This is a genomic window from Gottfriedia sp. S16(2024), assembly GCF_050473765.1.
Classification (GTDB): Bacteria; Bacillota; Bacilli; order Bacillales; family Bacillaceae_G; genus Gottfriedia.
Map to the genome: position 1 here is coordinate 3,860,389 of NZ_JBFLUO010000001.1, position 57,671 is coordinate 3,918,059.

Genomic DNA, 57,671 nt, shown 5'->3' on the forward strand with positions numbered 1-57,671 from the left:
AAGTTACTATTTTTTCATTATTTGAGGTAGTAACTTCTGAGCTAGGAGTTCCAAAATAATTTTTTATATTATTAATAGTTAAAGATTTTAATTGAGGATCAAAAGAGCGTAATTCAAATATTAAATGGCTTTTTTGATAGCCAACTACTACGTTTCTCACTGAGTATGTGTTATATGTTCCTTTAGCAGCGGCCACATATACACTACTGTCTTCTTTACCCCATTTTCCCTTTATAGAGTCAATTGTCGAATTCAATACATTAAATTCTGCATTGATTATTTTTCCTTCATTTGCTTTTGTTGAGATATTTTTTAAAAGTAAGTACTGTTTATTACTAGTTACATTGTTATAAGTAACAGCTTTCTTAATTTGTTGATTTAAATTTGTAACATTTACAGGTTGAACTTTATTATTGTTAAGTTTATATTTTTGTTTTAAAGAAAGTATCTTATAAACACTTTTATTTATTGTGTCTTCTGATATTTTGTGATTTTGAACGGCTGTGTATATGCTATTGTAAATGGTTTTAACATTTTCATTTCCATGTCCTATCAAAATAATATTACTTCCGGCATTAATAGAGGTAACTGCTGCATTACTTAAGTTATAGTGTTTAGCTATAGCTCCCATTGACATATCATCAGTTATGACAACTCCATTATAGCCATATTGTTTTCGCAACAGGTCAGTTATCACCGCTTTTGACATAGAAGCTGGATACTTAGAATCTACTTTTTTTACTAATATATGAGCTACCATCATCATATCCGCATGATTTTTAATTGCATTATTAAATGGAACTAACTCAAATTTTTTTAAACTCGATAGGTCTTTATTCACTATAGGAAGTTCTAAATGAGAATCTACTGAAGTATCTCCATGACCTGGAAAATGTTTAATAACAGGAATTGTGTTTCCTTTATGAATTCCATCCATCATTCCCACACCAATATTTGAAACGATACTTGCATTTGTACCAAATGAACGATCTCCAATTACCGTATTTTTAGGATTACTTTGTATATCGAATACTGGCGAAAAATCAGTATTGAATCCAAAGGATGATAGCTCTTTTGAAATCATATTACCTATATTATAAGCGTATTGCATATTATTTTTATTTCCAATTGCTCTGGCAGAAGGTGTATTTAAAACCGCTGATGGCATTCTATTTACTCTACCGCCTTCTTGATCAACAGAGATAAACAAAGGTACCTTGTTATTTTTATTGTATGTTTTTATGTCATTTGTTAAATTTACTAATTGACTTGGACTTTTTATATTTGTTCCAAAGAGTATTACGCCGCCTAATTTATAATTTTTTAAAAGAGTATCTGCATTACTTGATGTTGTTCCATCAAAACCTGCGATAATCATTTGCCCAATTTTTTCTTTAAGCGTTAGTTTATTTAGTTCAACAAGGATTGGGTCAGTTTTTGAAACACTTTCATTTTTCTGAGCCTTTGCTTCTATACAACCAGTTAATAATATGAAACTACTAATTGCAATCATTGATAATTTTTTAATATTGCTTTTCATATTTTCACCTCTAAATTCAATATGATGTATAAGTCATTATTGACCTATATCAAATCATAGCAAATAAATGTTTCTAAATTATAAATTTTATGTAACAAATAAACGATTTAATTAAAATATAATCTTTGCTCTTGAAATGTTGTAAAAAAGTTTCACCACTTCAACACCATTAACTGTAGTTATTTGAAAAAAGTCTATTCTAAGCCTAGAAAATCCCACTAACTCTCTACAAAAAAATCTCTATTTTTTCTATATGCTATAAACAAGTACAATTATTCCGTACTTATGAATCTCTACAAATTATTTACTCTTACAATAGTATAATTTCTTTATTTTTGACTCAATAACAAATTGATAACAAAACTCTAACAGATTAATTTAATGTTTATTTAGTAATGAATTTGAATTACTCTTTATTTTTTTAAAGTTACTAATCTAGTTCCTGCTTTTTCCCTTATTAGAAGACACAATAAATAATCAATTATCTTTACAAATTAGTTGCATATGATATACTCGTTTTTGGTTTAACTAGATTAGTTTTCAAAGGAGTAACTTCATGAGTATTCAAAACGTGTATCTTTCTATAAAACAAGGAGAAATAGCCACAAATCAGAATAGATTTCCTATTACCTTTAATGAAACATTGCTAGGACGTACGTGGGGGGATGATTTCCCAGATATTCCTTTTACAAGTCAATATATTTCAAGAAAACATGCTTTAATTAGCTTCGATAAAGAAGGAAATTACACCATCGTTGATCTCATGAGTAAACATGGAACACAAGTAAATCATATTTTAATAGAAAAAAATAAACCATTTTTCCTTCGTGATGGCGATTGTATAAGTCTTGCAAGTGGTGCCGCTGTACTTATTTTTCATAATCTATCAGAGCAGAATCTCGGAGACACACTTGATATGCCATTGGTTTTAGATAAATACATAAACGATCTCAATGGTCTAACTGTGAATGTAGTTAAGAGAGAAATTTTAATTGATGGTGTAAGAATCCATCTAACTAGTAAAGATACAGAATTATTTTTGTTGTTATATCAAAGAGCCAATAGCGCAGTTAGCTATAGCGAAATTAAAATAAATGTTTGGCCGGAACGAATTACTAAAGATATTGAGCAGCCTGATGTCGGACGGGAAGAAATTAATACCCTATTATATAGATTACGTAAGAAATTAGGTAAATACGGTCATAAGATTGTTTCTGTTCCTCGATATGGATATATGTTTGATCTAGATGATATGTAAATGAAAAAGAGTGTAGAATTTTTTAGAAATTCTACACTCTTTTTTGCAAATAATTATATTTCCTTTTTAGTTAAAATCATTAACTAAAAACATTTATTTTTCTATTAATTATATAGCTTATAATAAATTGGCTCTTACTTTTTTCTCTAAAATAGTTAATTCAATATAAATTGCAACAAAAGAACCCAATGAAACCACAAAAAGAATTATTGCGCATACATACACAGGTAGAATAAATAGAATGCACCCTAATATAGTTCCAACAACTAATAATAAATAAAACATTACAATTCACCCTTTTTCACATTAATCAAATTAAATCAAAGTCGTCTATAAAAAATTTATGTACTCATGTAAAGGTATAACTTAATGCTTTCTTACTCAATATCACATTGGTAACAAAACACTAACATTTAAAACCGAATCATTAATTCTTTCTATATTGCAAATTGATCTCTAAAATCTAAAAAACATATTTAAAAGCAAATAAAATAGCAGAGCAATTCACATATGAATTAGCTCTGCTATTTTATTTGATCAGCTTTTTTAAAGACTTGAAAAATGAGAACAATCAAAAACAATATTGGTATGTAAAAATAAAGAAAACTAGAAGTGACATATGTCATGAAAGTCCCTATTTTCTCCACATCCAATTTACTTTTGACACTGATCACCATGAGATGAACAAAAATGATTGAGAACCATAACGACTTTTTAGTTTTAAATTTAAACGATTCTTTTAAAATTCGGTACGATCCCCACAATGCCATACAGCAAGGAGGAAGTATTACTAAGAGCCATAAAAATATATATACATATTCAAATCTTTCTATAAAAGGATATCGAATAATTTTTGACATCATAAGGGTTGGCCAAGTTATATGTCTAAGTTGTCCATGACTAAAATAAGCAAATGAAACGAATGTAATAAATAAGTATAAAATGATTGTATACGCTTGAGAAATATGTGCCCATTTTTGAGATTTTTGATTATTTTTAATAAATGGAAAGTAAATAAGCAAAAATTCTGGTCCAGAGTACATCAGAATACAATTCTTTGCTGAAACATAATAGTCACCTATACTATGATTAAAAACTGGTAATAAATTCGTCCAATAAGCATATTTCATTGGAAAGTAAAATGTTAACAATAACATAGAAGGAATGATTACTCCCCAAAAACAGATTCCTGTAATGACTCTAAATCCCCCAACGACCAAATATGTGATAACAAAAAGCATAATAAGTGATAAGAGCCAAATTGGAAAATATGGAAAAACCCAAGTAATAATAACTGCTATATAGGATCTAATGATCGTAGTTATGACTAAAAGCATGTAAAGATAAAAAAATATATTTAGTAAATTTCCTATCCATTTCCCAAATAATTGTTGGTGCAATGACATAATATCTCCATTATTAGATTTCTTTAACAAGTAATACATTAACCAAATAATGATATGTAAGGAGATACCAACTACTAAAATCGAAACCCATGCATCTTGTCCGGCTCCTTTTACGATATTACTTTGAAAATTCAGCAAGCCAACACCTGTTTGAGTACTATGAATAAGAAATAATAAAAAAAAGGGAGATACAGTCAGACTTTCTTTTAATTGTTTACTCATAGACGATCTCCTTCACTTTTTACTCACCAATCCCAGATTGAAATAGTACTACTTTTACATTCACATCATATTCAATAGCTGGATACACGTTTTCATAAAATTCTTTTTCGTTCCATTTTTTTGAATGTGCTCTTACTAAATCACCAATACCTATAGGATCGACTTGATTTTTTTGAAAGGTTATTAACAGTTTTTCAAAATCTTTTTTCATCTGGTTTTCCAATTGCTTGTTTAAAAATAGATTATTTTTTCTTTTAATTAAATCTAGCCAAACTGGATAATCTTTTACCATCCCATTTAGAGTAATATCAAATGTCACTTTTGTTTTTCCTTTTTTAGTTTTAATTAATTTTTTTTCTTCCCCATTTAAAATCGTTAATATTGCAGAATCAATTTTTTGCCCCTTCTTTATATTAAATTCTGTTTGTCCTCTAATTACTCTTCCTCTTAATATTTTATATAGTAAGCTTTCTTTTGGATTTAAGATAAGAGCAAGTTTATCTTTCTTAAATACAGCTAGCCCGCTTACTTCAATATTCTTGTTTTGATTTATCTTAATATATGGTATTGAAGCATCTCTACCTTCTCCATAGTAATCAAATAAAAAACTATGAAAAGTTGGAAGCGGTACAAATTGGTTCTTAAAATTTTGTTCAATTAATTTATAGATATAGTTGCTGTCTTTCTCTTTGTTTTTTATTAACAAATCTCCTGCTGGTTCTTCTGAAACAGCCAATAGTGCATTGCTTCCAATCAATGGATCCCTACAAACCGCCTTAACAAAATACGATACTCCATTTTCAGCTAGTTCTTTTCCAAAAATTAGAAGGTTTAACTTTCCAATTTCTATTGGTTTTGGGGATTGTTCATTTAAAGCTTGTTTAATTAATAAGGATTTCTTACCACTCCCCTGTAGGATAGAGCTCCCTTTGTTTGATACATCGGTAAAATCAGAATAAAGTGCGGTTCCAACAAAATGATTATCAACCTTATCAAAACCGTATACTGATAGAATTTGCACTTCATCAATAATTTTTTGTCGAGGTAAAGAGCAACCTGATAGGAACAAGGATAATAGAAAAAAAGCACAAAAAGAGCATATATTTTTTCGATTTATACTATTCATCTTCATTATTACGATCATCCTTAACTTGATTAGGATTATATCTTTTTAGTGAAAGTGGTCTTAAAAATCTACTTCGAGTCGTTGTAAACTGATAGGATGAACGAATAAAACTATCGCTAAAGCTTTTTATTCTAAAAGGATACAAAGGAACCATATATGGATTTCCCAATGATTTGAGTTTTAATAAATGCCCTAATAGAAGAACAAATCCTATTATTATTCCAAAACCGCCTATAAATGCTGAAAGCAAAATTAGTGGAAACCGCAAAAGTCGAATTGCATTTGACATTTTAAAAATAGGTGTTGTGAAAGAAGCAAGTGCAGACAGTGATACTATGATAAGTAAAATATTGCTTGTTAGTGCTGCTTGGACAGATGCCTGTCCGATTACAATACCGCCTACAATACCTAGTGTTTGTCCAATTTTTGTAGGTAAGCGCGCTCCCGCTTCTCTTAACAATTCAATTGTAGTTTCCAAAAAAATGGCTTCCCATATCGGGGGAAATGGAACATGAGCTCTTGAACTAATAAGGGGTTGCAATAAATCATCAGGTAAAACTTCATAATGAAATGTTAGTATTGCTACATATATTGGTGTAGCAAACAATGAGAAAATTACACTTATAATGCGAATGATTCGAAAAAACGATCCAAGTACCCAATTTAGATAATAATCTTCAGGAGAAATGAAAAAATCTAATATAGTAGTTGGTCCAGTAATAATATAAGGCGATCCATTCGAAAGTATAGCAACTTGCCCATTAACCATTGCATATACAACCCGATCAGTCCGTTCAGTAGATAAAAAAATTGGAAAAGGCGTATTTGAGTTATCTGAAATAATTTGATCAATTTGAGAATTATCAAAAATAACATCGAAGTCGATATCTTCTAAACGTTGACGAACAGTTTGAACATATTCTGGATTCGTAATTCCATCCAAATATGCAATAACTACTTCAGTTTTAGACATTGAACCTATTTTGATTTCCTCAAAAACTAACTCAGGTACTGCTATTTGTTTTCGAAGTAAATGAAGATTAGTACTTAGGTTTTCAACAAATCCAACTTTTGGACCAATAACACTAAATTCATTTTCTGTATCATTATTCTCGCGATAACCAAGATTTGTATTTTCTACACTTATCGTCAAAAAGCGCTTGAAATACTTGAATTCAAGAATAACGTATCCTTTTATTAATCTTTTTTCGATATCTAGTGGGTCATTTGTAAATTGAACATCTTCAAAAGGAATGGACTTCTTCACATCATTAATTGTACTAATTTTCTTAATATGCTCTTGTAATGCCGGAAGTAAAAGGTTATTTATTTTATCCGCATCTACCATACTTTTAAAGTAACTAATGGTTATATCCTGCTCTTCAGAAAATGAAAATTGGTAGAAATCACTCGATTTAGCAGCCTGTTGAAAGATGGACGTTATTGACTTCGTTTCTTTCTCGGACTTTTGTTCATTAGATTTTAAACGCATTTAGACCACCCAATAGATTGTATTATTTTGATTTTACTTTGAGTTCTCTATAAGAGTGAGGCATTGCCAAATATATTTAAAATATATTCTGCCTAGAATTTCCATCTGTTCTCTTACTTTATTTTTGCGTTCTTACCAATTTATATACAATAAAAGTATTCAATTTATATTTTAATAAATTCTCTAAGACATCCTTCCTATGCTTTAAACCATAAATTCCATAGATTTTTGAATAAATACAATTATTTATATAAATTCCCTCTAGTAAATCAGATTGAATTGCAAAGAATTGTTTTTCAATTTATTGATTACTTTTTTTATAACTGTAATCACAATTACAGTTATTCCTTTCTTTTCCCAACTACTCATCATTCTTCAAGAAATCTATACACTGAGTTTACTAGGTTTTAATATTCAGGTGATATGATGGGATTAACTTCAAATGAGGGGGCAGAATAAATGAATATACGTGCAGTATTTATTGATATGGATGGTACACTCCTTACAGTCTCAAACTACATTTCACGTCGAAATATGGAAGCTCTTAATAAGCTCATTGATCAAGGGGTTATGGTTTTTCTAGCAACTGGTCGACATTATGAAGTAACCGCTCCCTACCATAAAGAAATTGGATTCCAAACTCCGATGATCTGTTTGAACGGTGCCGCCATTCATGATGGAGAAACAGGAAGAATGATGCAAATGGAAACAGTCAGAGTGAACGAAGGATTACTTCATCATCTAACTGCTGAAAACTCTTGGAATGTTATTATCCATACAGCTAATGGACTTTACTGTAAGGAAACTAATGAAGAAATTGATTATTGGACAAAGGTTGGGCAAATTTCACCACGATACATTGGTGACTTAAGACAGACTAATTATAATGATGTTCTTAAATATAGTGTTCGAACTGGTACACAAAATACTGAATTATCTGCTTTGTTTAAAAAGGAAGCTGAAGTCATAGATTGGAATGACGGTTTTGAAATGGTTGCTCCTAATGTTTCAAAATGGTCTGCTATCAAAAAAATACTTCATGCATATCGAATTAATCCAAATGAAGTTGTAGCTATAGGAGACGGACCAAATGATATTGAAATGCTTCGTCAAGTTGGTACAGGTGTCGCTATGGGGAACGCTAGCGAAGAAGTTAAAGCAGCATCTGACTTTGTAACAGGACATCATGAAAATGATGGATTAGCTGAATTTATCGAACGTTATCTTCTTAAATCAAAAGAAACATTTGCGATTTAATGCTTTTTGAAAATGTAATTCTAACAAGTTCAGTGAATTGGCGTAAATCCTAAAAAGGCTCAGAAAAAAATCTGTGCCTTTTTTGCTTTGGTGTAGAATTTTATTAAATTAGTATTTTCTAAATTTCAATTTGCCGTTTTAGCGTTCTCCATAACTCTCCATTACTACTATCTAAAAGCTTTTTACTGTTTTTGAACGAAAAGTTCTTCTCTTATCTTCAATTTAATAAAAATTTTATTGTATCCAAAATTCATTTAATAATATTTCTTCTGTTTGTGGCATCGTGATCCCGATATGCCAGCACCCCAATCCAGCTAATTTAAATTCTTTTGCTAAATGAAATTTTGCAATTAAACTTCGAGGGTCTTCAAACCATACTTCATGCTGTGTTCCTTTTTTATCTATATAACGAAACGCTGGTGCTGACGCCTCTTGATCATAGTTAACTTGGCTTTCATTTTTCTGATATATATTTATCGCGTTTTGTGTAGAAATAGCGCTCCCTGTTCGGATATCACCCGTTATTGGCCAATCATATGCATATTGAGGACGATTTCAAAAAAAGATTCGGTTGACATCCCCTGATATTTTTTTTTTTGCAATGAGAAAACTAACAAATATCATTTTTTACTAAAATCATACATTATGAAAGGATTGATTCCTTTGTTTGACTTTTTGAATTGAAGGTTTTGATTTCAATAAATTAAATAAATTGCCGACCATCAAGCCTGTAAATAAATAGGTTAAACCTCCAAATAAAGTATAAATTGTCACTCCTATTAGTGCACAAATAAAACCGAAAATAACTTGTTGTTTGTCTTTGGCTGGTGATGTAGGAGGATCAGTGAGCATAAAAAATGCAAAGAAAAGAGAAGCATTTATAAATGGACTACGAAAAGCATCTGATGCATCTCCAATATTAAAAAATTCAGTCAGTAATAAAAGAATAAAATAGGTTCCTAAAAATGAAAATACCATTGGAAATTTATTTACACGACTTACAACTACATACCCAGCGATTAATAAAAATATATTTGTCCAACCTTGAAGATCTCCAAATGCTCCCCACCAACTTTGTTCAGTATGAAAAAGAATGATAGATATTAATAGACCAAAAACTGCTGGATTAAATATTTGTTTCTTTTTAAAAACAATTAAATATTTTGATAAAATTGAAATGATTGTAGTGAAAACAATCACATACCATGATGTGGATGTACTTAAAATCATCGCGACAATAATTCCAGTTATAACTGCTCCGTATGGCTTAATATTTTTCCTTTTTAAAATTAACATACATAATATATCTGTGATTGTTGCCACAAAAACGGCAATCAAACAGTTAATTGTTCCATTACTAGTTTGATAATCAATTGTAGCAATTAAAAGTAAACTTATTAAGGACAGAATCACATATCCTTTTGGTGATTTCATCCAATTTTTAATAGTCAATATTATCAACTCCTTTATGATAAATTTGTAAATCGGATGAAATTAAAATGCTCTCTAATCCAACTTCTTCTAATAGAGCTAGTCCCTTTTTTCTACCCATTAAAAAACATGTAGTTGAAAATGCGTCCGCCATCATTGCATACGGTGCGATGATGCTACAACTTATCAACTCAGTTGGTGATTTTTTATTTTTTGGATTAATAATATGATGAATTCCTGGGTTTAAATCACTTTTACGTTCATAACTTCCAGAAGTACAAATAGCCATATTAGATATTTCTATTGTGTGAATGATTTCTTCTTTATTTTGTGGGTGTTGAATTCCTATTTTCCATTTATCCCCTAAATTATCTAATCCACCTGCATAAAGATCCCCACCTGCATTAACAATGAATCCTTCAAATTGTCTCAATTCATTTACAGCAAGATCAATGGCAAAACCTTTGGCAACTGCACCTAAATCAATCACTAATGGCTTTTTTAATAACAATGTTTTATCTTCTTCATTTAAGAAAATATCAGAGTAAGTAACTATTTCAGATGTATTATTTTGTAGGAACTCTTCTGTTAAATAATGTTGATTGAAACCAGCATTTTCCATTATTTGGCCAACCGTTGGATCAAATATTCCATTTGTCCATTTAGCCACCTCTAACGCGAATTTTAATGGTTCAAATAATAATGGACTAACAGTTACTGGTGTATTAGTTTGTTTACACGCCTTCATTAATTCACTTTCCAAACTAAATCGGCTACATGTCTTTTCAACTTCTCGGAAAAAACCAAATGCACGATTAATTGAAGCTTCCGTTTCATCATACGATTTTGACGTGACTACCTTAATATCAACAACTGTATCCATGAATAATTTCGTTTTTCTTATGATTTTCTTCATTATATGTTCCTTGCCTTTAATAGAGCATCTTGAATAGCATCTTTAAAGGCCTGTGTACTATATGTCGCTCCTGATACGTTCCGAACTTGTGAACTTTGAACATTTACTACTTCATTTGGTAAATTCACTATGTCATCCTCAGAATAATGCATACCATAATTACTTATCTCTACATCTTTAATTTTATCTTCATTTATCTTTAAGGCAATTTGAATCGATCCGCGACGATTAGACCCCATCCCATAAAAAGTTCCATTTTTATAAAAACTTTTTTTTACAATATTATTTTTATTTAAAGTAACATTGACCTGTTCAGTTTTTGGCGATACTGCATTCGAATCTTGAATATCAGTTGTAAAATAGCCAGTAGCATAAACCGCTCCAATGGCAGTTGAACAGATAGTGACCCATTTTTTACTCATTTTGCCCATTTATATTCCTCCAGTTCTTATTATCCCTTGTATTATAATAAGTAAATCTTAAAATTCTTTTAATTGTTTAGCATATATAATCAAAAATTTTAGAGTTTTTTTGAACACATTTCTTTTCAGAGAGTTTCGTTTTTATTAGCTCAATAAGATAAATTTAGATTACTCTTTTCTTATATTCAAAGTTCCTTTTTTATAAATTGGTACCAATTTAAATTTTGTTTCTATTAAAAACTACACCTTAAAGGTGAAAACTTAATGAAAATTATCTACTTTTTTTATTAAATTGCAGAAAATTTGTATACAAGTTGGGAAGATTTTAATAAATGCTATTTATTTAAATAAGTAGCAAATTGTCTTTATTAAATTTAACTTCTAAATTGAACAAACTAATTTGCTATGCAACTCAATTTATTTAGCAATTTAATCCTCTTTAATTACGAGATTACATAAATACTTTATTGTTAATAATAACTAAAAATAAATTAAGGTTAATGGTAAAAGGAGAAATTGCCCATGCCTGAACATTTTGAAATTATTACAAGAACAATGCTAGCGTTCTTGATATTGTTCATCGGTGCTAAACTATTAGGAAAACAAATCATTGCTGAGATGAATACCTTTGATTTTATTGGAGCTATTTCAATAGGAAGCATTATTGCTAATTTAGCTTTCAATTTAAATATAAAAATCCACCATGCAGTATTAGCTTTTTTAATTTTGGTTATAGTCATTTTACTCGTTAGTTATATTTCCTTAAAAAGTAGAATAGGGAGAAATTTACTTGCAGGGAATCCAACTGTCATAGTTGAAGATGGAAAAATATTAGAGGCCAATATGAGAAAAATGCGCTATTCTCTGGACTATTTAAATCAACAACTAAGGGAAAAAGGAATTTTTAACATAGAAGAAGTTCTCTATGTAGTAGTTGAAACAAATGGTAGAGTATCTTTTTTACAAAAACCTCAATACCGAAACGTAACAAAACAAGATTTAAATATACCGACAATACAGGAAAGTAAATTACCTATTGAGTTAATTATGGATGGGGAAATTATCTCAAAAAATTTAAGAGAAAATAATCTATCAGAATTAAGGGTACAAGAAGAGCTAAAAAAACGTAATCTTCAAACGAAAGAAGTAGTATATGCTGTGCTGGCAGCAAATGGAAATATTTATATCGATACCTACAAAGATCAGATTGCTTCTCCAATTGATCAAGAATGAGCTATTTATTTTTTTGATACGATTATTGAATAGAGTTCAAATAAAAAAGAGCCAATTTAGGCTCATATATTATAAAGTCATCATTTAAATATTCAACCAGCATAACTGGTGCAGTAGTAGGTCGCCTTTGCACTAGTTCCTGATCATACCTACCACCAATTTTAATCGATTAACAATTGTTTTTCTTATTCATTTTGTACCACGTTAAAAATTAAGAGGTAATATTATTTAGGAGGATTTACTAATTTATTATGAACTTTAACATTGATACCATCAGTATAAACCATTTTCCCACCATAATATCCTACTGTTAATACTAGAATAAGTGAAGCCAGTGAAAAGATTAAATATAAAAACTTAAGCTTATTAAATAGTTCTTTTTTCTTGAAATAAGTAGAATAAATCCGAAATGCTGCGACAATTGTCACAAACCAACTTGTAAGTATTGCTAATTGATCGTGTATATGCAAGAAAGTAGTATTCCCTTTAGCCATCTCTTCTGGCCCAGTGGAAACAGAAAGCTAAGTGCTGCAAAAATCCAAAGCCACATACCATGATCTGCTTGAAAGTTAACTTTCTTGAAAAATGCACTCCAAAAATCTTTTAAAACTGCTAAAGTAATAAATGCAATTGGGAAATGAACAAGAATAGGATGAAGATGAGAAGTTACTTCGTTAATCATGTGAAATCCTCCCATTTAAAAAAGTTGTGTATTCCCTTTACGATTACTTTTAGTGAGTTTGATAAAGTGTAAACAATAATTATGAAAATAATATGAAAAATAAATTAAATTTCCCGAAAAAATATTCCAGTGATTATTGCAATTTTTAGGAGGAGAGAATCACTTATTCCAAAAAATTATTTATTTTTGACCTTGCTCATTAATAGATGGCTGTTCATTTAATCATATAGAACTCCATTCAATATTTATTTAGGAGGTTTCTTCAAAAAATTGTCTAATGCATTTATGGAATAAAATGATAAAGATCTTCTAAAATTTAGAAGATCTTCCTTTTGTATTTTCATTTAAATCCATGTTGCTAAAATAGTAATCCAAATCTTTAAAGCTGTTATCCCAATTAATATAGCAAGAATTAGTTGCAACATTTTTACATTCAGTTTTTTTCCAATTTTTGCTCCAAGAGGAGAAGCAACAATACTTGCAATCACAACTATAATCGTTGGGATTATATCTACCTGACCTGTTGTGACCTTACCAATCGTTACTCCTATTGATGAAATTAACGTAATCGCAAGTGATGATGCGATTGTTACACGAGTTGGAATTTTTAATATGGTCAACATAATTGGAACTAATAAGAATGCTCCTCCAGCACCAACAACACCAGCACTTCCTCCAACAATGAATGCTAGTGAAGCTGCAATCCATTTATTAAAAGTAAGATCTTTTTCAATATTTATGTTAATTTCCTTTTTTGGTACAAACATCAATACAACAGCAATCAATGCTAGAAAACCATAAACTAAATTAATCCCTTCTTCAGAAAGTAGGTTTGATCCAAATCCTCCTATAAAACTTCCGACTAATACACTAATTCCCATATATAAAATAATTGTTTTATTTAGATATCCACTTTTACGATAACTTAAAACGCCACCAATCGTAGCAAAAAAAACTTGAATAGCAACAATTCCTGATACTTGATGCGCTGTAAAGGGTGAAAAACCTAATATTGACGGAACATATAATAGCATAGGGAAGTTTATTATGGCTCCTCCAATTCCAACCATCCCCGAAATGAAAGATCCGATAAAGCCAATGAGTAATAATAAAAGAACAAAAGTCCACTCCATTTTTTAACCTCCCTTAATAAAGAATAAAGGCGCCTTTATCTCTGCGCCTTTTTCATTATTTTAATTAAAACTTTTTAATCCAAAATTTAAAAATATCATTATCTTCTTCATATTTAAGCAACTCATGACCTCCAGATTTTGCCCATGCTGAAAGATCATTTTTCGCTCCTTTATCCGTAGCATGAATTTCTATTACCTCACCAGATTCAATTACATTAATCGCCTTTTTTGTTTTTACGATTGGCATAGGACATGCTAAGCCTTTTGCATCTAATACTTTTGTAATTTTCATTTTCTATATCCTCCTAAAAAATATTATTATCGAACTGCGCAACGATTTGGTCCAATTTCCATTTCACGTTGTTTCTCAACATCTGGAGTAATTTTCCCCATATTCGTTTCACGAATTTCTTGATATGCATTTGGTTGTGGTGGTAAGTTTTCAGTTACAATTTTTCTAAATTCATTTTCATCTGCAATGTTTAAACCGTGATTTTTTGCAAACAAATTACCTAATTTTTCTGAAATACTTCCATCGTCATTTAGCTCATCAATAATCATAAAGTGAGCAGGAAGTACAATTAATTCCTCTGATAATTCTCTATAACGTGTATATAAGCTTTCTCTTAAATCACCAACCCAATCTTCAGCCATACCAGCTAAATCAGGGCGTCCAATTGAATCAATGAATAAAATATCTCCAGATAATAAGAACTTTTCATCTACTACAAATGAAGTTGACCCAATAGTATGACCTGGTGAGTAGATTGCATGGATGTTAATTGATGTATTACCTATCATCACATTGTTACCACCTTCTAATGGTGAGTATTCGAATGTAACTTCTGTTGCATCTTTTGGCGGTAACCAATATGTTGCATTCGTTTTTTCTGCAATAACACGTCCACCTGAGATGTGATCCGCATGTAGATGAGTATCAAATACATGTGTAATTTTTACACCTTTGTTTTCAGCAAAATTTAGATAAACATCAGCCATTCTTGTTGAGTCAATAATAGCTGCCTCTCCATTTGAGACAACCATATAAGAAAGACATCCTTTACCGATTCGAACAAACTGATATATTTCACCACCATCATTTAAGTTCCCAATTTTTACAGGCTCTAAATACTCACTCCACTCTTTCATGCCACCTTTTAAATATGAAACAGTTAAACCTGCATCTGATAGCATATCTGCAACCATAATTGATGAACCTTCTTTTGCGCATACAACTAAAACATTTTTATTAGAAGGAATTTTATTCAAAATTTCTTCAACACCATCTAGTAAATCAAAATATGGTACATTTAAATGGTCAAAATTCTCTCCTTCAATTTTCCAGTCATGAAAATCTGTTTCATTTCGCACATCAAGAATAAATAGTTCTTCCTTATTAAAAACTTTTTTCGTTACTTCTTTTGCTGTCATTGTATTTACAGTCACTTCATTACCCCCTACGGTATATTTTAATTTAAAAAAATATAACAAATCTTCATTGTCTAAATAATAATTAGTTTGTGATTGAATTTGTCTCACCAGTCCACTGACTCATACCTGGTAATACATTCGATACATTTGAAAAACCATTTTCTGTTAACTTTTGTGCTGCTAGATCACTCCTACTTCCAGTTCGACAAATAACATAAATTTCAGTTTCTTTCTTTAATTCATGTAATCTTTCCTCTAATTCACCTAATGGAATTGAAATAGCATTATGAATATGATTAAAAGCATATTCCGCTGTTTCTCTTACATCTAAAATGATCATGTTTTCATTACTTTTTAATCTCTTATCTAATTCTTCATTCGTTACAACAATTGGATGCTTTTTTTCAATTGTTTCAGTACTTGATAACTTTCTTAAATAATGTTTTAGAACTTCTCCTTCTTCAATTGTACCTAGATATTGATGTCCTGCACTTTCCGCCCATGCTTTTAAATCAGCCTTTGATCCTTTATCCGTTGCCTGAATTTCTAACACTAAACCTTCCTCAAGCTCTTTCATCGCTTTCTTTGTCTTAACGATTGGCATAGGACATGCCAATCCCTTTGCATCTAATAACATATTCACTCTAATATTCATCGTTTAATCTCCTCAATTTAATAAAATTATAATGAAATCTTTTATTTCCAAAGACTCATGCCGCCTTTTACATTTGTAACTTGATTAAATCCTTGTTTCTTAAGCTTTTTACTTGCCTTACTACTTCTCATACCACTTTGACAGATCAATACAACTTCTTTTTCTTTTGAAAGTTGATTTAGTTTTTCATCTAATACATGCAGGGGTATGTTTTTAAATCCACGAATACTTTTCGCACGATACTCAGCAGGTGTTCGTACATCGATAAATTGTTTATTTTTATCATTTAATTCTTTTCTTAACTCAGTTGTAGAAATTTGTCTAACTCCTTTTACCGATAGAAAACTTCTAACGATCAATACAATTAGAAGACTTGGGATGATATATTTTAAATATTCCATCTAACTCCCCCTTTTTAAATAAATAAATTGACATTTCCTTCTTCTGCATCAGCCAAATAAGCTGCTACACCTGCATACTCAATATGATCTAATAGTTCTTTTTGTTGTAGCCCTAACAAATCCATTGTCATCGTACAAGCTACAAGCTTTACATCTTGTTCTTGTGCCATTTCAATTAGCTGAGGAAGAGATAGGGCATTATGTTTTTTCATTACATTTTTTATTAGCTTTGGACCGATTCCAGAAAAATGCATTTTAGAAAGTCCCATTTTATCTGCACCTTTTGGCATCATTTTACTGAACAATTTTTCCATAAATCCTTTTTCTACTGCAATATTTTCATCCTTTCGCAAAGCATTTAATCCCCAAAAGGTATGGAAAATCGTTACCTCATGGTCATAAGCAGCTGCTCCATTTGCAATAATATAAGCTGCCATTGCTTTATCGTAATCTCCACTGAATAATACAATTGTTGTTCTTTTCTTTGCTGACATTTGATTACCTCCAAAAATATTTATATACCCATAGGGGTATTAAATTAAACAAAAAAATATACCATATACCCCTATAGGTATAATATAAGCTAAAAAAATTTAAAGTCAATAATTATTTTTTATCTACTTTTTACTAGCATGTTGACTGCATCTTTAATAACTTCTTTCGTCTTAACCCCATTTTTTTCTGCGACTAACATACATTCAACCAAGTTAGAACTTACTAATACTCCAACCGTACGATCGACTGCTGAGCGAACAGCTGATAATTGAGTTACGACTTCATTACAGTCTTTATTTTCTTCTATCATCCTCAATATTCCTCGTATTTGTCCTTCAATTCGCTTAATTCTATTTTTCATCTTATCGTCATATCTCATATATTTCCTCCTTCCTAACATTTTATATTACTTACAATCACATGTAGTCAATGAATACCCTATAATTTTAAATCCTTTTTTTCTAAGAAATCGAATACTTATATTTTTTTCAAGTTTATTTGAAGCGACAATATGAATTTCATTAATTGAAATATCTACATATGATCTTTTTAAATATCCGATAGGAATATTCAATGCATTAATAATAGGCATTTTATTAGATTCATTATAATCTCTTACATCTATAATTTGAGTTGATTTTTTACTTATAATAGAAGATAAATTTGTACATTTAATATGCCAAATTGGAAAATACCTAATATACAGTTTTCTTATGATTAGACCAATTATTAATGTAAAAATAACAATCAATTTGATACCTCATTTTCAAAAAAAATATATTACAAAAATGATTATATACCCCGTAGGGTATTAAATTAATTATTTATTATTAAACATAAAAAAAATCTTTTTTAAAGTAAGCATCGCACAATAAAAACGAAACTTCATGACGCTCCTTTTTAATTCTAATTGTGATTTTTTTTACTTATCCTTTTTTATCATTAAGTCCAGAAGAGAAACAATTCAATATTCTCAAACGCTTTTAAGAATCACTAAAACATATTCTGCAAAAATTAGGCAAACTTATAAAATGAAGCAAAAACTTATTAGGAGAATGTTTATGAAAGCATATGAAATAATGATTGAAGATGTTTTTAAAGTAAACGGAAATGACACGGTTAGATCAATCATTGAAATATTTATTAACAACCGGATTAGCGGCCTTCCTGTAGTCAATGATCGGAACGAAATTATAGGGTATGTAAGTGATGGTGATATACTTAGATATATTGGAAAGCATGAGGATCGTATTATTAATGTTTTCGCCTACATGGCATATGTTCAAGGAGATAATGAGGAATTTGAGGATAGAATACAAACATTGTTAAATATGAACGTTCTTGAAATCGCTAAAAGAAAGGTTATCAAAGTTTCATGGGACGAAGAAATAGAAAATATTGCGGCTATTTTGGGAGAAAAACGAATAAAAAAATTGCCCGTAGAACGTAATGGACTTTTAATCGGGATTATTAGCCGTGGAGATGTTATTAGGCATTCATTCAAATCACTTATGTAACATTCATTTCAGAAAAAGAAACAACGAAAAATCTATTTACATAGTTTTTGCATTAAAAGGAAGGTTAGTATTACAAATGTAGGAGTTGATGCTGACTGACATGCATCAGCGGCCTCTCAGTAAGCTCAATCCCTACTTTCTTCATAGAAAATTGTGTTCTTATCTACCCAAATTTCCAAATAAAATAAAAGGGGAAATCCTCCCCTTTTTTTCACCTATTTTTTCAATTATAATGCCTGATCCTTTACTCCTCTAATATCTTGAGTGATTTTTCTACTCTTCTTCCCTACCCACCTATAAGAAACAAAACTACTAATTAGTAATACGAATGCTCCAAACAGATAAGGAAGATTGATATGTATATCGAATAAAAAACCGGCAAGAATTGGCCCGAAAATTTGACCGAGACTCATATAGGCATTGTTTAATCCTGCTACAAATCCTTGTTCATTTCCAGCTTCTCTAGAGAGCAATGTGTTAATCGTTGGACGTAAAATGTTATTAAATGTGAAATACAACATTGTTATGACCATTACATAAAAGAAATTTCCCGAAAATAGCAAGCATACAAGTGAAATGCCCGATAACATGAGCATGCTGCTAATAATCGGCTTTTCTCCAAATCTTTTTGAAAGACGGTTCGTCAATACTAATTGGTTGAATGTACCAATCAATGAACAAACCATAAACAAGATAGATATTTCTCTAGTCGAAAATCCATAGCTTTGAGTTACGAACAATGGATAGATTGCTTCAAAGTGAGTTAGTCCGAAACTAAGTGCGAATATCAATAACAATAAGATAAAATAACGAGATTTAACGGATTGTGCAAGTTGACGAAAAATATTTTCTTTCTTCGGTTTTGATTTTAAATGCACAAGACGTTCCTCTGCAGTTTTGGATTCGGATAATAATCGTAAGCAGCTAATTACCGCTAAAGAACCAATCGTTGCAGACGCGAAGAAAGGAGTCCTCGTACCAAACTCAGCTAGTAATCCTCCTAAACCCGGACCAACAATAAAACCAGACGACATGGAAGCACCCAAAAATGACATTGCTCTTGGCCTCTGCTCTTCTGTCGTGATATCAACGACATAAGCCATGATGGATGGAATCAATGCAGCAGCGCCCATCCCTCCTATTAATCTTGAAACAAGAAAAATTGAAAAATGATCTGCAGTAGCGGCCAATATATTTGAAATAACGAATAGACATAGTCCAACGACAATCATCGGCTTACGTCCGTATTTGTCCGAGAAATCGCCAGCAATTGGCGAGAACAAAAACTGTGTTAAGCCAAAGGCAGATACTAAGTATCCTGCTGCTTTTCCGCCTGCTCCAAAATCTATTAGAAGCTCAGGTAGGATTGGAATGACAAGACCAATCCCAAGCATTGCAAGAAACATATAAGTTAGCAAAAACGGTAACGCAGATTTTGTTGACATGGTTTTTTCCCTCTTTTACTTGTATTACTAAAAAAAACAAATGTAATTGTCTTTGTCTTTGTGAAGAACTCCGAATTCAGCTACATTTGGTTTGACCTAATTAATTTGAAACCGAAATATCGGCTTTTGCATAATGTAAAACCGCTTCTTCTAAAACATCGATACCAATTAAAATATCATCAATATCAGTAAATTCGTCAGGATGATGGCTTAGACCATCCTCAGATGGAACAAAAATGAGACCAACTGGGGCAAGTCTAGTCATATTCATTGCATCATGTCCTGCACCGCTTTGCATCACTTGAAAAGGAAGATCCTTTTTAACACAAATGGATTGTAGACCATCAATCAGTTCAGGCGAAAGCAAGACAGGCTCTTCAGAACTAATAATGTTCTTTTCTATTTCTAACATTCTATTTTTTTCAACATTTTCGATTGTTTTTAATAAATGATCCAAAACGAACTTTCTTGATTGTACTGAGGAAGATCGAATGTCGATTTTCATTAGTACTTCTCCTGGAACTACATTCATTGCACCAGAATGGATATCCAAAACACCAACTGTAGCAACAGTACCATGTTCTTGTTCATGAATTGCAACTTTCTCAAGCTCTAATGCAATTTCAGAAGCACCAAGAAGAGCATCTTTTCTCATATTCATTGGAGTCGTACCAGAATGAGACGCTTTTCCGTTTATGTTTACTAGTAATCTAATAGGTGCTGCAATTCCAGTAACAACCCCAATTTTTTTATGATTATTGATTAATATTGGACCTTGCTCAACATGAAGTTCAAAAAACGCCTTAAATTCTTCATTTACTCTGCTTGCTTCATCAATACTATTAAAGTCAAGGGCACAGTGAGCAAATGCTTTTTCCATTGTAATACCATTACGATCTTCTAAATGACGGTACTTCTCTTTTTCAATAAGCCCCGCCATCGCTTTACTCCCTACAGTTGATACCCCAAAACGAGATGATTCTTCACAAGCAAATGAGATAATTTCAATTGGATGATCAGTCACAATATTTTTTTCATTTAATCGACTAATAACTTCGAGTGCCGCAATGACGCCTACTACTCCGTCATATTTCCCACCTTCGTAAACTGAATCTAGATGAGACCCTATAGCAACCGGAGCTAGACCCTCTACTTTACCTTCTCTTCTTGCTATAACATTTCCACATTGATCCATTCGGATATCTAATTTTTCTGCTTTACACATACGAATAAATGCGTGTGTACAAGTTTGTTCCATATTCGAATAAGCCAGTCTTGTAATTCCTTTTTCCCCAGTGTTATATTGACTAATTTTATTAAAAAGTGTTAAATATCTTTCTTTACGATCCATGAGATATCTCCTGTCCTGTTATTTATCTTTTTTCCTTCACTTAACGGGAAGTAACCCTCCACAAATAGAAATTTCATTTTATTAAAGGGATATTGGTTGCAAGATGTCCCTCATGAAAAGTTTAATTTTGAAATGTTAAAATCCGACTCCAATATCGAAAGAGCCGGACCGTGGTTTTTTTTGTAAATGAACCAGTAGTAAAGCTCTCATAATGCCAGCTTTACTTAAACAGGTAGTGTATAAAAAGATTATTTATTTATTTTGTGAAAATGTTCAAATAAATTATCACATTCTTCTCTCTTCTCAACTTTAATCATGTCAAGAACGCTTTTATCTTCACCAGTTAAATATTTGCGAAGATGTAAATCAGAGAAGCCGTGAACATCAGCATCTTCTGAAGTGTTGCAATAGTATACTTTCTTAATGCCAGACCAAATAATTGCAGCTACACACATTGGGCATGGCTCACATGTTGCATAAATTTCACAATCAGATAAGTCCATCGTATCTAACTTCTTGCAAGCTTCTCTGATTGCAACCATTTCTGCGTGTGCAGATGGGTCAGTATCTCTCATCATTGTGTTACTAACAACTGCGATAATTTCATCGCCTCTAACAATTGTTGCGCCAAAAGGTCCTCCAACTTTATTATTCATTCCTTCGATTGTTGCTTCTGCTGCCATTTTCATGTAATCCATTAGTAAATTCCTCCTATTATAAATGGATATAGATGTGTCATTTGTTGCCTATCAACCTATGAATCTATACTACTCAACTATTTCAATTTGTTCTTTTTTCCAACTATCGAATATAAAATAAACGAGACAATTAATCCACTAAAGAAAGCGAATTCGTTCATTTTCACTAAAAAAGGAACATTCTTAAGAAAAGCACCTGACATTGGAAGGATAAAACTAATGGCCAAAACAATCATCGCACTAGTATTGTAACCATTCTTATATTCCCCATTACTGCCATTTGGTATATAAATATGATCTAGATTCATCTTTCTTTTTCGGTGAATATAGAAGTTTGAAAGCATAATACCTGTTATAGGTCCGAAGATCGAACCAATAAAGCTATAAAAGTAAAATAATGTCGTTGGGCTAGATACGAGCTTCCAAGGTAAAATTAGTGTTCCAATAATAGCTGTTAAAATTCCCGCTGATTTTACTGTAAACACTTTTGGGAAAAGCGCTGTCATTTGTAAACCAGATGGTAAAAGGTTAGCAAACACAACAAACGCTATAGCACCAACGTTTAATGCTAATATTAAAACAAGCACAGAGAAAGTATTTTCAATTTTATCAATCGCATGAACAATATTGAAAATTGGTTCACCAAAAGCAATTTCAGTTCCTGCAATTAATGAAACACAAGTGATGGCAAAAAGAATATAGGATAATATAAATCCTAATGGTAGTCCAATAATGAAATCCTTTGGACTTTTCGCTCGATGGGTAAAATCTGAAATATTTACGATCGGACCCGCCCAGTTAGATACTAAGGCACTCACACAGGCAATAAATACTAATGGGCTACTTGTTGGGTGCTTTTGAACATAATCAAAAATTGGTCCAAATCCCCCAGCCATATTAATCGCCCAAACAGCTGCACCAATGATAAAGATGTAAACAATAGGTGAAGACCAGCTACCAAATTTGTTAAGAACATTCATCCCACCTAAGAAAAGCAGAACCGTAACTGTCCATAATATTACGTATGAAATCATCGTTGGAACCGTTAATCCAAGTAGATTAAAGTCTCCACCTATCGTCATATAGTTTGGGGAAAATCTTGCAAAAATGACATTCAATGATTCCGCTCCGACAACGGTTGTCGTACCAAAAAATACGATCCCCGCGATCAGACCACGACATAATGCTGGGATTATAGCTCCTTTTTCCCCAAACGTTTCTCGAAGTAACATTGTAAATGGCATGCCATACTTGGATGCAGCATAACCATTAAGACAATATAATGTTGCAACAATAATCGCTGATAATAAAACAGCTGATATAACTTGCTTGGTATTCAAGCCGAGAACAAAAAATCCTGCTACTGTCATATATGACATAATATTATGAACTGCACCCATCCAAACGGTTATATAGTTGGACATTCCCCAATCTCTTTGATTTGGCAATTTAGGTAACAGTTCTTCAGAATATCCATAAGATTTATAGATTTCATGATCACTGGTTGCTAATTTAGCTTCTTCCATCATTAACACCCCTAATTCACAATATGTGTACCTGCTTGCTCATTCATTGCTTCTTTCAAGCTTTCAGGATTCGTAATAATTACTCTTTTTCCATTATTTTGTAAGAAACTTAAACTAGCCTCAATTTTTGGTAACATACTTCCTGGGGGAAAATGATTTTCAAGGACATATTGTTTTGTCTCTTCTACTGTAATTTTTTCAAGTGCTTTTTGATTTGGTTTACCAAAATTGATACATACCCTTGGAACTCCAGTTGTGACAATTAACGTCTCCGCATGAATTTGTTCTGCTAAAAGGCTTGTAGCAAAATCTTTATCAATTACTGCGTCAATACCTTCGTATGTTTTATCATCTTTTTTCACGACCGGTATTCCACCGCCACCTACTGCAATTACCACGTAACCATCTTCAATTAATGAATAAATTACCTCTTTTTCAACGATATCAGTTGGTCTCGGTGATGGAACTACTCTTCTATATCCGCGTCCAGAATCTTCAACAAAAACCCAGTTTGGATGATCCTTTTTCATTTCTTCAGATTGTTCTAGTGTAAAGAATGAGCCAACAGGTTTCGTAGGATTTTTGAAATTAGGATCATCTGCACTTACTTCAACTTGTGTTATAACAGTAGCTACTTTCTTATTGATCCCTCTTTTTGCGAATTCGTTCGTTAACGCCTGTTGTATTTGGTATCCAATACCACCTTGTGTATCTGCTACGTTGTTAACAAGAGGAACCGTCGGCATACCTGCTACCTCACTAGCAATCTCAGATCTTTGTAAAGCAAATCCAACTTGTGGACCATTACCATGAGTTACGACAATTTCATAGCCTTCTTCTACCATATCTGCGATGTTGACAACCGTTTCTTGAACGGCTTCATATTGGTCTTGGGTTGTGTTGCGGCCATTTTCTCTAACTAGAGCATTGCCTCCGATCGCAACGATCACTAATTTCCCCATTATTTACCCCCTAAATGTTTAAATTCTTTAATACTTAGCAAATTGAGAGATTGCTCTTTATGAAGATGATATAAAGAATTAGTTGGATCATTTTCAATAGCATTTTCAATTGCTTCTACAGCTTCTTCATGTCTCTCTAGCGATCTAAGACTATTCGCTTTATGAAACGAAAAATCATATCGATTTGGTTGAAGTGTAAGAAGTTTATTCATTGCTTGTACAGCTTCTTCATGTCTTCCAAGTTCTCTTAAATAATTTGATTTATGGTAAAGATAGAAAGTTTCGCTAGGATCGAGTTGGACAGCTTTATCATATTCGCCTAAAGCTTCATCCGGTTTATTCATTAATCTTAAGCAATTTGCAGTGTAAAAATAAAAATCAAGATTTTTTGGATCAAGAGCTAGGACATTGTTGTATTGTTCAAGTGCTTCTTCGTATCGTTTTAATTCTTGTAAGAAATACCCTTTGTAGTAGAGTAAATCAAAGTTTTTACTGTCTAATTCAAGCGCACTATTTATTTCTAAAATGGCTTCCTCATATCGATTTGCCTTTGCCAGTACTTTTGCTTTCTTAATCGACTCATTCGTTTCGACGTATTCTTTATTAAGAATTTTTACAACCTTTTGCTGATTCAGGTCAATAGCATGTTGTAAAGATGATTTTCCGTCTCGATCTGCTAAGTTACAATCTGCACCAGCATCAACAAGTAATTCGATTACGTCAGAATATAAACGGCCTCCATTACCTAAAATAACTGCCTCAAGTAATGCCGACCAGCCTAATTTATTGGCATGATTAACAGGAACTCCTGCATCTAAACAAATTTGTACAGTCTTTAAGTAGCCTTTTTCACTGGATGGTAATAAAGCAGTTCCACCAAATCGATTTACGCTATTTAAATCTGCCCCATACTTTAACATCATGCTTACTATTTCATGGAATCCATTTGCTCCAGAACAAATAAAAGGTGTTAATTGGGTGATATCTCTCGTATTAACGTCACTACCAGCTTCCAATAACCGTTTTACAATTTCGATCTGATTTTTTTGGGTAGCCGCCATTAATGCTGTACGACCATCAGAATCCTTATACTCAACACTTACTCCTTTTGATAAAAGCAGTTCGACTGCCTCTAAATCTCCTCGTTGACTTGCGAGAATTAATTCTGAATTTAAGGATTGATTTTCCATAACATTTCTCTCCCTCTGTTGTTTTTTATATGAAATGGCTGGCAACATTTAAAATCCAAGGATTGAATTTTAGGGCCAGACACTTATCTTTTTGGTCAGACCCTAAGAATTAACTAAGACAATCTGCATGGACTACTCCCCTACAAAGACAACAGTTGGAGAGTTGTTTTAAATTCGAATGATTCAAAGTACGTTTTCGTAAAATCACTCGAATTACAGGTTATTATTGGATGTTTTCACTTAAAGTTAATAAAGCCTTTTCAAACGCTTCAACTGGTGGATACGTGATCCCTGCACCAATCATGCCAATACCTGCTTCTTTATGAGCAATAGCCGTGTTAATGACTGGCATGATACCTGTTTGAATTACTTTTCTTACATCAATACCTGTTGAGATCCCCATGAAATCTAATAAAGGAATCGTTACATTTGGATTTTCATCCGTTGTGATTTCTTTCATTTTTGTAGAAAAGCCAATTGCTTCATCAACTGTTCCACCTACTAGTGCGACAATCGCAGGAGCGGTTGCCATTGCAAATCCACCAATGCCGTATGTTTCTGTAATCGCACTATCTCCAATATCTAAACCTGAATCTTCTGGTTTGTATCCTGCAAACATTGGTCCTACAACCTTTTGTGCTGGTCCAGTAAACCAAGTGTTTCCAGACATACCACTTACACGAATACCGAATTCTACCCCATTACGTGCCATCGTTGTGACAATCGTACTATTTTCAATACCATGAGCAGCATCAAGAGCACATTTACAAAGCGCCATCCAAGTTGGACCTGAGAAATAATCACTGCTAGCAACGAAATCAAATACTTCACGCTTTTGTTCTGTTTTAAAATCTGTTTCCAAAATATATGGCGTCAAAGCTTGAATTAACAAAGCTGTACCTGCATTGTTTCGATTATGACACTCATCTCCCATATGAAGAGCTTGTGCAAGCATTAATCGTAAATCAATTCCATTTTTATTTAATTTCATCGCATCTCTTAAAATAGGTCCAAATACATCGCGCATCCAGATTAAACGATCAACAACACTTTGATCATTTGCACCCATTCTTAAGATTTTTGCCATCTGTTCACTTAAGTTTGTATAAGCGATATTTCCGTATGTTTTATTCTCAACAATGTGCATGAACATGGAAGCGGATGTTACACCGGCCATAGAACCTACACAATTGTGTTCATGGCATGGTGAGAAAGTAATTGCACCTGAAGCTGCAACTTCGTAAGCTTCCTCTAAATCTTTTGCTAATCCTTCATACACAATTGCTCCTGTAACCGCCCCTTTCATCGGGCCGCTCATCTTATCCCAAGTAATTGGTGGACCAGCATGAAGAATCGTATGCTTTGTCATTCCTGGAACACAATTAATTGCTTGGTCGAAGCCAATTAATACTGGTTGTGAATTAATAATACGTTCTACTGCTAATTTATTTGCTGCTTCAATTTTTTCCATTACGCTTGGATCTTCTAATTTATCTAAAGCTGCAATTAGTTGAGGGTTTCCTCCACCTGGTGGTGTCCATTCTAAATGAGTTGCACTAGCATTTTGCTTTAAAATATCATCTTTAAAAAATTCAATTCCAACGTTTATAGCAGAAATTTTACTATTAAAAAGTTCGTTAATTTTATTCATGACTATTCTCCTTTCACTACGAATTCTCTTGCTAACAACCCAGCGTTAGTACTGCTACTAGCGTGTGTAACCCCTGCAACTAATAACTTGTTCACTTGTTCATCGAAGTTTTGAGGGTCTAAATCTGTTCCAAGTACGTATCCAATAATCTCTAAGTGTCTACCTTCTTTTTCAGCTAAGTCCTTCGCTTCGATTATTGCAGGAAGCATTACGCCAACTGGATCCTCGTGAGAACCATAGCCTAAAACAAAGTCCATTACGATAACACCAACTGATGGATCCTTCGCTTCTTGTAAAAATCTAGCGATACGAGTGGACGGATCAATCATTGGATGAGGTTTTCCTTGTGTAAAATCATCATCACCTAAGTCAATAAAAGTATGTTCCTGACTAACATTAATGTCTTTTAAAAGGTAATCAGGATTTTTTTGGATATTGCTATATACATTGTCAAATTTATCAATCGCTGCATACATCGCTTCGTCACATAATGTACCGCCACAAAATAATCCACGAATATATTTTTGTTCTGGCGTTAATTTTGCACGAACCTCTTCAATTAGAGGAATATTTAAAGCACGTTTGTTCAAACTGCTTTCATCAGCTCCAGCTAAAAGTACTGCCTTAAGCGCTGCTTCTTTAGACATTTTCGCAAAATGTCCTCCAGCTTGAACTACTTTTTCTTCATCTCCACCAATGAACCAAACGACAACTGGCTTTTTGCATTGCTTAATTTGGGCTAACACTTTCTCTTCTACACTTGGTGCTGGTGGCTTAGAAACTAGTACGATTACTTTAGTAGACTCATCTTCGTCTAACGCTTTAATCGCATCTAACATCATAATTCCGCCAACTTCTTCGCTTAAATCACGACCACCAGTTCCAATTAACTGGGTAATTCCACCACCGAAATCATGGATTCGAACACTAACCTCTTGACTACCAGTTCCAGATGCACCGACGATTCCGATATTTCCTTTTCTTACAGCATTAGAGAATGCTAATCCCACATTACTAATAATCGCTGTTCCACAATCAGGACCCATCATTAATAAACCTTTTTCATGAGCAAGCTTTTTCAATTCGATTTCTTCTTCAACGCTTACATTATCGCTAAATAGCATGACATGTAGATCATTTTCAAGTGCTTTTCTTGCTTCTCTAGCAGCAAATGCACCATTAACAGAAATCACTGCTAGATTTGCTTCGGGAATACTTGTTGCAGCAGAAGTAATCGTTGAATAAATGATCTCGCTTTTCGATTTTGATGTATTTTTTTTCGTTAATAATTCTTCAATTTCCACGAAAGCGTTTTCACACAATTCGTCAGTTTCAGCTTTTACAACAATGATCAAATCACTGTTTTTTGCTTCTTCAACTTCAGGAGTATTCAGACCTACATTTTTAATTACTCCTTTATTCATTTCAGTACCCATCGCAATGATCGCTTGGTCAATACCTTCTATTTGGTTCGCTTTCGTTGATAAAGACATTAAAGATACTGAATCAAAAAATGTATTTGGCTTTACCACAACTTGTACAGTCATACTCTACCTCCAACTTTCATTTTTGCTTCTAACCCACAGATAAGTCCTAAGGCTATATCTGTTCCGGATGAAGACCCGATATTTAATACTTTAGTTAATGCGAGAATCAAATCTCTTTCTGTTCCGTTTAGTAAGGAATGAATTAAAAGAATAATAGACTCTCTCACTTTACCGATTGATGCTTTTTTAATAGCCATATAACTTATTTCATTTGTTAAGCTTTTCGCTTTTTTAACCACTTCTTCACAAAATGCTTTATGTGAAAAGCAAGGGCTCGTATTAAAAATGGTTAATAATCCAACTAGAAAATCATCACCAGATGGAGTTAAGCCAGGACCGAGGCCAATTAGTGAAACGGCATGCTGTAAGGTACTAGTCGTCTGGTTGTTTACTAAATCATTCATTAGCAAACCTGTTCTTTCTTGAAGCAGTTTCGACATTTGCTTTTCAAAAGAAGTCTGAAAAATAGATGCTTCTTTTATTCCGCCGCTTTTACCATGGTGGTCGATGAAATTCTTCATGAATTCGAAATTACCTTTCAAACCTTCGATATTATCTGGTAATAACGGAAGGATGCTCTCCCATTGTTCAACATTCACAATGTGGATCGATAATTTATTAGCGATGTGTAGAATTTGATTTTCTACATAAACAGTGTCGTTTATTTCTAAATCCAGCTTGTCAAAACATTCGACATCAATAACTAGTGTATTTGGCCCGTTATCAATTTCGTTGCATGCGACGGTGTACAATTCACCATCTTCTATGCATTGAAAATTGAATGTCCGTTTAAATAAACTGTGAACAAAACCACTCATATTTGAATTTTTAATTTTTTGGATAAAATCGACATCGCCAGATTTTGCTGTAAATATCATTGAAGTCACCCCATCATTCTGGAAGAAATCTTATTTTCAAACCTGTACACCACTCTTCATTTCTTGTAAAATCCATAAGCGGCTTGCATATGATAAAATTCGCTAAATTGTTACAAAATAAGCTAGAAAAAAACATCTTTTAGTCAATTTGTAGTAATTTGATTATTAAACTTCTTTGCTTTTTAGTAAAAAAAACAAAGATTTTCTACAAAATAATTGACGATTAGCTAACCTTACGTGATTATTTTAGTATGCAAACCTCATATCGTCATCGTTTAGAAAAACCAAAAAACAAGGATGTCATTTAGGCATATTGCACAAATATATGTGAGTAAATTTTGTCGAAGGAGTTGAAAAAAGATGTTGACAATAAAAAATCTATTAGAGATAAAAGCACTTGCTGGAATTAAAATTGTTGGAGGAGAAATGGGCATTAATAACGTTATTTCTCTCGTTAATATTATGGAAAACCCTGATGCGTTTGACTGGTTGTCGTCGAATGAATTACTTCTATCAACTGGTTATATATTTAAAGATCAGGAAGAACTTCAAAATAAAATTATTAAAGAGTTATCAGAAATAAACTGTTCTGGGCTCATTATTAAAATGAAACGATACTTTGATCAAATTCCCCAAAATATGATTGATCAAGCAAATAAGTATGGTTTACCTCTTTTAGAGCTACCATTCGAATATACATTATCAAATGTAATATCGATTATTAATGAAAAAGCATCAGGTAGATATGATTTGTTGAATCGAAAAACGTTAGACATGCATAATACACTCTTTAGTATTGCGTTAGAAGGTGGAGGAATTAACAGAATTGCTTCTACATTGTCTGAAACTGTAAACAATCCAATTCTGATTGTAGACGAAAATTGGGATTTGATTCACTCCTCAGAACACAAAGATAATCCGATCTATTTAGACTATTGTCTTAATCTCGTAAAAGATCGCCAAGTGTTCCATAAAGAGTTTATCGATTCAATTCCGCATAGTATTAGTCAAATGAAAAAGCTAATAAAGCGGATCTATTATCTAGAGGATTTAGAAATTAAATGTAGAATCCTGCCTATTGGGGTTGCTAATGATATTTTTGGATATATCGTTGTTTGGCAAACTGTACATGAATTAACAGAATTTGACTATATTGCTTTAGAGCAGGCATCTACGATTATAGCGCTTGAGATGATCAAGCAAAGAGAAATAGAAGGTGTGAAACAAAAAATTAGAAATGATTTCTTTGATGATTTATTAAATGGAAAAATAACATCAAAAGAATCGATTAAAACTCTTAGCGACTTACATGGACTAAATCCAAACTATATGTATTACTGTATGGTAATTAATATAGAATCTGATGAACTCACAAAAATTGAAGACATGGTTGACAGAAGATATAAACTAGAAAATACAGCAAGAAAATGTGTGGATCTTGTTTATGAGAATTCGAGTCTTACAAATGGAGAAATTACATGCTTTCATCGAAATAACCGAATCATTATTTTGATTGGACAAAGCGAATACAAACCTTCTATTTCCTTAAATGAAGCAAAATTATATGCTAATTCTATTCTGGAAGTCCTTCATAAAAACATTAACAAAACGACTTTTTTAATTGGAATAGGTCGCCAGTTTAAGACGATTAGTTCACTTCACAAAAGTTTTTCCGAAGCTCATGAAGCCATTAGACTAATGCAAAAATTTGATAAAAATGAAGGAATATCCCATTTTGAGGATTATGCTGTTTATCACTTTCTAGATTCAAATATAAAAGATTTGCAGTTAGAAAATTTTTTTATGAAATCACTGGGAAAGGTTCTAGAACATGATAATCTTCACGAAACTGGTTATATTCAAACTCTAGAAAACTATTTCAATCACAACCAAAATTTAAGTGAAACAGCAAAGGCAATGTTTTTGCATAGAAACACTCTTATTTACAGAATTGAAAAAATCAAGGAAATCTTAAATACAGATTTAAAGAATCCAGATGATTTGCTTCAAATACAGTTAGCTTTAAAAATTTATCAACTTTTACAAAAAAATCTTCCACATATTAACAATGACATATAATTTATTTTAAAACTTTTAGTTGGACGTGAACGTATGAAAAAAACAGTTATTTACAAAAAAAATGATCAATTTTCACTTAAGGCAGACTTTTATGAAACGAATCGTGAAAACGCTCCTGTGGTTATTTATATCCATGGAGGCGGCCTTATTTGGGGAACGAGAGAAGACATTGCAAATGAAATGATACAGCTATACACAAGCAACGGGTTTTCGGTGTTTTCGATTGATTATAGGCTTGCACCGGAATCTAAACTACCAGACATACTTGAAGATATTCAAGATGCACTGCTTTGGATTGTAACTGAAGGACCAAATCATTTTTCGATCGATCCAAAAAAAATCGCTGTAATAGGAGGTTCTGCTGGTGGTTTTCTTGCCCTTTGCACTGGAACATTTAAACTTAAGCCGCGTGCAATCGTTTCCTTCTATGGGTATGGAGATATTAGTGCTAGTTGGGCGACAAATCCAAGCTCTCATTATTTGCAATATGATTTAGTTCCGAATGACATTGCTGCAATGTTTCAATCTAATAGGGTCATCTCAGAAGGTTCGATTGAAAAGCGCTTTTTAATCTATTTACATGCAAGACAACAAGGAGTTTGGGTTCAAAAATTAACAGCGGTTGATCTAAATACATATAGAAATCAACTTCTTAATTTTTGTCCCATTAATCACATCACAAAAGATTACCCACCTACTTTATTTTTACACGGCACGAATGATAAAGATGTTCCGTACGAACAATCTGTATTCATGAGAGGTGCCCTTTTAAAAAATGGAGTGAAAACAAAGCTCATTACTATTCCAAACGGAGAACACGTATTTGAAAAAGATTTCCATCTCCCAATCGTTCAAGATGCATTAAAACAGATGATTGAATTTCTCAAACTGACTTTACTAGAAAAAGCTCAATAAGAGTCCTAAGTTTACTTTCGGGCATTAAAACGTAAAAAGGATGTCTCATTGTCAAAAAATTCGACTATGAGGCACCTCTTTTCTTTACTCATGCGATTGAAATTCCATAAGAACGGGCAATTTTCCCATTCGAAATTGGAGAATTTGCAATAATGACTGTTGTCCCTACGTTAACTTGTTCAAAAAGCCATTGGATTTCACTATTATGCATTCGAACACAGCCTGAACTTACTGATTGTCCAATTGAAGTTTCTTTATTGTTTCCGTGAATACCATATGCAGCACCAACGCTTAATCCTAGCCAGCGGTTACCAAGTGGATTCCTAGGATCGCCTCCAGGGATATTTCCCTTGTACCATGGGCGGTTTTTCACTTTGTTTGAGATTACAAATTTCCCAGTAGGTGTAGGTGTTGATGACTTACCTGTTGCAACAGTAAAGGTTTTTACAAGGTTACCATTACGATAGAAAGTTAGTTTATTCGTCTTTGAATTGATAATAATCAATTGGCCAGTTGATAACGATGGATTATTTTTAATCGTACTTACCTCTGGTGTAATATAATGTGATACGCGCAAAGTAAATGGTTTACTCTGATTTCTTACTTTGATCCAAAACGATTACCTTGAGAATTGAATTTGCTTTTTGTTTACTAATTTTAACAGTGAACTTTCCAGTTGAGCTAACTGTATTATTACCGATTAGATTTTCATTCATATATACTTTAACAGTTGCGAAAGGCTCAGATCTTCCAGTTACATTCTGTGATTGATCAGTTATAGTAGAAAGAGAAGTAATGGATGGTGCAATCGAATCTTTTACAATTACAGTAATTGGTTTACTTTTTATTCCTTCACTAACCCCAATGATGCTTATTTTAGTAAATTCTTTCAATGGTTTTATAGCATCATTAAATTCACCTTTATCATTTGTTATCACGGTGTTAATTAATCTAGAATCATCATATATTTCAACCTGACTATTCGAAAGAAATAACCCCTTTATAGTTGTTGATTGATTTGTTACTTGATCAATAGTTGGTGTCGGTAAATCTAAAATTGTGAAACTGATTTTTTTATCAGGCATTACTAGATTTTGATGGTCAAATCTAATTGAATCAAGTTTATATTCCCCTCTTATAAATGAACTTGTAATCTTAATTTTTCCAGAAAAAGAGTTCTTAGATGTTTTTATTAAAGAAATATCTTTTCGATTTGTACCATTTAAAAATGATAATGAAACTTTTTCACCTCTTTTTTTCGTTGTTAAACCAATCTCAATTGTCTGACCATATGTAGACTTTGTCGTGCTTAAGTTCACATGATCTATATAATTAGAGAACTCATTATTGTTAAAATTAAGCTTAAATGTAGTGGCATTCGCTTTCGGTATGAGGATGAGAATTAATAACATTCCCAGAAGCATCCATATAATTTTGTTAGGCATTAGCTCTCTCCTTATTTATATTAAATTACTTAACTAAAAGCATTTTAAGATTCCAAAATTCACTTTTGTTAAGTGTAGAAACGTAAAATTTCAGCAATTTATATTTTCATGTATCACACTGCTGAAAACTTATATATGTATCATAGTTTTTAAATGTATCAATTTTTGTCATCGGTTGTTTCAAAGTTGTAAACATTTCGCTTTTGGCTTAAAAGAAAATTAAAAATAAAAAAGCCCAGAAAAGATTCTTGGCTTTTTTATTGACGTATTCTTTTTTGGGGGCATATGTAAAAAAGAAACATTATTAAGTCTTTTCTTTTTTTACAAGTTACTTACTATAAATGGGATCGTGATTACTGTTATTAACATTAAAATCCAATTGTGTTTTTTAAGTTTATCTTCAAATTTTTGCATCTCATCTGCTGAAATTGTTTTAATGGGCTTCAATTAATCCGCCTTCTTTCTGTTTAATTAATATTTAAGGATAAAGTGATTATAATCTATTGATGTGAACTTAATGTGAATTTGTGATAATTTTTTTAATATTAATTTACTTCTTTTATCTGTTCCCACATAAAGAATGTGAGGAATGATAAAAAACCTGTTGCCTCTTTAGTGGGCATCAGGTTTTTTGATTCTATATAATGATCAATCTCTGACTAAATCATATTTTCTGGTTTTATCATTCGATCGAATTCTTCTTCCGATAAATAACCGGTTTTTAATGCAGCTTCTTTAAGTGTCAAATTTTCGTTATATGCTAACTTCGCTATTGTTGCTGCTTTTTCATAACCAATATGAGGATTTAATGCAGTTACGAGCATAAGTGATCGATTTAGATTTTGTTCAATCACTTCTATATTTGCTTCTATGCCTTTTGCACAATGATCGTCAAATGAACTGATTACGTCTGAAAGTAATTTAACTGACTGTAGAAAATTATAAATAATGACTGGTTTGAACACATTCAATTCAAAGTTTCCTTGACTAGCAGCAAAGCTTATTGTCACATCATTTCCCATAATTTGAGTTACAACCATTGTTAGCGCTTCAGATTGGGTTGGATTTACTTTTCCTGGCATAATTGAACTTCCAGGTTCGTTTGATGGAATAGTTATTTCACCTATACCACTTCTAGGACCGCTTGCCATCCAGCGGACATCATTCGCAATTTTCATTAAATCTGCCGCCAATGCTTTTAAAGCACCATGAGTATAAACGATTTCATCATGACTAGTTAATGCTTGGAATTTATTTTCAGCAGAAATAAAATGAATTCCAGTTAGCGAACTAATTTCCTCAGCCATCATCTTTCCAAAATCCGGATGAGCATTGATTCCTGTACCAACAGCAGTCCCACCAATAGCTAACTCTGCAATAAATTTCAAACTATCTACGATCATTTTTTCACTTTTTTCAAGCATACGATACCAACCACTTATTTCTTGACCTAGAGTTATTGGTGTTGCATCTTGCAAATGTGTTCGGCCTATTTTAATAATCTGTTTAAATTTATTCATCTTTTCATTAAATGTAATTTGTAAGTTTTTTAATGCAGGAAGCAACTGTTCATTTACTGCAAGTGCACTTGAAATATGCATTGCTGTAGGGAAGGTATCATTCGAACTTTGAGACAGATTAACATCATCATTTGGATGAATATTTTTATTGTTTCCTTTTTCTGCTAAAAGCTCGTTCCCACGGTGAGCGATCACTTCATTAACATTCATATTTGTTTGTGTACCACTTCCCGTTTGCCAAACAACAAGTGGAAAATGATTGTCAAGCTTACCTTTTAATATGTCATCTGCGGCACCAATGATTGCATCTGCTTTTTCACTATCCAATTTTCCTAGTTTTTTATTTGTAATTGCTGCACTCTTTTTAATTAGAGCTAAAGCATAAATTAATTGAATAGGCATTTTTTCAGTACCAATTTTAAAATTCTCAAAACTTCGCTGCGTTTGAGCTCCCCATAGTTTATTTACGGGTACTTTTATTTCACCAATTGAATCTTTTTCAATTCGATAATCCAATTTTTTACCTCCTAGTTTATAATCAGTAAATCATATGTAAAAAGATGGATTCCAAGTAATCATTTTGACAATGGTTACAGTAATGTTATGTAAGAATCGAATGATTTTTACTATTATTCGAAAGTATTAAGATGTATAGTGACTTCAATTTTAAAATTTAGCTTTTAAATTTTAGTGAATTTAAAACTATAATTAACTATATAAATTATGTATTTCAAAATATAAGTAAAAGCTAATCGAAAAAATCTCGATTAGCTTACTCATATTTATTGATTTGCTTTTTTTACCATTTCAGCTATTGTAACTGTACGTTTTGCCTGATGTTTTACAGCGGCTTCTACATTCTCAATCATTTTTCCATCTTGACCAACAGTAACACTAGTTCCATATGGATTTCCACCTGCTCCAAATGTTACTGGATCTGTATATCCAGGAGTAGCTACAATTGCACCCCAATGATACATAGTTGTATAAATCGATAGAATTGTTGCTTCTTGGCCTCCATGAGGATTTTGAGCAGAAGTCATTGCACTAACCACTTTATTTACAAGTTTTCCATTAAACCATAGACCACCAGTTGTGTCTAAAAACTGTTTCATTTGTGCTGGCATACCACCAAATCGTGTAGGTACACTAAAAATAATTGCATCTGCCCATTCTAAATCTGCTAATGTAACTTCCGGAACTTCCTTTGTAGCTTCTAAGTGTCCTTTCCAAACCGGATTACCTTCGATCACTGATTGTGGGGCAAGTTCTGGTACTTTAAGCACCTTTACTTCTGCTCCAAGTTCTTTCGCTCCATCTTCAGCCCATTTTGAAAGCTGATAATTAGTTCCACCCATACTATAATAAATCACAGCTAATTTCACATTTGTCATCTTTTCTGTCTCCTTACTAAATAATTTGGATAAAAACCCCATTTACTACACCACCTATTATTACTCTTTTGTATAATCTAGATTCATTTTTAAATAACACATATAAATTAATTTGAATTTTTTTGTAAAATCAATGTTGCTACTGAGTTAAATTAGAATAAAAATGCATCTAAAGCATATTTACCAGGACCGATTAAAGCTATACCAATCGCAACTGATAGCAATGTTAAGTTGTATTCATATCCGTTATCTGTTACCCATAAACCATTTGGCCCATGAACTTTAATAATTGCCATCACCATTGTTCCAGCAATCATGATTCCTGCAAGTGGCGTTAATAACCCTAAAGCCAACAATAATCCCCCAATTAATTCTGCTAAACCTGCGAAAAGTGCAACAACTACCCCCGGTTTCATGCCAATTGATTCAAACCATCCTCCTGTACCTTTTAAACCATGACCACCGAACCAACCAAATAATTTTTGAGCACCATGACCCACAAAAAGTAAACCGATTACTAAACGAATAATTAATAAACCAATATTTATCATATTAAAATCCTCCTATCTATATCTCTAATTCGAGATATTATATTAAAAAAAATGATAGCTTAAACACATTATTACTTACTTTTTTAAGTTGCACTATCTTTAGCTCATCAGAATAAATGAATCAAAAAATTTTTGAGTAGACTCATCCTATATTCAATAAAATCCCTTAAACTGTTAATGTCACATGTATTACACAATTGACTTTAAGAACAGTAATTACTTATAATAAACCTCTTTGTCTTTATTATTTATGTGCACCTCCTGAAATTTGTTTCGAATTAAAATATCTTGAATCTGAGATAATGATAATACGTATAAACTTGATTGTCAATATGATTAATCTAATTTGAACTATATAAAATTATTTATTTTATGAAATGAACTCAAGTTTACCTATTTTTAGTTTTCTTATTTCATTTCTTAATACAATGAACTGATACATATTAAGGAAATTACTTTGTACTCCCCTTTTCTATAAATAACTATTTTTGTACAAGTTTAGAGTGATCATTCTAGGTTCTTTCTAAAATTTTTTTGAATAAATCATTAATAGGTGTTGATTACTTGATGTTTTTAGTTTGATCGCTTAATGATACGTTTTTTGCCGGACGAATTACAATTAAAAGTAATGGGGGTAAATCGCGTTGAAAACAAGTGTATTTTACTACATGAAGGATAGTATAGTTCAATGACCTTTCAAATGTGGAGTCCATTCCATTTTTTATTTATGGCAAGTCCATTTCTATTTGTCACTTTGTTTTATTTTCTATTTAGGCTCTGTAACCATCAGACGTTACGTTTGATTGGGATGGGGTTCTCTTTTATTGGGATCGCTCTTTTAGTTGGTCGGAATATAGAAATTTATCACAAAATGAATCAGATCTCACCTGAAGAAATCCCATTACAAATTTGTCATTTCGCTAATTTTATTTTATTTTTTGCTTTTTTATTTGAAAGTGAATTGCTATTTTCAATTGCATTTTGTTTCAACTTTCCCGCTGCTTTAGTAAGCATTATATTTGCTAACGGTCTTTCAAACTATCATACTCTCCTTACATGGCAAGGAATGGCGTATCTTTGGGGGCATATGCTAATCGTAGGAATTGTTTTGTGGGCGTTCTTCAATAATATGGTTGTAATTAATTTGAAAATTTTGCGAAAAACAATGACGCTCATCATTGTATTGTACATTTTATCAATCTTTGTAAATAATTTGTTTATGAAATGGATGGAGCCTTTTACATCTAATTACTTTTATACAATCGCTCCTGAAAAAGGAACACCATTAGAATATTTTTACAATCTAGGTAAAGAAACAACAACTTTCGGACTTCACTATAACCTAGTGTATTTATTGCTCCTACTTCTAGTTGGGCTTTTTGTTGTTTTTTTCTTTTATTTAAACTATCTATTTTTGAATTTATTAAAAAACAGTAAAATGAAGAATCTTAATGAGCAGCATTATATGAAGTAGGCATAGAATTATGGTCAATTAAAAAAGCAAAAATTTAGTGTTGGAGTTTTACAATAATATAAAGCCTCTTAATTAAAAGAGGCTTTTAGACTGTTGATAAATAGAAACTACAATTTAACTTAAACGTACTTTTTCAATACAATGGCAGAATTATGACCACCGAAGCCGAATGAGTTTGAAATACCAATGTTTAATTCTTTTTTCCTTGGCCCTTTTGATACATAGTCTAAATCACAAACAGGATCTGGCTGGGTTAAGTTGATTGTAGGAGGAATAATCCCTTCTTGAATACTTTTTACTAAAGCTATTGCCTCTACTCCTCCTGCTGCGCCAAGCATATGTCCTAGCATTGATTTATTTGCTGTAACTGGAATATTATAAGCATGTTCGCCAAACAGTTTTTTTATTGCCAGCGTTTCAGAATGATCACCGAGTGGGGTACTTGTTGCATGTGCACTAATGACATCCACATCTTGTAATGCTATTTCCGCTCTATTTAAAGCATTTCTCATCGCTAAAAACGCTCCTCGACCTTCTGGGTGAGTTGCAACCATATGATATGCATCTGAACTTGCTCCATAACCAATTACCTCACATAAGATTGGAGCATTTCTATTTACTGCGTGTTCCAATGATTCTAACACTAAAACCCCCGCACCTTCACTCATTACAAATCCATCTCTATTGGCATCAAAAGGTCGACTTGATGAAGCAAGTTCTGTATTAGTTGATAATGCCTTAGCGTTTCCAAAACTAGCTAAAGATAATTGAGTTATAGCAGCTTCTGTACCACCCGCAAAAATAACATCTGCTTCTCCGTTACGAATTGTATTGAATGCTTCTCCAATTGATGAATTTCCTATAGAACATGCAGTTACTGGTGATAAAGATGGACCAAGTGCACCTAATCTTATACTTATTTGAGCTGCTGCCGCGTTTGATATCATCATCGGTACTAAACTTGGACTAACTCTCCCTGGTCCTCTCTCATTTAATAAATTTACATTTTCGATAAAGGTATTAATCCCACCAATTCCGGATCCTACATATACTCCTAAACGTTCAAGGTCCATTTTTTCTAATTGTAATTGTGAACTTTCCAAAGCTTGTTCAGCGGCTGCTAAGGCAAATTGACAAAAACGATCTAATTTTCTTGCTTCCTTTCTTCCCCATCTTTCTTCAGCATCAAAGTCACGGACAATACCTGCTACTTTCGTTTTAATATTTGATACATCAATCGTATCAATCGTAGTGATACCTGATTTTCTGTTAATTAAGTTATTCCAAACTGTATCTACATCATTTCCTAGAGGAGAGATAACACCCATACCTGTAATAACAATTCTTCTCATCATAAGTTCTCCAATCGTTTTTTCTTTATTTTAACGTGTATTTATCCTATTACAAGTTGTAGTTTATCCTAGTATAATTTATACTACGTTCAGAAAGGAGTTATGAAATGAATCGAGAAACACGACTTGAAGCACTGTCAGAATTTCTAAAAACTCAGCGTTCAAAATTAAATCCGCAAATGGTAGGATTACCAGTTGGAACTCGCAGAAGAACCCCTGGTCTTCGTAGAGAAGAGGTTGCCGGGTTAGCAGGAGTAAGTACCACATGGTATACATGGCTAGAACAAGGAAGAGATATAACAGTATCTAATTCCGTATTAGACGCCATTTCTGATGCATTACAATTAAATAAAGATGAACGAAATTATTTATATGCACTTGCATTACCTGAAGCTGAAAAACGCTCATTTTCAAATGAAGAAGATACAGCCATTAGTCCAGCTTTGACTAAAATATTAAATGAGCTTCGGAACTGTCCGATCATTATTTCAGATCGAAGGTGCCATATTGTTGGTTGGAATCCAGCAGCTGCTCACGTATTTTTAGACTTCGAACAAATTCCAAAAGAGGAACGAAATCTTATTCAATTGCTCTTCTACAGAAAAGAATTTAAAAGTTTAGCAGTGAATTGGGAGCATTTTGTGAAAGGCTTTTTAGCAATTTTCCGCACTTATTACGGACAATATGTAGGGGATCAATGGTACACTTCCTTTATTAATGAAATGGAACAAAATTTCCCAGAATTTCATGAACTCTGGAATGAGAGCGAAGTAAGTTCGGCGCCAGATGTATTAATTGAGTTTCGGCACGCAAAAGCTGGAAAAATGCTTTTTAACTTAACATCCTTACAAGTTCAAGGAAACATTGATTTAAGATGTAGTGTTTATACTCCTGTTGAAGATACAAATACAGAATCTAAGTTAAGAAAACTAATGAGTAATGAGTAGATTTTTAATGTACAAGAGTTTTGGAGATTTCCAATGTCTTTTTTACTTACTCATGAAGGCCTTATGAGTCACTTTATTTCATATTTTTGTCTTTTTACTTACTCATGAAGCTCTTATGAGTTACTACTTTTAAATTTTTTGCCTTTTTACTTACTTATAAAGGCCTTATGAGTCACTTTATTTCATCATTTGCCTTGTCACTACAAATCAGTTTTAAAAAAATAGTAATAAAGATCATATAAAAACAAAAAAAAAGGGTAACTAATTTTAGTCACCCTTTTGCTTTAATATGCATTCATTTGATCTGGAGTTCCGTATTCTGCTTTACGACGAAGAACAACAATTGCTCTTTCAGTTTTACCATTAAAATCAGCAAGTCCTTTTTGGCCAATACCTTTTTCAACTTTTGGATAGAAATCTTTTTTGGATTCCTTTTTAGCATCATTTAAGTTTATATACCTAGTCATACAGAAACACCTCCAAAAAGTTCGTTTATTGTTTTCATTAATCTTTTATTTCTTCCTAATAGGAAGTCTTTTTCATCTTCAGTTAGATCGATTGCTTCATACTCTTCACTTGAAAAAGTGACAGTTAGTACCATACTATTTTCAATAGGATAGCATATTAAGTATGTATTGTAAAATTCACTTTTTTTAATAAAAATAATTTCGCTATTTAGATAACTATCGATCACAAAGATTCGATCATCAACAATATCTTCATTGACATCAAAATGATAAAAATCGATTCTGGATTTTTTACCAGCAACATGTTTTAAACCGTCAGACCCTTCTACTTTCCATACACCTACATCAGCAATTTCATAACCTTCGGGTACACTATGCGCCCTTTTCAAATTATCTGATAAGAAGATCGCAACTTTATTTCGGTCTGATTTTAAAAGTTCTAATGTTAGAAGTGTACTAAATTTAGCAACAACTTCACTTTCTTTTTTTTGTACGATTAAATCATCAATTTTATTTTGAAGATCAGGAAATATGCCTTTTTCTCTAATCTTTCTCTTTATTTTAATACAAGCTCCAGCCACTTCTTGAACTATATCCTTATCATCACGTATATCATATTTTAATGAATTAAGACCGGTTAAATCCGAAAGCAAATGATAGTTTAGCGGTTCTATAGAGTTTTTATGTACTATGCCTTTAGTATCGTTTGGCATAATGTAAAAAACCCGTCCTCTTTTTAAACGCCCCCAAAAAAGTCCCATTTCAAACATTGTATTATCTCTTGTTGCTAAATATTTCTCATTTCGAATTTCCATAATATCGTCTGGAGTAAATATGAATACTGCAAAGTCATTTGTATCTAGTTGCTTTTCTAAATCATCCATTGTGTACTCTAGTTCTTCAAAAGCATTCATCCACATTGTGACTTCCGTATCTCTTTTTAGTCCTTCAAATACGGCTTCAACATACTGAATAGCTTCAGCTGAAGAACCAATAAACACTCTTGGTTTCCTCACCATAAATACTAGATCCTCCACTTTTCAATCACTAATTATTACATAATAAATAGGTTGGCCAACGAAATGACCAACTTATTTTTGTTTAATTTTACCAAATTAATAGATAAAACGTCTATATTATTCAAAATATTTCACAATATTTGTTGCCTTTTTCCCTTAGTAATGATAATTAAACAAATCTAAGTTCAAAAAAAATCCCGATATACTCAAAAGAGCAATCAGGATTTTTGTTTTGCTAAAGATTATTATTTAACTAAAGAAAACTGAGTTAATTTAAATGAATCTACATTTATTAACTTGTTTGTTGCAGCTTTAGATTTTGTACCAGTAGCAACGATTTTAATTGTGTGAGCTTTATTTGCTAGATTTTGTAGATTAAAAACATTTACTTTATATTTACGGCTAGAAGAGTAAAGGTCAATTTGCTTTATTTTTTTACCATCAATATAAATATCAGCTTTACCCATATTCTTATCTTTTAAAGCGAATACAGTAATACCTGTACCACTAAAATTGTATTGAAGCGATCCAGTAGATCCTTTTGTTTGATTAATAGAGCCGCCAGAAGCGCTCTTATAATTTAACTTACTCCAAGTTCCAGAGTATTTTACATTAGAATCATTGTTTTCTACTGATTTCGTTGTTTGCACTGAAATATTTATACTATATTGGCCAGAGCCTGTTATAGCAGAAGGAACGATATAGTACATTCCAGTTTTTGTTGGTTTAAAGACAATTTTTTCAGTAGACGTGCTACTAGCAGACTTTTTCAATTCTTTCGTACCATAAATAGTTGATGTTCCAATGTTGTATAATGAAAGATCAAAGTTTGCATTAGTAGGGCCTGTTAACGTAATTTCATATGTTTTGCCCGCGACTAAGTTTTTAGCCCAAACATCTTTAAAGTCGTTTGCGGCAGTATTAAGACTTCCTTTTGCAGTACCTGTTATATATTGTCTTCCATTAATATCATCATCGTAAACGTACGAAATTGGTGATGAAAAAGGTGTTTCTTTATTATTTGTATTAATAGTTACGACATAGTCGTATTTTCTGCCTGGTTTTGCAGTCTTATCCATATAAGGTGCTGTCTTGGTGTTATTTATTTTTGTATAGTTTTTTTCCGTAGACTCTTTGCGGTAAATATTATATGAGTCAGCCCAGCTCTTAGCTGTCCATGAAATAACAGGATATTTCATTTTAGTGTCAAAAGATGTTTTCAATGTAATAGGATTTTCTTTTACAACAAATTTATCCAAATTGATCCCAGTAGCTGATTTTCTTGCCGCTGGATCACTTTTTCCAGTCCACACTATTCTTATAGAGTGATTGCCAAAAGTATTAAATTCATACTTCAATAAACTTTGCTTCGATTTGAAGGTGCTATCATAAAGCGATTTTGATGCAAACTTATTGCCGTCTATATATACATCGGCAATTCCTTGGGAAGGATCTTTAAAACCTTGCCATTCAATGCTAGACCCGACAAAAGAAAACCTAACTTCTCCTTTAGAATTAAGTACCCCTGCCATTTCTTCTGAGAATTGTGGATTCATTTTTGGCATCCAATCTCCATCTAAAGTCACAAAGCTAGAATCATCTTCATACGATCCATCGAAATTACCAGTGTAAAGTTTATAGTTTCCTGTACCTTTGTAATCGTGGACATTTAGAAAATAAATTCCAGTTCTAGGAGCTATAAAGTTTATCTTTTCATTCGATGAATTGACGTTCTCTGAGTATGCAACCATTCCATTTTTATTATTTACGCTAGTTGTGGATTCATTGTAAACATACAAATCAAAATCGGTTCCTGCTTCACCATTTAATGAGAATGTGATTCCTTGTCCTTCTTTTAATGACAATGCATAAACATCGTCTTTATCACCAGCGTTATTAGGTGTTTTTTCTTCTAATCTGCCATCTTTAACAAATTTATCTAATTGAACACCTGGTGTATCATTGTCATCAAATTTATCAAGATCCGATGCTCTAATAATATTTCCAGTACCTACAAGTCCTTTTAGGTTTTCTAGCTTCTTTCCTTTTGCACTAGTATATAGTTTAAGCATCTCTGGTGACATGTTCGGATTTAAACCTAATAAAATAGCAGCAGCACCCGTAGTATGTGGAGTTGCCATAGATGTTCCACTATAATAATCATATGCTTGTGAATAATCAGAAACATATTCTGAATTTATGACTGCCTTTGAATTATTAGATTGAAGAAAATCAGCGAAATAGTATGGAAAATCATACCTATTTACATTTAAATTAGTATTTTTATAGATTCCACCAGATAATCCTTTTACATTCAAACTTGGACCCATATCTGGGTATACATTTAAACCTAAAGTATCCTTAACAAATGGTGATTTTTCTTGTCCTGATAAGGCGTTAACACCTGATAATAATAATTTACCACCATTTGAAAGATAATTTTTTAACATGTCTGTATCAGATTTAGTTAAAGTTGTACCTTCATCAGATATTATTCCAAGCCCGTTACCAGTATACCAAACTACAGCTTCGTAGGAGGATAACTCGGTACTGCTCTTGTAATCTGAAAGAGAGGATTCAGAACTTATTGTTACCTTATCCACGTTAGGCAACAGTTCATTATATATTGGTGAATAGTCTTTAAATATCTTTGAAAGTTCTGGTTCATTGAATAATTGAGCAAGATCATGTTCATCATCTTGAACAAGTAAAATTTTCTTTTTATCCGTTATATCTAAATAACTTAAAGCTTTGTCAAAAGCAGCTTGTCTTTCTGAGTCTGTAGTTTCTTCGGACCCTATTTTTTCGTAGCCTATTCCATCAAATATTGCCTTGTAATTATCTCCAGAAATTTGTGCCGATGCTCCAGCTCCACCTTTAATATTCAATTTTGCTATAATTTCATCGATTGGGTATTTAGGAACTGAGCTTAAAATGTCAACTCCAGGAGCAGCAACATCAACAGATTCCGCACCATAATTTGAGAAAGGTGCTAAGTTACCTTTGTTATCAACAGCAGCTACAGATAAGATATTAGAACTTTCATAGCTTGCAGGATAAGCTCCCTCTTCATCATTATCCATTCCATCATTACCTGCAGCAGCTACAAATAAGCTATTGGAATTTTCAATTGCTTCTTCAAGTAATGGATCGTATTCTCCGCCACCCCAGCTGTTATTTGTGATTTTAACTCCCATATTCTTAGCATATTCGATCGCATCAATAGCATCTGCCGTTGTTCCACCATCAGGACCAATGAACTTTAATGGTACTATTTTTACGTTTGGAGCTACACCAACGATCCCTTTATTATCTTTTGTTAATTCTGCAGCAATTGTACCTGAAACATGTGTACCATGCTCATCACCATCAAGTGCATCATAAACAGAATTATCGTCGTGATAAAAATCCCAGCCATTTACATCATCAACATAACCGTTATGGTCATCATCAATACCATTACCAGGAATTTCCTTTGTGTTTGTCCAAATTTTTCCTTTTAAATCTGGGTGGTTAATATCCACGCCCGTATCAATTACACCTACTAATACTTCCGGTAACTTAGAACCATATTGTTTCCAGCTTTCAGGTGCGTTTACATCAATATCCTTTATTCCTTTGCTGCCATTAATCGTCTGTTCGTGATTATCCAGTCCCCATAATTTACCTTCTTCATAATAGTTAACCGTATCTTTAAAGTCAGAAGCATAATATTTGTAGTTCGGTTGTACAGATTCAACGTTTGGATCCTTTTTTAGTTTAGTTATGTAATCACTAGTGCTTTCACCAGTTGGAATATTTACTACTTCAGCGTTTAAATTCTTTAATTTCTTTGAAGACTTTAAAGAATACTTTTTCTGAAGTGAAGTGATTTCACTTGAAGTCACTTTCTTTTTATATTTAACAATTAATTCACCTGGTTGTACATTATGTTTATTTACTGACGATTTTTTTAATTTATCTCTTAATTTTGTTTCAATTTTAGATTCTGCCTTCTTAGGGAGTACCTTACCACTTGCTTTTGGTACTTCTTTCATTTGGCTTTTTCTAAGGTTTTTACCAGAGTTTACCTGATTAGTAACTGTACTATTAGCTCCTGTTACTGAAGCAGCTTGAACTGTTCCAGAATAAATACTTGAAAATAAAAGAATTGTTGATACAGGTAAAGCTAAATAATTTTTTTTCTTCATTGTTGAGCCCCTTTATTTAATAGATTCAAAGAAAATAAACTATACACACATCTGTAACTATTAAACATTAATCCATTCGATTAAATGATGGATTTAATTTTATATGTAGTTACATCAGTTCCAAATCAAAACGATCAACCCCCTCCTTTCTCTTGGAATTATTTTCTAGTAATCACTTAATAATACCTTTTTGTTTATTGAAAAATAGAACTTTTGAATTTGATAATTGATGTTTTTGGGAATTTTCAAGGTCTAATTACCTGTTAATTAATTAACGTAGCAAGCGTTTTTACTCACTATTAATAGAATAAGAGATATAATTGTAACAAACTCTTATTAATTGTAAGTTATTTAAAATAAAACTAACATATAATTAATTATTTTTATATATAAATAGGAAAATTTTCCTTAACATTTTTTACCTTAATTGTGGAAATAAGAAAATCCGGGGTAAAAATAAGAACCCACTTAATTTTAACCCACAGTAAATTACCTTCTACTTATTTATTAAACTCAATATAGGTTGTTGAATTTACATCAATTTTAACTTTACCGTATCCTTCTAAATTATAAGTCCCTACTGAAACGGTTTGTGTATATGTATTGCCGTAATAGAATGATAGTTGTGTTGGTGTAATTTCGTTTACAAGATATATTTAGGAAATTAGCTTAAATACAAATTAAAAAGAGTCTCCTAAAAATGGAGACTCTCGCTTTTTAATATTGATCACTAAAAATTTTTTGGTCCAAGATGGAATGAAAAAACGATTCAATTTCTTTAATGTCTTCAGCTGCAATTCCCAGCTTTTGGTCCCAGTGTTCTGGATGGTCAATATCTTCTCTGCAAAGTAATACCATTCTTCCACTTTGAATAGAGACAACCATTGCTTTCCCTAGAAACTTTTCCGAAAAGATAACAGCAAAGTCGTAGCGATGGCTACCTGCAGCGATACAGTAATAATGAATGTTTTGGTTTTCTTTCTCTTCCGATATAATGTAGAAATTCATCCCTACCACTCCTTTTTTTTTCACTATAGTTTTTACTTTGAGCATCTTACAATTAAATCGATCTACTAAATCGATTTTTTAAAAGAAAAGAGAATAAAAACTCTCTTTCTTAATTAATTAGATAAAATTTGCCAATTTCCCTTTATTTTTATTGAAAAAATTTATGACAAAGTAAAAATTATGTCATAAATGCTTCTAAATTATTTTCAAACCAGAGTAAAATTGATCTTTATTATAGAATTATTTTTCAAAAAAAAGATAAACAGTAAACTGTCTATCTTAAATTAAACAAAATATTAATTTAACAAATTAATTTTGCACAACCTTCTCTGCAAATTCTTCTTCTAAAATTGCCAAACAAACATGATCATACCACTGATCTCTAATCTTTAAGTTTTTTCGATAGTATCCTTCCTTCACAAATCCAACTTTCTCAAGGACGCGTAAAGACCCTAAATTTTCAGGATTAACTTCTGAAGTCACTCGATGGAATTTCAAATCATCAAATGCAATTTTTAAAGCAATTTTCAAAGCTTTCGTCATATATCCATGGCCATTAAATTTTTCTCCAATTTGGTAACCAACCATACAACTTTGTTTAGGTCCTCGTGTAACAAAAATGAACTGTACTTCTCCTATTAAAGTTAAATTATCGTCTTCTTTAACAAAGATCGCAAAATCATATCTACTATCTTCTGCACTTTTTTCCATATACTCTTTTATACTATTCATTTGTCCTTCAACAGTGTAAAAGTCCTCTTTCCTTAACGTAGGAGACCATTTTTCAAAATGTTCTTTATTTTCTACATGTAATTGTAACTTAGCCTCTGCATCCTCAAATATATATGGGCGTACGATAATTTCTTTCAAAAAAACCCCTCCAATAAACTATTCTATATCTACTGTTAGTAATCCATCTACTCTTGTTATAAAGGGAATATTTAATTATGAAAATTTTTAATAATTAAATTTTACCATAAAATTTTATAAAAATGTTATTTCTTAAACATTAATGGACAAATTAAAAAGGGGTGATACCATGGAAACTAAACCACTTTTAGAAGTTGAAAAATTGGCTTTAAAGAAATTAAAAATATTTGAACAAAGCCATCTCCGCTACGTATTAAGAAGTATGCTTGCAAGTATGTTTATAGGATTCGGTGTAATGGTAGCTTTCAAGACAGGAAACGGCTTTTTCTTAGTTAATTCTCCTGTTGCTTACCCAATCGCAGCATTAACATTTGGTTCAGCAATTGTGTTAATTTGGTATGGTGGTGGAGATCTCTTCACCGGGAATACATTTTATTACACATATGCTGCATTGAGAGATAAAATGAAGTGGCCTAAAGTTTTAGAATTATTGATATATAGTTATGTAGGAAATGTTTTGGGGGCTTGTCTTTTTGCTTTTATCATTTATACTACTGGACTTTTTGATGCTCCTGACTCAAGTGCATTTCTATTATCAGTTGTCGAACATAAAATAGATAATTCAATTTTTCATTTATTCGCAAGGGGCATCTTGTGTAATTGGCTCGTGTGTCTTGCCTTTTTCATCCCAATGTCTTTTGGTGAAACTGAAAATCTAACAAAAATTACTGCGATGATGTTATTTGTTTTTTGTTTTTTTATGTCCGGTTATGAGCATAGTATTGCCAATATGTGCTCCTTTGCAATAGCACTTGTAATTGATCATCCTTCCACTATTTCTTTTTCAGGTATGATTCGAAATCTAATTCCTGTTACGATTGGAAATCTAATTGGTGGAGAATTTATGATGGCAGTTATGTATTATTTTGCTAACAAACCATTTTTTGATGAAGTAAATTCAAAATAAGTTTTTTAATGATCTAAATTTAGAACTTTGTCTAAATATCTAAAAACTAACCAAGTTTTATAGCTTCATTAAATCAAAAAGTACGCTGGTCAATCAGCGTACTTTTCATATTTTATTCTTAATATGCTCTTTCATAAGGTTTTGGAGTCAAAGGTTTCCCTTCAAGAAGGATAGAAGCTTCATTTGCCCAATAAGGATTGCTTAACATCCCACGACCAACAGCGATTAAATCCGCTTCTTCATTTCCAAGTATAGATTCTGCAAGATTTGCATCATCTAATTTACCTACTGCAATTACAGGGATTTCTACTTCTTTTTTAATCTGTTCAGCCAATTTGACTTGATATCCAGGATGAGATCCAGGTCTACCTCCTGAACCGATTGGCCCTTCACCACCAGATGAAACGTGGAATAGATCGACACCTGCATCACGGAATGCCTTAGCCATTTCGACAGAATAATCTAGTCCATAGCCTCCATCCACGTATTCTAACGCAGAAATTCGCATAATAAGTGGCATGTCAGCTGGCATTACACTTTTAGCTGCTTTAATGACTTCTTTTCCAAATAAAAATTTATCTTGACCATATTCATCTGTTCTTTGATTCGTATATGCAGATGCAAATTGATGGATAAGATATCCATGTGCTCCGTGAAGCTCAATCGTATCAACCCCTGCAAGAACCGCGCGCTCTACACCTTTTTTGAACTTTTCAACCATTTCTTTCACTTCTAGAGTTGTTAACTCATGTGGAGTTTTTGATTTCTCGTTAAAAGGTTTTGGTGAAGAGGACACTGGAATTGGAGCATCTTCTGCTTTACGTCCTGCATGAGCAATTTGAATCGCAACTTTTGCACCATATTTATGACATTCATCGATAATGCGCTTAAATGCTGGTATATGATCATCACTCCAAATTCCTAGGCAATAATCTGAAATGCGCCCTCGATCTTCAACATTTGTCATTTCGATAATGATTAAACCCGTACCTCCGATTGCACGACTAGTATAGTGAACGAAATGCCAATCTGTTGGAATCCCATCTTTTAAATGGACAGAATATTGACACATAGGTGGCATTACAACACGATTTTTTAATTCTAATCCTTTGTATTTGAATGGTTTGAATAAATTAGACATAGTCAACGTCCTCTCACATACTTTTTATTTAAGCTACAATCCCATATTATCCCAATCAATTCAAAAGTTCTATTTAATTGCTCAACTCATTCATTTATCTTACCCAAGAAATATAAAATAAAAGGTAGAAACCCGAAGTACCTTCTATTATTTAGTATTGGTTGAATTATTATAAAAGAAATTGACAAAAAAGAGGATTAAGTCCTAAATACTATAGGATTCAATCCTCAACTTTTATTTTTAAAAATCTTTTACTTTTTGATTACTATTAATATAGTTTATATACTTCAATTGATCTTAAAAGAAAGTGGCTTTGATTTGTTTCCAGCGAGATCTTTTGCTATTATGGTAACGATTTGTCCTTTCTTTTGTGGAGGAATGTATAAATCAAACCCTGCATCTCTAACACTTGACCAATTGTGTGCAATTAATTTTGTACCTTTTCTCACTTCAATTTCCACATGGTGTTGCGTTTTTCCTGAAAGCATATACCATTTTTTTGTTTTTACAATTTTTTTACTCATTGTAAAAGTTGGAGGTGTTTTATCGATCACGGTCAGATATGTTTGACCCGAATAATTTCCGCCTTTATCTTTAAATTTCACATACAGTTCTGTCCCTGCTTTTTGCTTCGGAATGTGAATTATAAAACTACCGTCCGATGAGACAGTGCCTGAGCCAATTAGTTTACTAGGATGCATCGAGTAAACAAGAACTGCAACCCCTGGTTCTCCTTTTCCAGTTACTTTCCCTTCATAATCAGTTGCATAAGGTTTTAATGGATTCGCAGGAGGTGTTTTATCTTTCACAGTTAATTTAATTGGTGGCGAAACATTCCCACTATGATCCTTCGCCTGAATAGAGACTATTGTCCCCGCTTTTTGTATCGGATAATTGATAAAATATGTTCCATCTTCTTTAACGGTCGTTGTGGCGATGATTTTACTATTTGCCGTAAATGTAATGGTTGAATAAGGTTCTCCTTTTCCAAGCATCCCATTTGTTCGGTCTGACATTTCTTCTACCTCTTTGATTGTTGGAATTGTAACGTCTTTAATAGGGATAAATAGTTCGTTTTCACCAGTATTACCATTTAGCACTTGTAATTCATCTATTCGCATCCTGAGATAGGTGCTGTACACATGCCCCTGTATTGGGACAGAGAAATGCCCGTTTTCGTCACTTTCACCAACTCCAGCAAGTTTCTCTTGGGCTTCAAGTGGATTAAACGTATAAAAATGAATATGAACGTTTGGTAGAGTCTGCCCACTTACTGTTTTTCCATTATTGTATATCTGATCAACCGTTGCATAAGGTTGAAAGGTTGCTTTTAAATTATAGTCTTTATCACGACCATACTCTCCGTTTGGCGATTGAACGGTCAACTTATACGGATAGATATTTTCATTAATCAAATAGGTATAAACAGTCTCGTCCCCTTCTTCTCTCACAAACGTTGGTTGTAAATAATAAGTCATTCGAAGATCAAGTTGTTCATTAAAATTAGAACGAAATTGTAGTTGAAGAATCCCTTTTCGATCAACTTTAGGAATCGAATAAAAATCAAGATCATGTAAATAGTCCATTTTCCCGTCATATACTTGATCAAAATTAATAATTGAAGGATTTTTTCCATTCGTCCACTCGTCTGACTCTGGGACATCAGTTCGTCGAATCGTATACATCCCGTTTTTCATTGAATCGTTTTTTCTTTTGACTTTCACATAATACGTTCCCGGCAATAAATAACCATCGTACGGATAGTTTTCATCCGTCGATACACTAGAATAAAAATTTGAATCGACGATTTCGACATCCGCACTCTGAGTGTCTAAAACGACTCGAGTACGTTCAGGTACACTCACTTTGTACCAGTCAACGTCAAATGAATTGGTAAAGGATGCGTGATACTCAACATCCGCTAATAATTCAGTTGCTTGCTGTCTTATATTATTTGGTTCACCCTCGGCGTCTTGAGAAAATTCATCATTTGTCGGAAACGAGACTTCTAGCTTGTAGTCAACATCTTTTGAATGATTGGTATTCGGTGGTGTAACGGTTATATAATATGTACCTGGTTCAACGAGTTCATCGATTGAATTACCATAAGTCGTTTGGTCATCTAAATACCACTTGCTTCCATCTTCATTTTCCAACCAGATTCCATAATCGAGTGTCTGTGAAACACCGGATATTGCAGCGAATAATTCACCTGATTTTTCTACTGTTATTTTATACACATCACGATCGTAAGCGTCTTCGATATAGCCTGAAATGGTTTCTCCGCTTTGAAGCGGATAAGCAAGGCCTTTTACATCATTTGGTTCGTAGACTTGATTCCAAGTCGGTTGATCAGTAGGTAGAATGATTTTATACTGATACGAAATCGGATAATCGATATTGATAGGACCACGGATTTCTAACGCATACGTTTTTCCCTTTGAGACCTTAAAAACGGACGGATTTCGAACCGCATCAACAAGTTTGCCATTTTCATCGTAAAAGTACGCACTAGTCTTCGCTATCGGTGAAATAGAATAAACTGCTATTTCACCAGAGGCATCCGGTGTAATCTCATACCGATGAATCTCATTGAATGAATTAAGTTGTCCATCTATTTCATTTGTGTCACTTCCCGTGTAAACGTAAACTTTTTTGTCCACCGCTTCAGCTACAGCATTGTTTGGTAATTGTGCTACAAATAATATAATCAGGACGAATAAGTAAAATCGAGTTTTCATGTTTGCTCAGCTCCCCATTTCATAGTATAGCAATAAATTTGACTGAATTATATAACTTCTAGAATCCAATGGTAAAAAGTAATTATTTATTTAAAACGTGAAATTATCTTTATTTCTTTAGAAGTAAACTCGTTAAATATGGAGTTTTCCAAGATGATTTACTCACTCTTCTCATTAGGCTCACTTGAATTAAAGTTCATAGTTTGAAAATTAAAAAGGACTGTCAATTTTGTAATAATCCCCTTATAGTAGACAGTTAAAAGAAAGGTGCTGTACTGTCTATTATAGGGGGAATTTTTTATGGGGAAAATTAGAAAGACATATGATAAAGAATTTAAGCTTCAAGCGATTAAGCTGTATTATGAAGAAGGAATGGGCTCTAATAGTATTGGTAAGGAATTAGGGATTGGTATTTCAATCGTTAAACGATGGATTAATCATTATAAAAGAGAAGGTATCCAAGGACTTGAAGAAAAACGAGGCAAGGCAACAGGATTTAATAAAGGCAGACCTAGGATTGAACCATTAAGTGATACAGAGAAGATCCAAAGATTAGAAGCTGAGAACGCATATTTAAAAAAGCTCTTAGCCTTGAAAAAGGAGATGATACAAAAAAGAAAGCCTTAGAATTTAGTGTTATTTATGAGCTGAAAACAAGTTATCCTGTTGTCCTACTTTGTAAGATTGCAGGGGTTTCTAAAAGTGGATTTTATAAATGGGCTAGAAAAAAAGAGTGTCCTTCAACAAAGCAAATGGAAGATCAATTTATAGTTTCTAAAATCAAAGAATGCCACCAAGATCCAGACATAAATGAGAGCTTTGGGTATGTACGAGTTAAAACATGGTTGAAGAAAGTTCACGGCTTGGTAGTAAACCATAAGCGAGTATACAGACTTATGAAGGAAAATGGAATTCAAGCTAAAATCCGTGTGAAAAAATGGAAGCATTTTGGACGAAAGGAAAAATATGTTATCTCTAATAATTATTTAAATCGAGAGTTCAACACAAAAGATCCGAATAAGAAATGGGTAACTGATATAACTTACCTTATATTTAACGGGAAACGATTATATCTTTCCGTTATTCAAGATCTGTATAATAATGAAATCGTTTCTTACCAAATCAGCGAAAGAAATGATTTAAAGCTAGTTTTAGATACAGTAAAAAAAGCACGAAAAAAAAGAGATGTACGCGGACTCCTATTACATAGTGATCAAGGATTCCAATACACCTCAAAAAGATATAACCTAACACTTAAAAGATACAATATAAACGCAAGTATGTCTAGAAAAGGAAATTGTCTGGATAATGCATGCATTGAAAGCTTCTTCAGTCATTTTAAAACCGAGTGTTTTTACCGCTATCAGTTTAATGATCAAAACCAGGTTGAACATGCGGTAAAGCGATATATTTGGTACTACAACAATAAAAGATTTCAAAAGAAATTAAATAACCTTAGCCCTATTGAATACAGGGCTAAGGCTGCTTAAAATACCTTTTTTATTAGTGTCTACTTGACAGGGGTAAGTCCATTTTTTTAACAGTCCTTTTTATATTATTAGATTGATTGATAAGTTCTTCTTAAATAGTTCCATAATAATTAAGAACTGCATAAAAAAAGAATTACTTTTTCATTACATTTTTACTGTTCAAATAACTCACATTTAATTGAACAAAAAAAGCTAAATTAGTAACAATAATTACTATTAATCTTTAATTTCTTTGTTTCAAAAATTCCAAATCGTTTTATAAGCATGTTTCCATGAAAAGAACGTCACAATAATTAACAATACTAAATAAATCAATACACCAAATGGAATAAACGTTATTCCCCAGTGAATTAAGGCCAAAATCCCCCCTAAAACTAAGGCAATCATTATTTTAATACCAGAATTTTGTTGAGCATCCTCAAACGACTCTGAAAATGGGAGTGATCCTTTAAGATAATTTGAGCAAATAACGGTATATAAAATTGAGCTTACAAAAACAACTAATATATCAGGAATTATTTTAATACCAAAGATTCCAATAAAAATTATACTTAAAATAAAATAGACAGGAAAATATAGATTTGCGATAAATACTTTTATAGTTGCACTATATAATGGTGCGAGGTTTGATACTGGCGCTGTTTTATAGATCCAAGCTCCTTTATATTTCCCGGAATATTTTAGCATGGCGATTGCATTCGGAATGATTAAGCAAGACATATAAATCGTTAAATAACTCTTGCTTAATACTAAATGATGATAAGAATAAATTTGTAGTTGATTAAATAAGAAAACGAATGGGAGAACGATTGATAATCCTAATGATGGATAAACCTTTAGTCTAAATTCTCTTTCATTTCGCATCATATTATCTGCGAATTTAAAAAATACCTTTTCCTCATTATTACTACAAATTACTCTAGACAGCCAATTCTTCCACTTACTGTCTTTTTTACGATTAATGCCACTATTATTTGTTAATTTTTGAAGATTTTTCTCAAAGGATGGGATCAATAAACTATAGAACATGATCGCAATAATAGGGATTATAACTGCTAAAATAGAAAATCCAATAAGATATGTACTCGTGTTACGATTTAAAATTAACTCAAATGGCGCGCCAAACCAAATAGGGGGAATAAGAAAATGATACCAAGTTGGCGAAAATGACATATCTAGATTTACAAAGCTAAATGCTCTACCAACAAGTTGATAACCTACAGCAATTGAAATTGATAGTCCGATTTGGACGTAATTGATAATATCTTTTAACTTTTCACCATCAAAAAATCTTAATATGAAATAATAGATAATCGACGTTAAGACAACTATAAATAAATTGACGAGAAGAAGCTCTACGATTGCTAAAAACAAGAATAATAATCCGTGTCTAAATGTCCCAACTATTACTGGCAAAGCTGTAATTGATGTTGTTATTAATATAAGATAGATTGATATATGTACCATTTTTGCAGCAGTAATCGTCTTTTTTCCAATTGGTTTTGTATGTAGAATTCCCTTATCTTTCACATCAAGTAAGACATTTGAGAAATCCGAGATCATTGATGTCATGATGAGGAACATAATAATGCCAAAAAAAGCGCTCATTTCATATACATAACTTTTTCCAAGAAGCACTAAAGGAATGAGCATCAAACTAAGTAAAGCATACACTCCTAATGATTTTATGATTCCATTTTCTTCGTCTTTCTTTGTTTTCTTGTTGTTTTGATTAAAAATGGTCGGTGTCCTACGACTATCCATTGTTAATTTTACCGCTAAAATTTTACGCATGATTGGATACTCAACACCAAACAATTCAAATAGCGGTCGAAAAAAGTCTAAGATTTTTAACATAGGGAAATCCTTCATCGTTATCCCCCCTTAACAATGGATACGAATTCCTCAGCTAAAGCTTGATGTTCATTAAATCCTGTAAGCTGATTAAAAATCTGTTCCAATGATCCTTCTTCATTTTGCTCCTTTAATTCTTTAAAACTACCATCTGCTACGATTTTTCCATCATTGATCAATATAATTCGATTACTTATTTTCTCTACTACATCCATAATATGTGATGAATAAAAAATCGTTTTTCCATTAGCAGCTAGAATGTCTAGAATTTCTTTAAATACCATTACACTATTTGCATCAAGCCCACTAAGTGGCTCATCCAAAAATAATAGGTCAGGATTATGTATTAAACTTGAAATGATTAGGACTTTTTGCCTCATCC

The 57,671-nt window shown here is 32.4% G+C and carries 51 protein-coding genes (2 of these 51 only partly in view); 11 read left to right on the forward strand and 40 right to left on the reverse strand.

The features are described 5' to 3' along the window. On the reverse strand, window positions 1-1,540 hold the 5' portion of the coding sequence (gene nagZ / locus AB1282_RS18255) for a beta-N-acetylhexosaminidase (RefSeq protein ID WP_082459309.1). It extends 104 nt beyond the left edge of the window; the window shows 1,540 of its 1,644 coding nt (coding positions 1-1,540); the start codon lies at window positions 1,538-1,540; its stop codon lies off the left edge, out of view. 556 nt (window positions 1,541-2,096) lie between these two features. Here nagZ and AB1282_RS18260 point away from each other — a divergent pair. Beyond that, entirely contained in the window at window positions 2,097-2,798 is a 702-nt protein-coding gene (locus tag AB1282_RS18260) for an FHA domain-containing protein (protein ID WP_056465652.1), read from the forward strand. A gap of 524 nt (window positions 2,799-3,322) precedes the next feature. Here AB1282_RS18260 and AB1282_RS18265 read toward each other — a convergent pair. Genes AB1282_RS18265 through AB1282_RS18275 form a run of 3 tightly spaced genes read right to left on the reverse strand, consistent with a single transcriptional unit; the run spans window position 3,323 to window position 7,044 of the window. Beyond that, complete coding sequence (locus AB1282_RS18265; RefSeq protein WP_429899720.1) at window positions 3,323-4,426, reverse strand: GerAB/ArcD/ProY family transporter; 1,104 nt, start codon at window positions 4,424-4,426, stop codon at window positions 3,323-3,325. A gap of 19 nt (window positions 4,427-4,445) precedes the next feature. Beyond that, the gene (locus AB1282_RS18270; RefSeq protein ID WP_429899721.1) at window positions 4,446-5,558 is read right to left on the reverse strand and encodes a Ger(x)C family spore germination protein; all 1,113 of its coding nucleotides are present in this window, start codon (window positions 5,556-5,558) and stop codon (window positions 4,446-4,448) included. Continuing rightward, window positions 5,545-7,044, reverse strand: a complete 1,500-nt coding sequence (locus tag AB1282_RS18275) for a spore germination protein (RefSeq protein WP_056465659.1) — start codon at window positions 7,042-7,044, stop codon at window positions 5,545-5,547. The genes AB1282_RS18270 and AB1282_RS18275 overlap by 14 nt, the downstream gene beginning before the upstream one ends. 459 nt (window positions 7,045-7,503) lie before the next feature. Here AB1282_RS18275 and AB1282_RS18280 point away from each other — a divergent pair, with 459 nt between their 5' ends. Then, a complete protein-coding gene (locus AB1282_RS18280) occupies window positions 7,504-8,301 on the forward strand; it encodes an HAD family hydrolase (RefSeq protein ID WP_429899722.1) in 798 nt (265 codons plus the stop codon). 636 nt (window positions 8,302-8,937) lie between these two features. Here AB1282_RS18280 and AB1282_RS18285 read toward each other — a convergent pair. From AB1282_RS18285 to AB1282_RS18295, 3 genes are read right to left on the reverse strand one after another with little or no spacing between them, the layout of a single operon-like run. Beyond that, on the reverse strand, window positions 8,938-9,753 hold the full coding sequence (locus AB1282_RS18285) for an RnfABCDGE type electron transport complex subunit D (protein WP_429899723.1): 816 nt from the start codon (window positions 9,751-9,753) through the stop codon (window positions 8,938-8,940). Continuing rightward, window positions 9,743-10,648, reverse strand: coding sequence for an FAD:protein FMN transferase (locus AB1282_RS18290; RefSeq protein WP_286131538.1), 906 nt, complete (start codon window positions 10,646-10,648; stop codon window positions 9,743-9,745). The genes AB1282_RS18285 and AB1282_RS18290 overlap by 11 nt, the downstream gene beginning before the upstream one ends. Continuing rightward, on the reverse strand, window positions 10,648-11,079 hold the full coding sequence (locus tag AB1282_RS18295; protein WP_056465665.1) for an FMN-binding protein: 432 nt from the start codon (window positions 11,077-11,079) through the stop codon (window positions 10,648-10,650). The genes AB1282_RS18290 and AB1282_RS18295 overlap by 1 nt, the downstream gene beginning before the upstream one ends. A gap of 513 nt (window positions 11,080-11,592) precedes the next feature. Here AB1282_RS18295 and AB1282_RS18300 point away from each other — a divergent pair. After that, window positions 11,593-12,303: a DUF421 domain-containing protein gene (locus AB1282_RS18300; RefSeq protein ID WP_056465667.1), complete on the forward strand. Its 711-nt coding sequence runs from the start codon at window positions 11,593-11,595 to the stop codon at window positions 12,301-12,303. A 224-nt stretch (window positions 12,304-12,527) separates the two neighbouring features. On the opposite strand, the gene AB1282_RS18305 is transcribed toward AB1282_RS18300, so the two are convergent. The 9 genes from AB1282_RS18305 to AB1282_RS18345 form a co-directional block, all read right to left on the reverse strand. Further along, window positions 12,528-12,797, reverse strand: a complete 270-nt coding sequence (locus AB1282_RS18305; protein WP_429899724.1) for a hypothetical protein — start codon at window positions 12,795-12,797, stop codon at window positions 12,528-12,530. Beyond that, window positions 12,752-12,985 carry a DUF2231 domain-containing protein gene (locus AB1282_RS18310; RefSeq protein WP_429899725.1) on the reverse strand — a complete coding sequence of 78 codons (234 nt, stop codon included), beginning with the start codon at window positions 12,983-12,985 and terminating at the stop codon, window positions 12,752-12,754. Before AB1282_RS18310 ends, AB1282_RS18305 begins: the two co-directional genes overlap by 46 nt. Before the next feature lie 344 nt (window positions 12,986-13,329). After that, window positions 13,330-14,118 (reverse strand): sulfite exporter TauE/SafE family protein, encoded by a 789-nt coding sequence (locus AB1282_RS18315; protein ID WP_429899726.1) that lies wholly within the window; start codon window positions 14,116-14,118, stop codon window positions 13,330-13,332. A gap of 64 nt (window positions 14,119-14,182) precedes the next feature. Next, a complete protein-coding gene (locus tag AB1282_RS18320) occupies window positions 14,183-14,410 on the reverse strand; it encodes a sulfurtransferase TusA family protein (protein WP_429899727.1) in 228 nt (75 codons plus the stop codon). A 26-nt stretch (window positions 14,411-14,436) separates the two neighbouring features. Continuing rightward, entirely contained in the window at window positions 14,437-15,564 is a 1,128-nt protein-coding gene (locus AB1282_RS18325; protein ID WP_390312132.1) for an MBL fold metallo-hydrolase, read from the reverse strand. A 67-nt stretch (window positions 15,565-15,631) separates the two neighbouring features. Then, complete coding sequence (locus tag AB1282_RS18330; RefSeq protein WP_429899728.1) at window positions 15,632-16,204, reverse strand: sulfurtransferase TusA family protein; 573 nt, start codon at window positions 16,202-16,204, stop codon at window positions 15,632-15,634. Window positions 16,205-16,245: 41 nt separating this feature from the next. Next, on the reverse strand, window positions 16,246-16,605 hold the full coding sequence (locus tag AB1282_RS18335) for a rhodanese-like domain-containing protein (protein ID WP_056465679.1): 360 nt from the start codon (window positions 16,603-16,605) through the stop codon (window positions 16,246-16,248). A gap of 14 nt (window positions 16,606-16,619) precedes the next feature. Next, complete coding sequence (locus tag AB1282_RS18340; protein WP_056465681.1) at window positions 16,620-17,099, reverse strand: DsrE/DsrF/DrsH-like family protein; 480 nt, start codon at window positions 17,097-17,099, stop codon at window positions 16,620-16,622. 119 nt (window positions 17,100-17,218) lie between these two features. Beyond that, window positions 17,219-17,479: a metal-sensitive transcriptional regulator gene (locus AB1282_RS18345; RefSeq protein WP_390312136.1), complete on the reverse strand. Its 261-nt coding sequence runs from the start codon at window positions 17,477-17,479 to the stop codon at window positions 17,219-17,221. 682 nt (window positions 17,480-18,161) lie between these two features. Here AB1282_RS18345 and AB1282_RS18350 point away from each other — a divergent pair. Next, window positions 18,162-18,617 (forward strand): CBS domain-containing protein, encoded by a 456-nt coding sequence (locus AB1282_RS18350; RefSeq protein WP_429899729.1) that lies wholly within the window; start codon window positions 18,162-18,164, stop codon window positions 18,615-18,617. Window positions 18,618-18,844: 227 nt separating this feature from the next. On the opposite strand, the gene AB1282_RS18355 is transcribed toward AB1282_RS18350, so the two are convergent. The 9 genes from AB1282_RS18355 to AB1282_RS18395 form a co-directional block, all read right to left on the reverse strand. After that, window positions 18,845-20,062, reverse strand: coding sequence for an MFS transporter (locus tag AB1282_RS18355; RefSeq protein ID WP_429899730.1), 1,218 nt, complete (start codon window positions 20,060-20,062; stop codon window positions 18,845-18,847). Window positions 20,063-20,162: 100 nt separating this feature from the next. Continuing rightward, window positions 20,163-21,413, reverse strand: coding sequence for a Zn-dependent hydrolase (locus AB1282_RS18360; protein WP_429899731.1), 1,251 nt, complete (start codon window positions 21,411-21,413; stop codon window positions 20,163-20,165). 248 nt (window positions 21,414-21,661) lie between these two features. Then, window positions 21,662-22,111, reverse strand: coding sequence for a nucleoside deaminase (locus AB1282_RS18365; protein WP_056465692.1), 450 nt, complete (start codon window positions 22,109-22,111; stop codon window positions 21,662-21,664). A gap of 77 nt (window positions 22,112-22,188) precedes the next feature. After that, complete coding sequence (locus AB1282_RS18370) at window positions 22,189-23,637, reverse strand: cytosine permease (RefSeq protein WP_429899732.1); 1,449 nt, start codon at window positions 23,635-23,637, stop codon at window positions 22,189-22,191. 11 nt (window positions 23,638-23,648) lie between these two features. Beyond that, window positions 23,649-24,599, reverse strand: coding sequence for a carbamate kinase (gene arcC, locus AB1282_RS18375; RefSeq protein ID WP_390312142.1), 951 nt, complete (start codon window positions 24,597-24,599; stop codon window positions 23,649-23,651). Further along, on the reverse strand, window positions 24,599-25,789 hold the full coding sequence (locus AB1282_RS18380) for an ankyrin repeat domain-containing protein (RefSeq protein WP_429899733.1): 1,191 nt from the start codon (window positions 25,787-25,789) through the stop codon (window positions 24,599-24,601). The genes arcC and AB1282_RS18380 overlap by 1 nt, the downstream gene beginning before the upstream one ends. Before the next feature lie 223 nt (window positions 25,790-26,012). Continuing rightward, the gene (locus tag AB1282_RS18385; protein ID WP_429899734.1) at window positions 26,013-27,440 is read right to left on the reverse strand and encodes a DUF1116 domain-containing protein; all 1,428 of its coding nucleotides are present in this window, start codon (window positions 27,438-27,440) and stop codon (window positions 26,013-26,015) included. A 2-nt stretch (window positions 27,441-27,442) separates the two neighbouring features. Further along, window positions 27,443-28,987, reverse strand: coding sequence for an acyl-CoA synthetase FdrA (gene fdrA, locus AB1282_RS18390; protein WP_429899735.1), 1,545 nt, complete (start codon window positions 28,985-28,987; stop codon window positions 27,443-27,445). Beyond that, window positions 28,984-29,865, reverse strand: a complete 882-nt coding sequence (locus AB1282_RS18395; RefSeq protein ID WP_429899736.1) for a DUF2877 domain-containing protein — start codon at window positions 29,863-29,865, stop codon at window positions 28,984-28,986. The genes fdrA and AB1282_RS18395 overlap by 4 nt, the downstream gene beginning before the upstream one ends. 360 nt (window positions 29,866-30,225) lie before the next feature. Here AB1282_RS18395 and AB1282_RS18400 point away from each other — a divergent pair, with 360 nt between their 5' ends. Continuing rightward, entirely contained in the window at window positions 30,226-31,944 is a 1,719-nt protein-coding gene (locus AB1282_RS18400; protein WP_429899737.1) for a PucR family transcriptional regulator, read from the forward strand. Window positions 31,945-31,977: 33 nt separating this feature from the next. After that, the gene (locus AB1282_RS18405; RefSeq protein ID WP_429899738.1) at window positions 31,978-32,859 is read left to right on the forward strand and encodes an alpha/beta hydrolase; all 882 of its coding nucleotides are present in this window, start codon (window positions 31,978-31,980) and stop codon (window positions 32,857-32,859) included. 88 nt (window positions 32,860-32,947) lie between these two features. On the opposite strand, the gene AB1282_RS18410 is transcribed toward AB1282_RS18405, so the two are convergent. From AB1282_RS18410 to AB1282_RS18430, 5 genes are all read right to left on the reverse strand, one after another. After that, entirely contained in the window at window positions 32,948-33,436 is a 489-nt protein-coding gene (locus tag AB1282_RS18410; RefSeq protein ID WP_429899739.1) for a L,D-transpeptidase, read from the reverse strand. A 10-nt stretch (window positions 33,437-33,446) separates the two neighbouring features. Then, on the reverse strand, window positions 33,447-34,304 hold the full coding sequence (locus AB1282_RS18415) for an Ig-like domain-containing protein (RefSeq protein ID WP_429899740.1): 858 nt from the start codon (window positions 34,302-34,304) through the stop codon (window positions 33,447-33,449). A gap of 659 nt (window positions 34,305-34,963) precedes the next feature. Continuing rightward, entirely contained in the window at window positions 34,964-36,340 is a 1,377-nt protein-coding gene (fumC, locus tag AB1282_RS18420; RefSeq protein ID WP_429899742.1) for a class II fumarate hydratase, read from the reverse strand. A gap of 266 nt (window positions 36,341-36,606) precedes the next feature. Next, window positions 36,607-37,218 carry an NAD(P)H:quinone oxidoreductase gene (gene wrbA, locus AB1282_RS18425; RefSeq protein WP_429899744.1) on the reverse strand — a complete coding sequence of 204 codons (612 nt, stop codon included), beginning with the start codon at window positions 37,216-37,218 and terminating at the stop codon, window positions 36,607-36,609. A gap of 152 nt (window positions 37,219-37,370) precedes the next feature. Next, on the reverse strand, window positions 37,371-37,769 hold the full coding sequence (locus AB1282_RS18430) for a DoxX family protein (protein WP_429899746.1): 399 nt from the start codon (window positions 37,767-37,769) through the stop codon (window positions 37,371-37,373). A 688-nt stretch (window positions 37,770-38,457) separates the two neighbouring features. Here AB1282_RS18430 and AB1282_RS18435 point away from each other — a divergent pair. Continuing rightward, on the forward strand, window positions 38,458-39,243 hold the full coding sequence (locus AB1282_RS18435) for a hypothetical protein (protein WP_429899748.1): 786 nt from the start codon (window positions 38,458-38,460) through the stop codon (window positions 39,241-39,243). Window positions 39,244-39,362: 119 nt separating this feature from the next. Here the strand turns inward: AB1282_RS18435 and fabF are convergent, their stop codons facing one another. Further along, window positions 39,363-40,595, reverse strand: coding sequence for a beta-ketoacyl-ACP synthase II (gene fabF, locus AB1282_RS18440; RefSeq protein WP_429899750.1), 1,233 nt, complete (start codon window positions 40,593-40,595; stop codon window positions 39,363-39,365). A gap of 107 nt (window positions 40,596-40,702) precedes the next feature. Between fabF and AB1282_RS18445 the strand changes: the two genes are divergently transcribed. Then, entirely contained in the window at window positions 40,703-41,542 is an 840-nt protein-coding gene (locus AB1282_RS18445; protein WP_429899752.1) for a helix-turn-helix transcriptional regulator, read from the forward strand. A 284-nt stretch (window positions 41,543-41,826) separates the two neighbouring features. On the opposite strand, the gene AB1282_RS18450 is transcribed toward AB1282_RS18445, so the two are convergent. The 5 genes from AB1282_RS18450 to AB1282_RS18470 form a co-directional block, all read right to left on the reverse strand. Beyond that, on the reverse strand, window positions 41,827-42,009 hold the full coding sequence (locus AB1282_RS18450) for a hypothetical protein (protein ID WP_056465726.1): 183 nt from the start codon (window positions 42,007-42,009) through the stop codon (window positions 41,827-41,829). After that, window positions 42,006-43,028 carry a TIR domain-containing protein gene (locus AB1282_RS18455; RefSeq protein ID WP_390312152.1) on the reverse strand — a complete coding sequence of 341 codons (1,023 nt, stop codon included), beginning with the start codon at window positions 43,026-43,028 and terminating at the stop codon, window positions 42,006-42,008. The genes AB1282_RS18450 and AB1282_RS18455 overlap by 4 nt, the downstream gene beginning before the upstream one ends. Before the next feature lie 245 nt (window positions 43,029-43,273). Next, window positions 43,274-47,218: a S8 family serine peptidase gene (locus AB1282_RS18460; protein ID WP_429899754.1), complete on the reverse strand. Its 3,945-nt coding sequence runs from the start codon at window positions 47,216-47,218 to the stop codon at window positions 43,274-43,276. 717 nt (window positions 47,219-47,935) lie between these two features. Next, on the reverse strand, window positions 47,936-48,226 hold the full coding sequence (locus AB1282_RS18465) for an SAV0927 family protein (RefSeq protein ID WP_056465735.1): 291 nt from the start codon (window positions 48,224-48,226) through the stop codon (window positions 47,936-47,938). Window positions 48,227-48,535: 309 nt separating this feature from the next. Next, entirely contained in the window at window positions 48,536-49,096 is a 561-nt protein-coding gene (locus AB1282_RS18470; RefSeq protein ID WP_056465736.1) for a GNAT family N-acetyltransferase, read from the reverse strand. Between the two features lie 169 nt (window positions 49,097-49,265). On the opposite strand from AB1282_RS18470, the gene AB1282_RS18475 reads away from it, so the two are divergent. Continuing rightward, window positions 49,266-50,063, forward strand: coding sequence for a formate/nitrite transporter family protein (locus AB1282_RS18475; protein ID WP_429899755.1), 798 nt, complete (start codon window positions 49,266-49,268; stop codon window positions 50,061-50,063). Window positions 50,064-50,181: 118 nt separating this feature from the next. On the opposite strand, the gene AB1282_RS18480 is transcribed toward AB1282_RS18475, so the two are convergent. Continuing rightward, window positions 50,182-51,204 (reverse strand): NADH:flavin oxidoreductase/NADH oxidase, encoded by a 1,023-nt coding sequence (locus tag AB1282_RS18480; RefSeq protein WP_056465740.1) that lies wholly within the window; start codon window positions 51,202-51,204, stop codon window positions 50,182-50,184. Window positions 51,205-51,491: 287 nt separating this feature from the next. Continuing rightward, on the reverse strand, window positions 51,492-53,945 hold the full coding sequence (locus AB1282_RS18485) for an Ig-like domain-containing protein (protein WP_429899756.1): 2,454 nt from the start codon (window positions 53,943-53,945) through the stop codon (window positions 51,492-51,494). 300 nt (window positions 53,946-54,245) lie between these two features. On the opposite strand from AB1282_RS18485, the gene AB1282_RS18490 reads away from it, so the two are divergent. Then, window positions 54,246-54,572, forward strand: coding sequence for a transposase (locus AB1282_RS18490; RefSeq protein ID WP_429899758.1), 327 nt, complete (start codon window positions 54,246-54,248; stop codon window positions 54,570-54,572). Continuing rightward, complete coding sequence (locus AB1282_RS18495) at window positions 54,515-55,435, forward strand: IS3 family transposase (protein WP_429901179.1); 921 nt, start codon at window positions 54,515-54,517, stop codon at window positions 55,433-55,435. The genes AB1282_RS18490 and AB1282_RS18495 overlap by 58 nt, the downstream gene beginning before the upstream one ends. A gap of 237 nt (window positions 55,436-55,672) precedes the next feature. Here AB1282_RS18495 and AB1282_RS18500 read toward each other — a convergent pair whose 3' ends face one another. Together AB1282_RS18500 and AB1282_RS18505 are read right to left on the reverse strand one after the other, a co-directional pair. After that, window positions 55,673-57,307, reverse strand: a complete 1,635-nt coding sequence (locus AB1282_RS18500; protein WP_429899759.1) for a hypothetical protein — start codon at window positions 57,305-57,307, stop codon at window positions 55,673-55,675. 2 nt (window positions 57,308-57,309) lie between these two features. After that, a protein-coding gene (locus AB1282_RS18505; RefSeq protein WP_429899760.1) for an ABC transporter ATP-binding protein crosses the window boundary here: on the reverse strand, window positions 57,310-57,671 show its 3' portion. The gene runs 436 nt beyond the window's last position; 362 of the gene's 798 nt are visible here — the last part of the coding sequence; its start codon lies off the right edge, out of view — the gene reads right to left on this strand; it ends in the stop codon at window positions 57,310-57,312.

Coding starts and splice junctions, on each gene's coding strand:
- AB1282_RS18445 (WP_429899752.1), top strand. CDS start 40,703: ATGAATCGAGAAACACGACTTGAAGCACTGTCAGAATTTCTAAAAACT.
- AB1282_RS18310 (WP_429899725.1), bottom strand. CDS start 12,985: ATGATTAACGAAGTAACTTCTCATCTTCATCCTATTCTTGTTCATTTC.
- AB1282_RS18465 (WP_056465735.1), bottom strand. CDS start 48,226: ATGAATTTCTACATTATATCGGAAGAGAAAGAAAACCAAAACATTCAT.
- AB1282_RS18335 (WP_056465679.1), bottom strand. CDS start 16,605: ATGGAATATTTAAAATATATCATCCCAAGTCTTCTAATTGTATTGATC.
- AB1282_RS18450 (WP_056465726.1), bottom strand. CDS start 42,009: ATGACTAGGTATATAAACTTAAATGATGCTAAAAAGGAATCCAAAAAA.
- AB1282_RS18340 (WP_056465681.1), bottom strand. CDS start 17,099: ATGTCAGCAAAGAAAAGAACAACAATTGTATTATTCAGTGGAGATTAC.
- AB1282_RS18265 (WP_429899720.1), bottom strand. CDS start 4,426: ATGAGTAAACAATTAAAAGAAAGTCTGACTGTATCTCCCTTTTTTTTA.
- AB1282_RS18350 (WP_429899729.1), top strand. CDS start 18,162: ATGAAAGCATATGAAATAATGATTGAAGATGTTTTTAAAGTAAACGGA.
- AB1282_RS18430 (WP_429899746.1), bottom strand. CDS start 37,769: ATGATAAATATTGGTTTATTAATTATTCGTTTAGTAATCGGTTTACTT.
- fdrA (WP_429899735.1), bottom strand. CDS start 28,987: ATGACTGTACAAGTTGTGGTAAAGCCAAATACATTTTTTGATTCAGTA.
- wrbA (WP_429899744.1), bottom strand. CDS start 37,218: ATGACAAATGTGAAATTAGCTGTGATTTATTATAGTATGGGTGGAACT.
- AB1282_RS18485 (WP_429899756.1), bottom strand. CDS start 53,945: ATGAAAACTCGATTTTACTTATTCGTCCTGATTATATTATTTGTAGCA.
- AB1282_RS18315 (WP_429899726.1), bottom strand. CDS start 14,118: ATGGAGTGGACTTTTGTTCTTTTATTATTACTCATTGGCTTTATCGGA.
- AB1282_RS18415 (WP_429899740.1), bottom strand. CDS start 34,304: ATGCCTAACAAAATTATATGGATGCTTCTGGGAATGTTATTAATTCTC.
- AB1282_RS18455 (WP_390312152.1), bottom strand. CDS start 43,028: ATGGTGAGGAAACCAAGAGTGTTTATTGGTTCTTCAGCTGAAGCTATT.
- AB1282_RS18435 (WP_429899748.1), top strand. CDS start 38,458: ATGACCTTTCAAATGTGGAGTCCATTCCATTTTTTATTTATGGCAAGT.
- AB1282_RS18320 (WP_429899727.1), bottom strand. CDS start 14,410: ATGAAAATTACAAAAGTATTAGATGCAAAAGGCTTAGCATGTCCTATG.
- AB1282_RS18380 (WP_429899733.1), bottom strand. CDS start 25,789: ATGGAAAATCAATCCTTAAATTCAGAATTAATTCTCGCAAGTCAACGA.
- arcC (WP_390312142.1), bottom strand. CDS start 24,599: ATGGGGAAATTAGTGATCGTTGCGATCGGAGGCAATGCTCTAGTTAGA.
- AB1282_RS18400 (WP_429899737.1), top strand. CDS start 30,226: ATGTTGACAATAAAAAATCTATTAGAGATAAAAGCACTTGCTGGAATT.
- fabF (WP_429899750.1), bottom strand. CDS start 40,595: ATGAGAAGAATTGTTATTACAGGTATGGGTGTTATCTCTCCTCTAGGA.
- AB1282_RS18370 (WP_429899732.1), bottom strand. CDS start 23,637: ATGGAAGAAGCTAAATTAGCAACCAGTGATCATGAAATCTATAAATCT.
- AB1282_RS18460 (WP_429899754.1), bottom strand. CDS start 47,218: ATGAAGAAAAAAAATTATTTAGCTTTACCTGTATCAACAATTCTTTTA.
- AB1282_RS18355 (WP_429899730.1), bottom strand. CDS start 20,062: ATGTCAACAAAATCTGCGTTACCGTTTTTGCTAACTTATATGTTTCTT.
- AB1282_RS18500 (WP_429899759.1), bottom strand. CDS start 57,307: ATGAAGGATTTCCCTATGTTAAAAATCTTAGACTTTTTTCGACCGCTA.
- AB1282_RS18475 (WP_429899755.1), top strand. CDS start 49,266: ATGGAAACTAAACCACTTTTAGAAGTTGAAAAATTGGCTTTAAAGAAA.
- AB1282_RS18365 (WP_056465692.1), bottom strand. CDS start 22,111: ATGGATTACATGAAAATGGCAGCAGAAGCAACAATCGAAGGAATGAAT.
- AB1282_RS18330 (WP_429899728.1), bottom strand. CDS start 16,204: ATGAATATTAGAGTGAATATGTTATTAGATGCAAAGGGATTGGCATGT.
- AB1282_RS18395 (WP_429899736.1), bottom strand. CDS start 29,865: ATGATATTTACAGCAAAATCTGGCGATGTCGATTTTATCCAAAAAATT.
- AB1282_RS18480 (WP_056465740.1), bottom strand. CDS start 51,204: ATGTCTAATTTATTCAAACCATTCAAATACAAAGGATTAGAATTAAAA.
- AB1282_RS18360 (WP_429899731.1), bottom strand. CDS start 21,413: ATGGATCGTAAAGAAAGATATTTAACACTTTTTAATAAAATTAGTCAA.
- AB1282_RS18385 (WP_429899734.1), bottom strand. CDS start 27,440: ATGAATAAAATTAACGAACTTTTTAATAGTAAAATTTCTGCTATAAAC.
- AB1282_RS18290 (WP_286131538.1), bottom strand. CDS start 10,648: ATGAAGAAAATCATAAGAAAAACGAAATTATTCATGGATACAGTTGTT.
- AB1282_RS18405 (WP_429899738.1), top strand. CDS start 31,978: ATGAAAAAAACAGTTATTTACAAAAAAAATGATCAATTTTCACTTAAG.
- AB1282_RS18270 (WP_429899721.1), bottom strand. CDS start 5,558: ATGAAGATGAATAGTATAAATCGAAAAAATATATGCTCTTTTTGTGCT.
- AB1282_RS18275 (WP_056465659.1), bottom strand. CDS start 7,044: ATGCGTTTAAAATCTAATGAACAAAAGTCCGAGAAAGAAACGAAGTCA.
- AB1282_RS18305 (WP_429899724.1), bottom strand. CDS start 12,797: ATGGCTAAAGGGAATACTACTTTCTTGCATATACACGATCAATTAGCA.
- AB1282_RS18295 (WP_056465665.1), bottom strand. CDS start 11,079: ATGGGCAAAATGAGTAAAAAATGGGTCACTATCTGTTCAACTGCCATT.
- AB1282_RS18490 (WP_429899758.1), top strand. CDS start 54,246: ATGGGGAAAATTAGAAAGACATATGATAAAGAATTTAAGCTTCAAGCG.
- AB1282_RS18300 (WP_056465667.1), top strand. CDS start 11,593: ATGCCTGAACATTTTGAAATTATTACAAGAACAATGCTAGCGTTCTTG.
- AB1282_RS18345 (WP_390312136.1), bottom strand. CDS start 17,479: ATGAGATATGACGATAAGATGAAAAATAGAATTAAGCGAATTGAAGGA.
- AB1282_RS18260 (WP_056465652.1), top strand. CDS start 2,097: ATGAGTATTCAAAACGTGTATCTTTCTATAAAACAAGGAGAAATAGCC.
- AB1282_RS18280 (WP_429899722.1), top strand. CDS start 7,504: ATGAATATACGTGCAGTATTTATTGATATGGATGGTACACTCCTTACA.